Here is a 51755-nt window from a genome sequence, read left to right as displayed (position 1 = left end):
CACTTGAATGTCTTTGGTAATCCACTGGTTTTCACTTACCGTCCCCTGTCTATTTATAATAACAAATGAGGCGACAACTATCCTGACACAGGGGGATAGTCTAAAGGCTATTGATGTATGCATGTCTCTCGATAACGCATATGGTTTAAAGTCTGGCGAGAGCCTATTTCAACTTAAGCGCTTGCTTGCGCATAGATACTTTCATTTTGATATTTCTATTCCATTCCTCAATCTTAGATTTTCAGACCTGTTTGCAGAGAACATTGTAAAATTGCAGGAGCGTTTAAATGTTTCAGGTTAATGAGGTGTTGAGATTAGAAACGGATTTATACCGAGTTCTGCTGACAAAGGGTAACCAAGTCATTTGGATAGCAATTGACGACCCGAAAGCTTTTCCTGATGTTATTGCTTTGTCACAGCTAGAATTTCTTCTCTTAGAAGAAAAACTGACAAGATCTGATGACCCATATTTAGGAGTAATAAATCAAATTCCAAAGGAAGGGTCTAAGGAAGCGGTCATTCGTGATACTAACTATGAAATTATTGTACCTCTTGTAAATGACCCAGATTTCTATGTTAAGGCAGTTCGAGCTAATCATATTAGGGCTATTCTTAAGTCAGGTTTAGTCTCTCGCCCATACTTATATAAACTTCTTCGACGATATTGGCAAAGAGGGCAAGTTCCCAATGCTCTTTTGCCTGATTATAAAAACTCAGGAGGCAAGGGACAGAAGCGAGAAGTGAAAGATAAAAAGCTTGGCCGACCAAGAAAAATCATGGAAGGTGTTGGTGCATCAGTAAATGAAGAAACAGCGAGACTGTTTCGAATTATCATTGATAAGTATGTTCTGAAGAAGAAATTTTCGATTGCTCGAGCCCATCGAAAGTTAAAGACGTTATATGGTGACTACTTTCCTGACATATTGGAATCAGAGAAGCCTACTTTACGCCAAATGAGCTATTTCTATCATCGGGACTACACCCACATAGAAAAGTTAAAGGCTAGTGTTTCTAAAGTGGACTTTGTTAAAAACCATAGCCCTCTCAATAGCACTGCTACCTTAGATGCATTAGGGCCGGGATCTAGATATGAAATTGATGCCACAATTGCTGATATAATTTTGGTGTCAGATAGTAATCGAAACCAACCAGTGGGCAGGCCTACGGTATACGTTGTAATTGATGTTTTTTCGCGGTTTATTGTCGGATGGTATATTGGTTTCGAAAACCCTTCATATGTTGCCGCTATTCAGGCTCTCCATGTTGCATTCACCGATAAAACCCACTTTTTCAAACAGCTGGGGATAGATACAGATGATTTTTCTTGGCCTGAACCGGGTCTACCAGAGTCAATATTGGCTGATCGGGGAGAACTTTTTGGTCACCAAATAGAAGGGCTTGAATCCGGTTATAAAATTAGAATTGAGAATACTCCTCCGTTTAGGGGAGATTCGAAGGGTATTGTTGAACAACGTTTTCGTACACTTCAAGCAGAGTTTAAAAAATTTACTCCAGGAGAAGTTACTGGTCTAACAGTAAAGAAACGTGGAGGTAAAAACTACTGGTTAGATGGGAAACTAACTATTTCAGAATTTACTGAAATTATTGTTTCGTCAATTGTAATGAGAAACTTTGTTGATCCTATGAAAAGATATGATCGGGCTAAGGATATGCCGGCAGACTTGCCTTCTGTCCCAATTCATCTTTGGAATTGGGGGCTAAAAAACCGGACCGGACGGCTTCGAAAAGCTGATCCAAAGGCCATTCGTATAGCTCTACTACCGAGAAGTAAGGCATCAACATCTGATTATGGAATATGCTTATTTGGTGTTTATTACTCATCCCCTGAAATTATTGAACAGGGCTGGATGCATCGATCAAAAATCAATATAAGGCCAAAAACTGTGTTAGTAGGCTACGACCCAAATTTTGCTGATGAAATTTACCTATTTCACACACAAGGAAGCAGTGATTATTGGGTCTGCAGAATTACGGACTTTTCTCGTGAATTTAGAGAACTAACATTTTGGGAAGTGTGGCGCAGACAATCAGAAATTAAAGTACAGCATGTGAAAGGTCAGTTAATTGCAGATAAAGTTCGTCAACGTCATGAGGATCGAGTCGAGCAAATCATTTCATCTGCCATCAAAGTAACTCCAAAAACGAATGCGACTAATGCTGAGCGGCTTCGTGGTGTTGCAAGTGCTAGATCCGATCAATTAATAAAGGAACGAGACCAAAGGCGGCCACAAAAAAATATAAACTCAAAATCAGCAGATCTAATTCACCTAGCTTCATACGAAGATTGTGATGATTATCCAGACTTTGAAGATGAACTGTTCAGTGATGGAGAAGATTAGTGACGATTCCAAGCCATTATGTAATTGCCGACTATCAGGCAACAGGAATTCCTAAATATGACGGTAACCCATTTATTGAAGCATTACCGCCCATTCTATTAGATGTTTCTGATACAAGAGACAGTATAAAGGGGAAAATCGAGTATCACCCTTCTCAACGTCTATTACCTCCAAAAGCTAGAATGCACATGGTGGCATCTCTTCTGGATGATTATTTTCAGCCGTTATCTCAACATATTCAGTTACAAGAAAAAATAGATATGATGTTGCGGATGGGTTACGTCGGTAGAAATATCAGTGATGGGTCTCTGAGTAAAAAACTTCAGGAAGGCTATGAGCTTATAAAGTCTGGCGGAAAATATATTGCGAATTTTGCGGTAGAAAAAACAACGGCACGAAGCATGTCGATAGTTGGGATTTCTGGAAGCGGTAAGACTAGTTCATTGCGCAGAGTGCTAGAAACTTATCCGCAAGTGATTTTTCATGAGCAGCAGAATGTCTTTCAAGTCACATATTTAAAGATTGAATGCCCTAGTAATGGAGATCTTGAAAGTCTTTGTCTTAATTTCTTTAGTGCGTTGGACTCTATTCTTGGCACCGATTACGAGCGTAGGTATGCGAAGCAACGTCTTTCAGTACCTAAAATGCTGGCACTGATGAGACAAACTGCAAATAACCGTGCTATAGGTATTTTGGTAATAGATGAAATTCAGCGTTTAAGTCAGGTTAGGGTCGGTGGTAAGGAACAAATGTTGGAGTTCTTTGTTGAACTCGTAAACACCGTTGGCATTCCTATTGTGTTAGTAGGTACGCCGAAAGCTCGACCAATTTTTGAACTGGAATTACAGTCTGGTAGGCGAAGTGCTGGACTTGGTTCGGTCTACTGGGAAACTATTCCTCAATACTTGAATAAAGGGCAACAAAACACCAAAAACCCGAACTGGTTAGGTCTCTCAGATAATCTTTGGAAATACCAGTGGTTGAAGCATGGTGACGACCCCCTATCTGATGAAATCAGAGAGTGCTGGTATGACCTCTCTCAAGGTGTTTTAGATATAGTTGTGAAGTTATTTGTGCTAGCTCAGCTACGAGCAATTGCCAACAAAAAAGAGCGTATCACAACTGGTATCTTACGATCAGTCTACAAACAGGAGTTAAAGCCTGTTCACCCAATGCTTGATGCGTTGCGATCAGGAGATGCCGACAGAATCGTTAAGTATTCTGATTTAAGGGTGGTAGACCTTGACCGTAGACTTATAGAGTTGGGGAAAGAGATTTATTCGTTTGTGCAAAAGCAAGAAGAGCAGAGGTTTGGAGGCAATCAAGATGCGTTGCGACTCTATAATCTGATTTTACAGATAGAGGAATCATTTGATGAGGAACTTGTTGCAGAACTGGTGACAAAACTTTTTTCAGAATACAGTGAACTTAGCATACCAGAGATGATTCCCTTATTAGTAAACCTTTATAATTCAGATTCGTTTAAAAAAGACTCTCCAAAACTAGTAAACATCGTTAAACAAAAAGACTGGCTAGACTTAGAAGTTGAGGATCTTAGATATCAGTATGCTTACTGTAAAAACGAAGAGCTATCTCTTACGGATCGCTTGCAAAATAATGAGAGAATGTTTGATCTCGAAGGTTGGGCGGCGGGCTACTAAGTGCTTGGATTTCCTAAGCCGTATCCTGAAGAATTAATATACAGTACTGTTGCTAGGGCTGGTGTACACGATGGAGATACATCACCTAAACAGCTACTAGAAAAAGTATTTAACAATAGAAAGGTGATTGCCACTGTTGACCTCCCGTCACATTTAGAATTAATTGCCAATCTATACCCAAAGTCTCTGACATTAGATGCTTATCGATTGATACATCAGCATACTTTGTTGCCTATATACGCTCCATTTCAGCCCGAAGAACAAAACGATAAACTATTAAATTGGATGAGTGGTTGCTCTCAAGGAGCTGCACACTTAGCTTGTGGTGCAGTAGCATCAAGAGTTAAAGCAAAAACTGCGTTATACGTTTGCCCTGAATGCTTAGAAGATCAGAAGCGAGTGTTTGGCGAGTATTATTTGCGTCGTATATGGCAAACCCCACTTGTAAAAGTCTGCCTAGTTCATGGTCCATTATATGAAACTACAATGGAACTTAATGGTGAGCACAGGCATGCCTTTTTGCCTCTGGAATCTATAGAAATAAAGTCAGCTTTGGTTATCTGCCGAGAAGATATTATTCTAGCTCAGCAAGCAGAAAAACTATTGAAAATGGATTCAAGTGGGGTTAATTTTCCACAATGGAGCGAGTTCTATAAGCAATTGGCAGTAAATTTAGATTTAATGAATGGTCAACGCATCGATCATTCTCTTATCCATAGCCTGATTGTAAAATACTGGACGAAACCTTGGCTTGATGACTCTGGCATCTTACCATCTAGTACAGAAACTTCTTGGTTAAGAACGTTATTCAGAAAGCATAGAAAGAGCTTTAGTTATGCAGAGCACTCGGTCGCTATTCTAGCGTTAACTGATGGGAAACTTAATATCGATGAAGCAATCAAAGCAGCATCAAAGATAGTTCCACGCGCAGAGATAAATGTACAAGACTGTCAGGCGGATTGTTTTAGTTGTAATAATGAATTCAGTGATGATCAACTTAAATGGAAATCAATTGTAGAAAAATTCACGCTAAAGATAGCTCGAAAACAAGATGCTGCTCTATATGCTCGCTTGTATCGTGCTGATAGAGCTTGGCTGCTAAGAATAAACGCTGAGCATCAGGCAGAACGAGTCGTGTCTAACCTAAGAGTTGATTGGTCAAGAAGAGATCGTGACATCGCTCGTGAAATCCATAGTTTATTTATTTTTCTGGCTGAAGATTTAGATTCACCTCAATTAACGCGAACATTTATAATTAATCAATTAGATCAGCGAGCAACCGTAGAGAAAAACCTATGCCGGTTACCAAGGTGCTCGACATTACTTAGATATTACGCTGAAAGTACTACCGAATATCAAGCAAGACGGCTAATCAGGGCTTTTGTTGCTATGCAAAATAATAAGCAAAAAATTAAGAGATGGTCGTTGCTAAGGGAGGCTAGATTGAGTGATATCAGAATGACATATTCTGTGGCTGAACTACTTAAGGGAATATTGAATGACTGAACATAAAGCTCGCATCAAAAAGTTAGCCGATGACTCTAAAATACTTAGTATTGGCTCTCTATTTAGAGGAGTTGGAAATAAAACGTGGTCAATAGATATTGGATTTAATGGAGGAGTGTCTGATAGCTTACAGTTTAGCAATATTCCTATATTAGCTCGTAAACGAATGCTTAATGCTACCGAGCAATATAAAAAAGCAGGATCAGCGCTCTTGCTTAGTATCTCCGATACTAAAGAGTGGGTCGTCAAAAAAGCATCAGAATGCCCTGCATACAAATCTCATAAGCATGGAAAAGATGGCGATCAAAACTGTTTTGTTGCCAAGGTTGGTGAGAAACAGATCTTTATTCCTCAGCTTGAATTGGCACGAATACTATTTTATCACGACCCGTTTATGGCTCGACTGAGTCTTCTTCATAATTCTCTGTATGAAGACTTCATGCTAAGTACAAATGAAGACGGACAGCCATTAGTAGTTGTTCGTGAGGGAGCAGACTATCCAATATCCTACTTTAATCGAGACGACAATAGGCGATTTCTAAGTTGGGTGTTGTTGGATGGTGACGCAAGATCTTCATTTGAAAGTATTTATCAACACTTATTACGTTCGCATAAGCTTAGTGATAGGTATGAACGTTGGGCCTTTCAGTTTACTCCACCGGCTTTAACTGGAGCGAGTCTTACTGTAAGAGGGTGGAATGATTCTGACTCAAGTAGCTTCTTTGTTTGGGAAATCACACACCTTACTAATTTACCATCTCAGATTGATGGGGAAGTAGATTTTTTCCACCCAAAATACGCTAGGAGAACGGGAGGTAAACCGACAACAGGTGGCGGTAAGCAAGGTAGAGTGCCTGACCAGTACGAAATAGATGATGAAGAGCTATCAGATGCAGATAAAGCAACCTTATATCTTATTTCTGAGAAAACGAGTATCTCTTTTAAATCTCCGTTCATCACGAATCGAGTTGCTAAGAAAACTAAAGCAGTCAGCCACATTATTGGAGATAGCGATGATGAAGTGTTGAGTAAAGAGCTTAGCGTTAACGAAAGGGAGCAAGGTGGAAATTTTCCTAGCGGAAGTTGGGATAATTTAAAAGATGAAACCGATGATGCTCACTTGTACCTTGGGAAGTTTAAATCCTTTCTTGATATGGTGAATGTACTGGTGAGTAGTTACAACTTCAAACTGGTTGAAAAAAGAATATCGAAACTGCCTGAGCTCGGCAGAAGTAACAAGCACTTACTTTTTGACACCCAAAATCCCCGCTGTATTGTCTATGTCACTCTTGAATATCGCGAAAAACAATACACGCTTCTGGAAATTGATACATCAGATGACATTGTTAGTCTATCCACTATGCTTATATCAAGTAAATCTGGCTGGATAAAAGCTAATTTTGAAAACGTGCAATACTTGATTATGAAAGCAAGTTTGGGATGGCCGCATAAATTCTTTACGAAATATATCGAAAAGCCTAATTTTATAGGAATTCCACACCCGCAATCCAAACACCCTGGTATGCTAGCGCCAGAAGCGATTAATCCATGGGCGGCAAGGGTCGAGGGTTGGATACAGAGCAGATAGGATATACAGCAGTATTAATCCATCTATTCAATTTCAACCTATGCGCTATAGAAATGCTATCACTGTATGTTTGTCAAAATTAGAATGGCTATGTACATCTAATATAGATCTACGTTCGCCTTTTAAACTTGACAAAACTTGATGTGAGAATATACTTTCCACATGCAAAAAACACTCAATACTAAAAAAGCCAATTTGGCAATGGAACGAGCTGGACTGACACAAACCGCAGTGGCAGACAGTCTTTCTGTCTCAAAAGAAGCCGTCTCACAATGGCTAAGCTCTAAATCTTTTCCACGTCCAAATAAACTGCTGCAGCTGGGCAAGTTGCTGGGCCTCTCTTTTGATGAGCTTGTTATCAAAGAAGATCCATTTGCTCCTAAAGTTGCTTTTCGTAAGAAAGCTGGAACAAAGACAAAAGATCACCATATAGAAAAAGCTCAGGAAATGGGTCGTTTCTTGCGCCATTTAGTGGCTTACCTGCCTTTTGATACTTTGGAAATGCCACCAGTACTTAAGTCACCAAGTTGTGAATATGATTATCTTTGTAAAGTTACTTCAAAAGTTAGGGAAGACATTAATGTAGGAACTGCTGAGTGTATTGACTTTTCACACCTTATTCGTCGTTTCTCTGAGTTACAAGCGGTTGTAGTCCCTGTAATGTGGGGGGCAAAACAACGTCATGAAAATGCTGTACACATACACTTACCAGATTCACAAAGTACTTGGGTTTATCTAAATCTTGATACTAATATCCATGATTTTAAATTTTGGATGGCGCATGAGCTCGGGCATTGCTTATCTCCCAGCTTAGAAGGCGATAAGGCTGAAGATTTTGCTGATGCTTTTGCAGCAACTTTATTGTATCCACATGAGTTGGCAGCGAAAGCGTATATCTCTATCAATGCACAGCCATCTCCATCTGCAAAAATTGCACACGTTGTAGACTTAGCTGATCAATTTACCATTTCACCTTATACAGTGCTTGGCCAAGCAAATAAGTATGCACTTTCAACTGGGCGGAATGAAATTAAACTAAGTAACTCATTTCATGGTGCAGTAACTAATTTTAATAAGCGCTATAAAAACTTAAGTGATGCTCTGTTTGGTAGTACTGAGCTTGATGATCACGGAAAACCAAGCGCTAAAGAGTATATTGATCAAACTGAAATAGCATTTGATACGCCATTTTTTGAGCTACTCAGAAAGTACCTCAAAGAATATAATAAAGGTTCTGGTTTTGTTCAAACTGTATTGGATATGCCACTTCTTGATGCGCGAAGTGTCCATGCAGAGCTAACCTAATGCCTCAATCGAAAATACTGGTCGATACTAATACTTACTTAAGGTTGGCAAAAACAATAAAGCCATTATTGTTTATGCCTTTTGGCGTTAATGAATATTGCTTGTATATTTTACCTGAATTGAATAAAGAGCTTGGTAATCGAACACTACAAAGCAAATTTCCTTGGGTAGAGGAAGAAGAGTTTTCAGAAAACCGCAAACACTTTCCTAGTATTAGCAAAAAGCAAAAAACAGCTATCCAACAAACATTTGAATACTTATGGGATTATGTTCAGGATAATCCGGGTCCATCGAGAGTAGACACCCTGTATGTTGCTTATGCTTTGGATCTTGGAGTCCCACTGATTACAGATGATCAAGATATGGCTGAATTAGCTAAAGTTTTTGACGTGCAAGTTATGCCAACACTTGAGCTCCTTAAAATCATGTTAGATTGCGGCCATACCGATATGAAAACGATTGATGGTTTATGTGATTACTGGCGTTACATTTCAGATATGCCAGCTCGATTTCATTCTGATTACAAACGTTTATTTGGTGCCAAGTAGCTCAAAATATTACATTCTTTCTTGTACTCCTTATCTTGTTAGGAAAAGTTGTTGAACTGGTTAGATTAGCTTATTGTTTGAAATCTTCCAATACTCGAAAACGCACAGTGCTCTCTCTCATTTTTTCTGGGTAAAAGAGCGCCCTCCACGAATTTAAAAATCACTCTCAAACTATGGCGAGAAGGAATTAAGAAGTTCTCTGAACAACTGTTTAAGGGAGACGGTTTTATGGCTTAAATTCGTGGGGATACCGCAGGCTCTGGGCCAATTGCTTTTCAGGTTGTCAGGGAAAGAATGTGCGTAACTTAAACAAGCAACTTTAAATTCATTGTAGTTGCTATCATCACTAACGGTGACAGGTTTGTTTTTTTTCTGTATATTTAACCAGTATATATTAGTGAATATAGATCTACACATGGTGATGTGAGAATTTTTTTGATGTGGTTAAAAGGCGTGTAGGAAATTCAGTAATGATATTTAATCCCGACAAAATGGCTTTTGGTCGTCATGAAACGTTCGCTCTCCGGTATGGTTGGCTATCAAAGGGCTTCCAAGCGATGGAAGAGAAGAAAGGTATATTTGAATCTGATGATGCGACAGTCAGGTTGGGTGTTGGTAAGAATATGGTTATAGCTATCAAATACTGGCTGCGAGCTTGCCAAATGATTGACCCCGTTGAGAATATTCCTACTGATTTAGGAGGGGAGTTGCTTTCTATCGATGGATTTGATCCGTATCTTGAAGATGAGGCAACTATCTGGTTACTTCATTGGTTACTTGCCACTAATGCTGAGTTAGCAACTTCCTGGTTTTGGTTTTTCAATCGCTTCCATAAGCCAGAGTTTACTGGTCAGGAGCTTGGCACAGCTCTGACGGACTTTGTTAATGACAAGGTCGTTAACAAGAAAAAACCAGCTGCAGCAACTTTATCGAACGATGCTAGTCTTATTCCGAGAATGTACACGCAATCCACAGGGAATGGACGAACTCCAATAGAGGATGCTTTAGACTCGCCATTTTCTTTGTTGAAATTGGTGACGCAAAGTGCAGGAGGAAGAAGTTATCAGTCACGCCCAATGGCTCGCCCAGATTTACCAATAGGCATATTGGGTTATGCCGTTTGCGGAATGTTTGATATGAGGAAAACAAGATCCATTCCCATAGAAGATTTTATGTATAGCAAAGATAATTATCCTGCTATTGGTTCAGTATTCCGGCTTACCGAAAGTGACTTAGTGACAAAACTTGAAAAGTTGGTGGATTACATACCAGGGATATTTGATATTCGTGATACTGCTGGTCAACACCAGCTTTTTCTATCTGAATCAACCGATGCAATGACGTTTATTGTTGAGCATTACAATAATCGCAGCAAGGATATTGCTGCATGAGTATAAAAAATAAAATCCATATCAATACTCATTACACACGTTCGATTAATCTTGAGCGTGATGCAAATTCTCTTGAAGTGGTGAATTCTTATATTCCCACTTCGCGAGCAATGAAACTTTTCGGTCGCATGGCAGATGGATTTAATAGTAACCTTGCGCCTCGCGCTTGGTCACTTATTGGCCCTTACGGATCGGGAAAGTCTTCCGCTTCCGTATTTTTATCTCACCTGCTGTCCTCTCCAGATTTGTCAACAACGCAAGCAGCGTTAAAAAACTTGAAAGAAACTGCACCAGACGTGGCTACGCAATTTCGAAAAGAAACATCAAAAAGCAACGGTTTCTTGAATGTTTTGATTACGGGTTCACCAGAGCCTATGGGAAATAAAATAATTCAGGGGCTTGCCTCATCCGCTCAACAATATTTTTCAAATTTTAATGATCGGAATCCAAAGGTTGTTTCCGATCTAGAAAATCTATCTAAAGCTAAGTCTGTTTCTACTTCCGAAATAATATCGTTGATAAAGGATTTGCAAAGTGCCTTAACCACTAAGGGATGCAAAGGCATTTATATAGTGATAGATGAGCTGGGAAAATTTTTAGAGTTTGAAGCCCGCCACTATGGCGCGAATGATATCTACATGCTACAGGCTTTGGCTGAACATGCCTGTAAGGGAGATGAGTGCAACTTATTCCTCTTCGTATTATTACACCAATCCTTCGAACAATACGCAAAAGGCTTAGGTGAAAGCCTCAAAAATGAATGGGCGAAAGTTCAGGGAAGGTTTGAAGATGTACCTTTCCTTGAATCAGCAGAGCAGGTTCTCCGAGTTGTCAGTGCAGCCTTCAGCTATGATTTTACGCAGAAAGAAGAGAGGCAGCTTAATGCAACGATAAAAGGCATCGTAGATATTCTTCAAGAAAATGATGCGTTTTCTGGCGTAGCTGACAAAAAAACTATGGCAGATTTGATGAGCAATTGCTATCCGCTTCATCCAGTTAGCGCAATCCTTTTACCAGCACTTTGCCAGAGAGTTGCACAGAATGAGCGGACATTATTCAGCTATCTAGGTAGTCATGAAGAATTCGGTTTGCAGGATATGGTGAATCGCTTTGATACAACGGATGAATTTATTTATCCGCATCATGTTTATGATTACTTCATCACCAACCAACCTGCTGCACTTGGAGATTACCGTACACATAGGCGATGGGCTGAAGTTGTTACAGCCATTGAACGATTAGGTGACGCTCCAGACGAATCACTAAATCTTCTAAAAACCATTGGCTTGCTGAATATCATAGGAGTCAAGGGCGGTTTCAAACCCTCCAAAGCATTGCTTGGAACTTGCAGTGAGAGCGCTAATGCTCTAAATAGATCGTTAAAGTCATTATCTGACAGGTCGATTATTACCTACCGTAGATTTAGCGGAGAATATCGCGTCTGGCAAGGAAGCGATTTTGATTTAGAAGAAGCTGTCGAAGAAGAGCTTAATAATCTTGGCGAATTTTCACTTGCAAATGAACTGAATAACGCCAATGCACTTATGCCAATCGTTGCTCGTAGATATACGATTCATAGTGGCGCTCTTCGATATTTCACGCCAGAATTTGTAGATGCACAAACCTATAAAAAATCGGATCAAAAAACACATGAACCACGGATTATTTTCTTTTTGGCTTCAGCCAAAGACGATGAAGCGTTGTTTATTAAATCAGTAATACAACACTATTCTGATTTAGATCTAGTGGCTCTTTGCCTGAATGGGACTCAACTACGTGAAGCGACTGCTGAAGTATTGGCACTAAGACAAGTGCAAAATAAAAGACAAGAGCTTCACAGCGACCCTGTAGCTAAAAGAGAATTTGAAGATAGGCTTACCGCAGCAGAATTGGCTGAACGCAGTCTTCTTCAGCGCCTGCAAGAACGCCCCCAAGAATGCGAATGGTATTTTCAAGCTGAAAAATATGAGGTGGACGCCAAGCGGGATTTCCAAGAACTTCTCTCATGGGTTCTGGAGAGCGTCTATTCAAAATCCCCGATACTGCATAACGAACTCATAAATCGTGATCGCCCCTCTGCACAGGCAAATGCAGCAAGAAATAAGCTACTGGAAGCGATGATGGATAATCCTTTAGACAAGGAGGATCTTGGAATTGAAAAATTTCCTCCTGAAAAAGCCATCTATCGTTCAGTTATCGCTGCAACAGGACTGCACAACAAAGAGACGAAAGAATTTCAGGAGCCTCATAAAGAGTCTCCCTTCTATCACGTTTGGAAGGAAATTAATTTATTTCTCGATTCAACAGAACAATCACCAAGATCACTAGCTGAACTAAATAAGGTGTTAATGGCTCCCCCTTATGGAGTGAAGGCCGGTGTATTACCAATTCTTTATATCGCTGCTTATATCATTTACCAGCATGAGCTTGCTCTGTACGAGAATCGTCAGTACAAACCTGTAATGACACAGGAAATGGTAGACCGTTTTGTTAAGCGTCCTGACGAGTTTACATTTCAGCGCTTTAGAATTACTGGTTTGCGGTCGTCGATTTACAAGGAATACTGTAAGGTCATTGATACTGGATCCAATCAAACTGTAGTGCAGCTTGTAAAGCCGTTAGCGCAATTTATTGGTAATCTTCCTGACTATACGCAAAAAACGAAGTCATCTGACCTTTCCCTGAAGGCCAAGAGAGTGCGGGATGCTTTCAACCTTGCCAAATCTCCAGAACATCTAATTTTTGAAGATATACCTAAGGCGCTTGGTTATGAAAAAGAGTTATCAAAAGAGGAACCGAACCTAGAAGGGCTATCACAATCATTGCAGGGCTGCTTGAAAGAGTTAAACGATAATTATCCGAACATGATAAAAAGACAGCTTAGAATGCTATCGGAAGCATTTAATATTGATAGAGATAGTGGCCTTGTGGATCTCCGCATGATTGTGTCTGGTCGATATAAGGGGCTGGAACAGCATACTGTTGACGTAGATGGATTAAAGGCTTTTATTAAAAGGCTTACTAAGCGACAAGGTGATGATGAGACTTGGTTGGAAAATGTATTGATGTTCCTTGGTCAAAAACCAACAAGAAAATGGACGGATACAAATTGTTCTGAAGTTGACGTAAAACTGAGTGACTATGCTAAACGCATATTAGATCTTGAAACGCTTCGAGTTCATTATGACAAAGAAAAAAGTAAAATAGACGGTGAATTCGATGTGATTTTGCTTAAATCTCTCAAAAAAGGTAACGAGCCTGTCAACGAAGTAGTAACAATTGATCGCCGTCGTAAAGAAGCGATTCAGGATTGTAAAGAGGAAATTTATAGTGCTATTAAAAAACATTCAGACAGAGAACTACAGTTGGCAGCATTAGCCGAAGTCGTCGATGAGTTTCTAAATGAACGTAGAAAACCAAGTTCAAACGAGAATCATAGCGATGCACGTATCAAAGAGGTAAAAGATGGCTAAAAATAAAATACCGATGAAGAATATAGGATTGCTTGAAGGCGCGCGTCATGTGCTTGGTTTGTCTGGCGGAAAAGATAGCGCTGCCTTAGCTGTTTATATCAAGGATAAGTATCCCGAAATTCATGAAAAAGTAGAATATTTTTTTACTGACACAGGCGCAGAACTTAAAGAGGTTTACGATTTTCTCGATAAACTCGAAGCCTACTTAGGAAAAGAAATTGTCCGTTTGAGTAGCGGAAAAGACTTTGACCATTGGTTAAAAGTTCATAACGAATATTTACCATCGGCGCAGCAACGCTGGTGTACTCGAATGATGAAGATTAAACCATTTGAAGATTTTGTCGGTGATGACTTGGTTGTTAGCTATATTGGTATTCGTTCTGATGAAAACCGCGAAGGCTATATCAGTCAAAAAGATACAATTAAAGCTGTATTTCCTTTCATCGAGGATGGGCTGATAAGAGAAGACATATTTCAAATTCTTGGCGATTCCGTTGGCATCCCAGAATATTATCAATGGCGTTCTCGTTCTGGCTGCTACTTCTGCTTCTTCCAGCGACAGGATGAATGGCTTGGCTTAAAACGAAACCATCCAGAGCTTTTTGAGCGAGCCAGAGAGTACGAACAACGCTCACGCACAAAATATGATTGGAAAGATGGAGAAATCCCGATCAAGGGGCATGGTTACACATGGTCTTCACAAGGCAGCATTGACGAATTAGTAGCGCGTGCGGAAAAACGCGAAAAAGAGCTAGGTATTATTGCTACAAACAAGAAATCATCTGAAAAATGGCAAGATACACTGAAAAACATGATGGATGATGACCCTTACGACCAAGCATGCTTGGTTTGCAGTTTATAGAATAAAACAACAATGCAGGAACGATTATGACGTGGAAAAATAATCATTGGGTGAAGTTCCTTGAAGGGTATTGTAAGGGAAAGAATCAAATACAAGATGAATATGTGAGAAAGGTCGCTAAAAGGCTCGGTATTGATGAGCCTTTAGATATTAAATTTCCTTGGCAACAAGAAATTCTCGCCAAATTCCAGTCCAAAGAAAATCACAACCTTATTATATTGACTGGAACCGCTGGAGATGGAAAAACAAAACTTTGCAGGGATATTGTTCAAGCACTTGACGGTGAAGCATTTGATGAAAATATATGGAATGAAAATAGTTACTTCAGCACGGATGAACGCACGGTAGTAAAGGATTTTTCTGAACTCAAAGAAGACAAGAATCGTCTTATTCGAGAACTTATCACCATCTTAGATACTAGAGTTGTCCCCAAACCCATTTTGGTGGCGGTAAATGACGGAATTCTAGTTGAAGAGTTAGAAAATTTTATAAACAACTCTTCTACCGAAGAAGAGAAATCAACAGCTAAAATTTTAAAGGAAATTATTGAAGATAAAATTAACTTAGGCTTCAGTGAGTGTGACGGGCAAGAGATTGTCAACCTCATTAACCTTTCCAAGCTAAACGCAAAAGAAAATATGGCCTTAATTTTTGATACCATACTTAATCATTCAGGCTGGAGTGATTGTAATGGATGCGCAGGAAAAGAGGAAAAAAACTGCGTGATATATAATAAGTATCATTTGCTCAAAACTGAACCGCATATAAAAGAAAACTTGAGCAACATCATCCTTCTTCTTCAGCTCAATAACGAGCATTTTACTATTCGGGAGTTATTGAACCTCGCGACCAATACTCTACTCGCTTCGGTGCCAAAGCCTAAAGCACTACGTATCGCTGATATGGATGCAGGAATAGGCACATTAAACTGCATTGCCATGTCCCAAGTAGATCATCCAGGCATATTCGATTCAGAATCAAGTATAGAAGTAGGCTTTTGGGGAATGAATCTCGGCGCACATAAAATGCGTTACAACAGACCATTCTCGGAAATTAATAAATTGGTTTTTGGGGAATTATCCACAAATTACTGGGATAGATTGCTTAGACATAAAGCCGAACGCACCTTCTCCATACCTCTTGATATGAACAACAATCTATTTGAAGCCAGACGCATTGAAGGTGTAGATGCTAACAATGAGCTTTGGGGTGCGCTCATGCGGCGATCTCGAATGCAGCTCTACTGCTATCAGAAGAATGATAACAATGCGTACCACCTCCAACGATATGCCCATTTTGGTGTTTATCGAGAAAATATTTATGATGTCCTGTGCGATTCCGACCGTGCAACAGACGTGAACACTATCGCAATGATTATACTCTCGCTCAATCGAGTGTTTCATGGCAGATATATATCTGAAGGATCAGGAAGAGACAGATTATTTATCCCAGAAAAAGGACAGGGATCAATAACACCGATCTCTATTTTTCATGGAGAAGATATACGTGAACGAGACATTGTTATCAAGACCATTAAAAATGACATGTCTCTATCAGGGGCGCGAATCGAACCTGTACTGATATTGGAGATAGACCGCGAACACGAAGTTAAACTATCGCTAACAGTTGAACTATTTGACTATCTCGCACATGTATCACGAGGCGCTCCGCCGAATACTACAGACCCAAGACTATACAAAAAACTTTTGATTCTTCGATCGAAAATATCAACCCTTATCAAAAGAAACAGAAGAACTGAAACTTATTCAATACAAAATGGCGAATTCAAGCCGGTCATATTGGAGGTTCAAAATGGATGAAGAAAATTCCAATATGATTAATGTACAGAAAATATACGGCTTGAAAAATATCCCATATGTTGAACATATTTGGGGGCATCGTTTTAGACCTGAACAAACACCAATGCTACTACTTTTTGAGCTATTTTGCGTTATTGAAAATCAGTATCAAGCTAAGCGGCAAGGGTTCATCAAAAATATATTTTCACCAGAGAACGATACGTTATATTTCAGACATAAACGTAACTTTAAGCTGCGTATTCTGCTCTATCAGAACGAGATACTAGAAACCATATACCGTTCAAAAGCTACTGATTCCGAAAAGTGGGAGCGGCAATCTGATTTTTTGAAAAACCTAGATGGCAATAATTTTTGTTTCAAAGATGATGATATAGAGCATATTCGTAAAAACTATAAGTCATTTGACAATTTTTATAATGCTTTGAAAATATTAGGTTCACTGACCTTTGATCCATTATCGAATAAACGATGGACTTCAAAATTTATCTTCCCCATAAGCCATGAATATATCTGGTGTGATTTCAATAGTGTTGAAGGCTCAGAAGGCGAAGACAGGCGCTTTTTTTCAAGGGGCGGTGAAATTGTATATCTCATGCTTTGCAGAAGCTCCGAGGACAGTAGATTACGTCTTGAAGAATTATTTAGCGAATGGCTAGAAAGTGATGGAGATTCTTATTCAAACCTCGCTAAATCACTAGCTATTCAAGAAGAACGCTACCCGTTGGAATCCAATAAGCGAAGAAATCTTGGATATTTACCCTACGAAGGCATGCAGTGTTTTGAAACACTAGCAGAGGATGTAATTAAGACACTTAATCTTGATCTTGAGCGCTTGGACAAAATAAAAATACTTTCCGATATGATCGGATTCCACATTGGAAACTATATTTATAGCATTGGCGAACAAAATACTGGAGTTGAAAATGGCGTGGAGGACAGGTCGCCTACCTATATTGCGGAAGTGCTGACGAAGACCACTAATAGCATTCGTAAGGCATCTATTCAAAGTGTCTCAACTCAGAGAAACCGCCTAAAGAGAACCCTAACAAACAGTATACCGTCTTTATTTGAATGGTACGACGACACAGACGATCCCATCGATAGAGATAATATCCTGAAAGAGTCGTCCGAAGATGCGTTGGATTATTTGAATAAAAATATCGTCGGATATCCACATATATGCTTCAGACATATTGGCTTTGTTTCGCGTAAAAATACGCGGAGTTTCAGATATGTCATCACTGAGGACTTTTTACATTCTTTGGTGATTACGCTATTAGGATCAGAAAAACGCTTGGAGTTTAGAAAATTCATGAAGGCTTTGACGGAACGATATAACATCTTTATAGATCAGCCGCCAAACCAAGACTCAGAAATTCTTCAGAGCGACTTAAACAGAAACGCTAAAAACCTTTCTGTCCTGCTGTATCAAATGGGGATGTTGAGGCATCTTTCAGACGCGTGCAGCTACGTCGTCAATCCGTATTTGGAGGATACTCTGTGAGATCATTAGCCCAGTATTACTTTAAACTTATTGAGTCTGACTATAACGACTGGCTCAATAATAATAGTGGCGACGGGGTGCCAGGACGACTTGTGCTTAGAGAGTTTGACCCGCTTGTGGTAGAGGCGTTACTGGAGACCATTCAATCGTCACATCTACCAATAGCGCTAACAGGAAGTGAGTCAGGCTTTATCATTGCTGTTGAAGATCATGAACACTATCAAAACCTGAAAATAGAGAAATATTCATTTGCGGATCTTACTCATGAAAGAAATAGAGTTGGTAATTTTTTCTGCTTGATGTTTATCGCTGAAACCAAGCCAACACATGACCAAGTCACCAGAATAGATCAAAGCGTCGTTTTTGATATTGCAGAAACATTGCAATGGGTAAACATTGCCAAGCATCTCCAATCTAACTCTATCGGATTTACGCAAGAGCAAGTTAAAGAGCTTGCGTCTTTTGTTAGCGAATTGACGAACAACAAGTGGAACAACCGCCCGTTTATTAAGATAGACAAGATCAATGAGTTTATTGACCATGTAATATCGGACACGATACGTGATGGTTTGCTTTGGGATGCTATCGGTCGTAACTGCGTTTATTTAGGTGGTATCAATCGTCTAGATGAATTTAGAGTTCTGAAGGGTGCAGGAAAGGATTTTCGAAAAGCATTCCGAAAGCAAATATCAAATACACTTCTTATGGATATTGATTTTTGGGGAGCAATTGTTCGTTTTAGAGAAATCGATAAATCTGAGATTGACGAAAATCTACAAAAAATCCGAGAGGGTGAGCCAGAATATTCAGCGTTTTGTGATCACATGGATGAATATTTTAATGTTTACTTTCAAAATCCCGAAGCGGCAAAGGAGTTACAATGTCGCATCCAGCAAAACTATGATTCTCAAGCGCCTTTTAGCTCGGTACTACAACCCAAAAAGGCATCAATTAAATTCAAACTTGGCGAAGAAACACTTCAATTTCTCGCTGACAATGACATTCGTATCTCTGACTCTCATTTAGAGATAGTCCAGCTAGTGGACGACAAAGCAGAAAAGCCAGAGAAGAATGATTTACGATCATTTTACTTCACCCACTCGAAAGACCTTTCAGAGAATTCCAAACTCGAAAAAGCATGGCTGAAAGAAATCAGTAGCAGCAAGATTACGGAGTGTGATGATTTTGTAGAGGGGTTATTTACCGTACTCTCGAAATCAGTATTCATGGCGGATATTGGTCCAGACAAAATTCAGCTTTCTCTCGCTAAAGATCGCTCCAAGCGGATGCTACAAAAGAAAAATAGAGATGCAATAGAATTTTTCTTTAACGAATATCGCGGATTATCGGATTTCTGGCTACTCTTTGGAGAAAATTTTGAGATCGATTACCCTAAGCCTTTTTCAGAAGATGATCTGTTAGACCCGAGTAACAAGGAACTTAAAAAAGGACGTAACGGAAAATCTGCCAATGAGCTTTATTTTAGAGTTATTAGGTACAGTGAAGACCCTAACTCACCGTCCGAATCTTGGGATCTGAAATGGTATTTTAATCCTTTAGGCTTTGAATCCGCTAAGTTTACGGACTTCCAAAAGGTTCTTGATAGAAAAGGTTATTGTCACAAACACAAAATTTCGATTGATCCACTTTTTGTAAAACGCTCGGAATGCAGCCCGACAATTAGCAACAGCCAAATGTTTTTGTCTGTTAGCACGCGAATGAAACGCGGAGAACTGATCAGGAAAGCAGATAAAGAAGAAAGCGGCATTAGTGATCTCTTATCCCAGCTTTTGCAGCATCGCCACCTTACACAAAAAGATCATGATACGTTTATAGGTATCTATGATAAGTTTGTCATTGAGTGGAAAAATGCTGTTGATTCCACGCTAAAAAAACCTCTGCTCGTTGAGCTGTCGTCTTTCGAGGATTCCTTCAATGAGTTATTAGAGTTTCTCGTATCCCGAACAGAGATTGGGGAGAGTTTTAGAGAGCTTCTTTATGAATTTATCACGGCTCACACCCTGTTTGTAGGTGATAATGCCGACTATGCAGTCTATCTGCCTTGGTCGCCTTATAGTCTGCTAATGACAGCGCAAAAAAATAAAATCTTTAGGGATGTTGCCGCTTCTTACAAAGAAAAGCGCCTTCGTATTGGCAATAAAGATGATGGTGTTTTATCAAAATTAATCGCAGAACTAAACGACTCTTACGGTAAAAGTCTGTTTCTACGAAAAAACGATAGACTCGAATGGTTGGACCTCGTATGCACCCAATCCCGCTTTGGATATTTTGAGTATACCTCACTAGCAAACTCAAAGAACGCTCTGCGTGAAAAGGAAATCCGCTCTGTTATCAAGGCAACCACTGAGAAATTTCTAGAGACCTTCCCAAATGAACGTCATCACTTACAAGTTATGTGTAGTGGACTGCTATCCTACGAGCATGTTCTCACTGTTTACGATGAGCTATTGAAACTATCGGAAGATCAAGAAGATCAAATATCACTTTCCATCACATTCACCTGTAACGACCGTCACATATTAGATGTAATCTACCAAAGGATTTGCGAGAGTTTTGATGCCAGCAAGATTGACAGCAATATTAAAGTCCGAGTTGTAAGTGCGCTAGACGAGGTTCTTGAAGGTGAAGTTGATCTTTTGTTTAGCTTCGACCCACTTTACACGACGAATGTACTATCGTTAGACGCTCCGAAATATGTAGTTTCCTCAAATAATGGTGTCTTTTGGGAATATTGTGCCTCACGTAAAATCCCTTCCAATCCAATTACAAAAAAATCGTCTTTCGCCCTCAATAATCATATATTTGATGTTACAGCGGCTAACTTTCAAAAAGCCTTTATGCGTTGTGCGGGTAAGCCAGGATCTATATCGTTTTGCCGAGAGGTTGCGCAAACCGAACTTAAAGACGAGATCAACAAAGGGTTGGCAAAAAGTAACTGGTTGGTAATTTATGATTATTTGCTTTGCAAGGATACGCTTAGCTTAAGCGAGAATATGGGCAGCCCATTTGGATTAGGAAATCGTCGTGTCCTACGTTATGTGCAGGGTGAAGGGTTAAAAAGGTCTCTAGCGATCATTACGGAGAAAGAAACCCATTACATCACAACAAACCTTGATAGCAGCTTACGGAAATGGAGAATTGTACATCCTGATAACATATCTTCTGTTGTTGATAAGATCTTCACGCTCTCTAATTCCTTTAGCAGCGACGTTCTTCTTAAATCCGTTGGGAATGGAAATTTCTCGCACGACTTAGTAGGAACAGCGGGTTCTACAGTATTAATTCAATCTTTACTTAAAGAACAAGATAAGATCGCTGAAATATTTTGGGTTCATCTCGACGATTATATTGGCTGGTTTAAGTCTTCCGTTGAAGATGACGCCTTAAAATCTATAGGACGTTCGGTCAATTATCTCTCTGATCTTATGGGGATGTATTTAACTCATGATGTCGATGGCAAAATATCAATCAATATTGTCATTTGCGAATCAAAGCTCATCAATGGTTCTGTTGAACAAACAGTAAAATCATGCAAGCAACTAAAATCTACCTGTGAGCTGGTTAGGTCAATGCTGGAAACAGCATTTGCGTTTGATTTTTGCTATTGGCTTAACAAATTCCTTGAGTTTGCTATTGGTAATTTCAAGTTTTCGCCTAATGTTTTTGATTTTAGCAACCTACTAAATCTCGATAAAGAAAATGTCCGCATAAATCTATATGGCTTATCAGTGCTGTTTCACTACGATAATGACTCCATCAAATCGGATTTCTACAAAATTTATGGATCTGACTATCTAAATCAAATATCGCTTAGCTTTCAGGATACGAAGAAAGTGTTTAAGCATTTGCTCGATTCTTCCGCAGTGCTGGATTTAGATGCTGCTGTTAAGCTCACGCCGCTGGAGTTAAATAGAAGGCAGTTAGAGCGCCCCTCAACACTTCAGGAAGCTATTCTGGAAGAGACACCCTCTGTACCAGAATCCAGCCCTGAGCCTGTTGAAGTAGTCGCTATCGAAGAGGTTGCTGAAGCAGAAGAAGCTCAAACTGCCTCAGAAGACACTATAGAGCCTCAATATTCGAGATCAGAGCATTTAGCAGTTCGGACATCGGCAGATGGAAAATCCGTATTAGACCTGATTTATAGATGTCTTGCTTATCTAGACAGCAATACTGAGATTAAGGAAGATGATCCTATCGACGTGGAGCATGTCAAAACTGGGGTTCGTAAAATCCTCAGCCATTCAAATTTGCCTTCTAACTTTTCAGATACGCTAATTACTCCAAACTCGATTGTTATAAAGCTACTCGGTGATGTAAATCTGAATGCGAGCAAGATTACAAATATGCGAGGTACATTTTTGTCGGTTGTCGGCTTATCACTACGGCAAGTTTATCCTGAATCAGGAGTTATGGTTTTAGTGTTTGATCGGGATAAACGGCAAACTGTTCATTTTTCTGAGTTGATCAAAAGCACGCTTTCCGAAAGGAAGAAGACGCTAAAAGATGGATTCAATAACAAAATTCTTATAGGTCAAAACGAATTTGGTGAGAATTGTTGCTTTTTCAAACTTGATGGCGCAAGCCCTCATGCACTTGTTGGTGGGCAAACCAAATCTGGGAAATCAATATTGATGAACAATATGATTACCGACTTGATAATGACCAATACTCCAGAGAATTTGCGACTGCGGCTCTTTGATCCCAAGCAAGTAGAATTTGCATCCTATTCCAACTCTGCTCACTTAGCCCACTCTGTTGTGCTAGACAAAGAGGAGGCTGTGATTCGGTTAAAAGAAGCAGAGCACTTAATGAATGAGCGATATGTGCAGCTCAAGGATTTGGGCTTAAAAGATATAGAAGCCTATAACCTACGCTTTCCAGATAATCGAATGTCTAGAGAAGTGGTGTTCTTTGACGAGTTAGCCGACTGGATTTTAGATAATGAATTCAAAAAGAATGCAAAAGATATTATTGTAAGGCTGTCATCCAAAGGTCGTGCAGCAGGTGTCCATTTAGTGCTTGCAACTCAACGACCCAGTAATGATGTGGTCTTCCCTCTACTGCGTGCTAATTTAGATACAAAGATTGCTCTGAAAGTTGACCGAGATCTAAACTCAGAAATTATTCTTGGTGAGTCAGGAGCAGAAAATCTACTAGGTTATGGGCATGGCATAGTTAAGACTGAGGGGCATACAATGAGTATTCAGGTTGGATTCACTGAATCAAAATTATTTGATGGTCTGGTAGAGCTAATAATTAACTATTGGAGATTCGAACGATAGGCTATGGTAATGTAAGCTAGCTAAAGTCGTAAATATTTGAGCCTTTATAGGTATAGATTGTTTTTTGTTAGCAACTTTATTGTTATGCATTTGGTTTTAAAAAAGCTGACATAACAAAAAATTAACAACTTTATTTATATTTAATAAAAAATTATTCTATAAAATCAATGATTTTTATGTCTGTAAGTTAACAACTTTATTGTCTTCTAACACTTAGTGTGGTTGTTCAAGTGATAGGTATCCTGGAACAAAATTATGTAACCTTGAGCAGATAAATGTACTCTGTCTATTGTTTGGGTATCTCTAAACAAAGTATTGTAACCTAATTTTTACTCCTGTATGTTGTATATAAAACATACAGGAGCTAATTATGGTTGCTTCGTTTCATCTCTACTCAGAGCTTAAAATTCAAAGTAAACTCAAAAATGGTAGTGGCTGTGGAGCAGGTAGGAGCTACAAGCCGTGGCTTACAGTGCAAGAGTTCACTTCTTCTGGGCGGCGTTTCACATCGCTCACTTTTTAATAAATCTTCTAGAATTCTTCATTTGTTCTCTGATCTGGAGTTCATTTACTCGTGTTTATTTGATTGGAGTCCCTGCGTTACTGACTGCAGGGAGCGCTATCCACTGTTACGTGATGATGTTCAAAGTATTAGTGAGGAATTAAGTATTCCTGTTATTTCATATGAAGGCGTCCAGCAAGTAAGGTTTTCAGACTTTCTGGTAGATGATGCTGCTCATCCACTAGGTCAATATGCAGTTGATATTCGATATTTGAATGATCTGAAATCGAATGGTGCTATCGAGGCATTGGAGCTACAGCGACGCTATTGGGAGATGAAGAATATCGGACGTAATTCTTTTGGCGCCTTTAAGAGAATGTTGAGGAAACCATCAATGAAGAATAACTCGCTTTCATTGTGATTTTTTCCACGCTTCTATGAACGCTAGGCAAAGCCAAGCGATGAGCCTATCGCTGGTGGTGGAGTACGACATTCCTATGCGAATGCATTGCGACGACTTGGCTATGTTTTGCCGTTCTTCGCGAGAAAATATGACGCCCTTGGCTACAGAAGCAACCTGCGTCCTAGTTTGTTTAATAGGACACCCTAACGTCGGCGTTTCGTGTGAAGTCCTAAGGTCGTTCCCACTTCAAACGATGACGTTTGATGCTGTCAGTGGTGGACAGAGATGTATGCGTCAGTGTGCCACTACAAGTCGATAATTGGGTGAAGGGGCTTCGCGTTTGAGTAGAACGTAAAATCGGTGGTAGAGAGAGCCGCCCGTAGGCCCGTCACATAAAAAGCTGAAAAAGGACTTGACTGCCTGCTCTGAGATGATTTAGATTGAACGTAATCGATTACAAAGCGACTTTTTAGCAGTCACTTAGTAGTTTCGCCTTCGGGCGTTTTTTTTAATATATCGTATGTAAACGATTATATTTCGGCGGGATAAGGGATAAGGGATATGACCACAATCAGTGATGTCGCTAAGAAGGCTGGGGTTTCGACGGCTACCGTATCAAGGGTTCTGGCTAATACCGATTCAGTAACCCCAAAAACCCGAGAACGGGTAATGGCGGCGGCCGAGGCCCTGAATTACAAGCCCAACGCTCTGGCTCGTAACTTAAGGGTGTCATCGACCCGCGCTATCCTTGTGGTCGTGCCAGATATCTCCAATCCGTTTTTTTCCGAGATCCTTCGTGGTATTGAGCTTGTAGCGAATAAGAGCGGCTACCAGGTCCTGTTAGGAGACTCCGATAACATGCTGGAACGAGAGGTTGAGTATCTGGATTTTCTCAGACAACGACAAGCCGACGGCATGATTATGCTGACTGCACGGATGGACCAGAGCCTGCTCGAAAACATCGCTGCGCAGTATCCTGTGGTATTGGGCTGTGAATATTTTGATGAGGGTTCAGCTATAAATACGGTTTCGGTCGATAACATAAGGGCCGGATACAAGGCCGCCGAACACCTGATCAAGTTGGGCCATAAACGTATCGGATATATCTCCGGACCGGAGGGTATCGTTCTTAGCCGGGATCGCCTCAAGGGGTTCCAGAAGGCGATGTCCGACTATGGCCTGCAACCGGATGAATTGCTGATCGAAGTGGGCTCTTTCAGCTATGACTCCGGTTGGACCGCCATGGATAGATACCTTGCGCTGGAAGTGGGTCCAACTGCCGTTTTCGCAGCAAGTGATGAGATGGCTATTGGCGCCATCAAGGCGGCTCGCAAGGCTGGTCTTGATGTTCCTAAAGATCTTGCGGTCGTGGGTATGGATAACATCAAGTTCGCTTCCATTTTTGAGCCTTCGATCACGACGATTGCGCAACCTATGTGCGAGATTGGTTGTACCGCAATGGAGTTGCTGTTGAAGGTCATTAATAAAGAAGCAATTCCGCAGAAAAAAGTTGTATTGAAGGACGAACTAATCGTAAGGGAATCCTGTGGTGGTAATTTGAAAATCACCAGTGAGACCTCGGATTAATTCGTTTTTTTAAAGTGAAATGTAATCCATTACATTGTGCCGGAATCCAATTATCGACTGGGTATCGGGTAAATTCATTGCATAAAGATAGGTGTGAATAATGAAACTAGGTTATGAAACAAATACTTGGGGTGGAGTTGTCGGACATCCAGGCGGTGTGACCTCAATCAAGGATGCCTACTATGTGGCCAATGGTTCCAGCGAACAGGCCATTCGCGATATAGCAGCGGTTGGCTATAACGGCTTCGAGATGTTCGATGGCAACCTGATGCAGTTTCGTGATGACAAGCAGGCGTTCCGTGACTTGCTGCAGCAAACATCGCAGACCTTCATCGGTGTATATACCGGGGCCAATTTCATTTACCCAGATATTCTCGAAGAAGAGCTGCTGAAGTTCCGCAATGTTGCCGAATTAACTGCCGAACTGGGAGGAGAGCATTTTGTCATCGGTGGAGGAGCAATTCGAGGTACCGGTATCCGACCCGATGATCACAAATTGCTGGCCGACGGCCTGAATCAGGCTATGCAGATTGCAGAGCAAGCGGGACTTGTCGCCAGTTACCACCCCCATTTGGGCAGTCTGGTCGAATCACCGGAGCAACTTGATCAGATTATGCCTCTGACCGATATCCATCTGTGCCCGGATACCGCCCATATCGAGGCGGGCGGTGGAGACCCCGCCGACGTAGTACGTCGTTACGGTCAGCGTATTAAGTACATACATTTCAAAGACTTGAAAAATAATGAGTTTCTGCCGCTGGGTACCGGCGTGCAGAACTTCGATGCCATTGTCAGTGTGCTGAAGGAGCACGATTACGATGGCTGGATCACTGTAGAGCTCGACAGCTATGCGGATCCCAGGGCTGGTGCGCAGATCAGCAAAGATTTCCTTAAGAAGCACTTCGACTACGTGTAATGCAAATCGACAGTCAATAAACACTTTCTCCGCCCCGGAGATTATCGCTGCAACAACAGGAGATTATCGCTGCAATAACAACAGGAACTTATCCATGCATAAAAATAACAACAGGAGCATATCCATGCATAAAAATAACAACAGGAGCATATCCATGCATAACAATAACAACAGGAGCTTATCCATGCATAACAATAACAGAAGTACCCTCTCCTCAGGTGTGCGCTCGCTGCTGATTGCCGGCGGACTGATGACCGCAAGCCTGGCCTTCTCAACTGGCGTCAGCGCTGCAGGTCTGACCATCAACCAGTCTCTGCCGGATAGCGCTATTCTCAGCAAGGGACCTGGCGGTGAGAGCGCAGTGTCAGCCAAGACGCTGTCGCTGAGCGAAACCGAACTGCAACAGATTCGGGATGGCGGTTATACGGCTGCCATCGCGATGCACTATGCCGGCAACGACTGGTCCCAGGCACAGGTTAACGGGCTGCAAGCCGCCTTCGATAAAATGGGTATCGACGTGGTTGCCGTGACCGATGCCCAATTCAAGCCGGAAAAGCAGGTGGCCGATATCGAAACGCTGCTGGCTCGCAGTCCTGACGTGATCGTCAGTATCCCGGTCGATGCAGTCTCGACTGCTCATGCCTACAAGCGGGCCGCGGAGGCCGGCGTCAAGCTGGTGTTCATGGATAATAAGCCGAATCAGCTGGAGGCACCGGCTGATTACATCAGCGTGGTGTCTGCCGACAACTACGGCAATGGCATCGTAGCCGCGCATATCCTGGCCAAATCACTGAATGGCAAGGGCAAAATCGGCGTGATCTATCACGCGGCTGACTTTTTCGTGACTAAGCAGCGCACCGATGCCTTCGAAGCCACTATCAAGAGCGAGTACCCTGGAATCGAGATCGTCGCCCGTGGCGGTATTTCTGGCCCGAACGATGGTGAAAAAGTCGCCTCAGCCATGTTGACCAAGAATCCGGCGCTCGACGGCATCTTCGTAGTCTGGGATGTGCCGGCAGAGGGTGCACTGACCGCGGCCCGTACGGCTGGGCGCAGTGATCTAGCGATTACCACCATAGATCTGGGTATCATCGCGGCGCTCGATATCGCACGCGGCGGTCCGATTAAAGGGCTCGGCGCACAGCTGCCTTATGAGCAGGGCACTGCTGAAGCGATCCTGGCCGGCTATGCATTGCTGGGTAAGGAAGCACCGAGCTATGTCGCCGTGCCGGCGCTGAGCGTCACCCAGGACAACATACTGGATGCCTGGCAACTGGTCTATAACCAGCCGGCTCCCTCAATGATTCAAGATGCCGCCAAGCGAAACGAAAAATAATGCACGAACGAGAGGATTAACAGAATAATGAAAACACTTAATGTAGGTATGATCGGCGCCGGTTTTATGGGCAAAGCCCATGCGATGGCGTATGCAGCGATGCCAATGTTTTTCTGGCCGGCGCCAGCAATCACAGTACGTAAGATGGTCGCCGACGTGACCGAAGAGGCTGCTAAGGACGCTGCACTGCGTTTGGGCTTTGAGAGCTATACGGCTGACTGGCGTGACATCATCAACAACCCGGAGATCGATATTGTCGATATCGTGACGCCGAATGACTCTCATGCCGAGATTGCGATTGCCGCGGCCCGGGCTGGTAAGCACATTATCTGCGAGAAGCCGCTGGCGCGTGGTGCCGAAGAGTCCAAGACCATGCTCGACGCGGTTCAGGCGGCAGGTGTCAAACACATGGTGGCCTTCAACTACCGCCGCACCCCGGCCGTCGCGCTGGCGAAAAAGTATATCGACGAAGGTGCCATCGGCAAGGTGCTGAATTTCCGCGGTACCTATCTGCAGGACTGGTCGGCTGATCCGAATTCGCCACTGTCCTGGCGTTTCCAGAAGTCTATTGCAGGTTCTGGTGCCCTGGGCGATATCGGCACCCATGTGCTCGATTTCGCTCGCTACCTGGCCGGTGATGTCGCCGAAGTCATGGCGACCACCAAGACCTGGATCAACGAGCGTCCGGTGCAGGCCGGCGGTGTCGACAAGCTCGGCACGGTCAAGAGCAGTGACGATGTTGAAAAGTGCCCGGTCGATGTCGACGATGAGGTGCTGTCGATGTTGCGCTTCGAAAACGGTGCTATCGGCAGCATCGAGGCAACCCGCAACGGTCATGGTCGCAATAACTTCCTGACCTTTGAGGTGCATGGTGAAAAAGGGTCTATCTCTTTTAACTACGAGCGTCGCGACGAGTTGAAGGTGTTCTTCAAGGATGATCCTGAAGACCGACGTGGTTTCCGTACCGTTTATACCGGTCCGGCACATCCGTACGGTGACGGCCTCTGGCCGATTCCTGCACTGGGCATCGGCTATGGCGAGACCAAGATCATCGAAACCTATGATCTGGTCAAGTCGATAGTCGATGACACGGACGTATCGCCTAACTTTGCTGACGGGTACCGTATCGAGCAGATTGCCGATGCGATTCTGAAGTCGGCGCAAGAAGGTCGTTGGGTTTCGGTTGACGAAATCTGATACTGCTCTCGCTGATTACTGCTTTATCTGAGCCCTCCGTCGCTTGTGGCGGAGGGCCACATTCACAAAGGTAAGCACGATGGATACCCAAGTTCATTTGAAAATGTCCAACATCTGCAAGGCTTTCAACGGCATACCGGTTCTCGAAAAAGTCGGCTTCGAGCTGAGGAAGGGCGAAGTGCATGCCCTGATGGGTGGCAATGGTGCTGGCAAGTCCACGCTCATGAAGATCCTGACCGGCGTGTATCGGGCTGATGAGGGCGCGGTACTGCTGGACGGACAGCCAATCGAGATCCAGAACACCGAGGATGCTGAAGCCCACGGCATAGCCATGATCTTTCAGGAGTTCAGCCTGGTACCGTCGCTGACGGTCGCGCAGAATATTTTCCTGAACCGCGAACCCAGGACTGCTATGGGGCTTATTGACGACCGGGCCTGTGTGCGCAAGACCCGGGAGTTGTTGCAGGAACTCAACGTTGATATCGATCCCAATACGCCGGTTGAACAACTCGGCGTGGGATACTGGCAGATGACGGAAATTACCAAGGCTCTTTCCAAGAACGCCAAGATTCTGATAATGGATGAGCCGACCTCCTCGTTAACGGAAAACGAGACCGAAGTCCTGTTCAGGTTCATTAAAAAGCTCAAGGAAAAGGAGATTTCCGTGATCTATATCTCACACCGTATGGACGAGATATTCGAGATCTGCGATCGCACCACCATTCTACGAGACGGTAAATGGGTGCTGACGGAAAGTCATGACAGCCTGACCGTTGAGCGGATGATAGAGCACATTATTGGCGGCAATATGGAGCAGGCGTTCGTCTGGTCCGAGCGCCAGTACGACCGCGCGGGCGAGCCACTGCTCCGAGTGAGCGATCTACATTCCGGTAGCCGTGTTCGCGGCGTCAGTTTCGATCTTCACCGAGGCGAAATTCTGGGTATTGCCGGGCTGATGGGCAGCGGCCGCTCTGAAACAATGCGCGCACTTTTCGGAATCGATCCGATCGACCGGGGGGAAGTTTTTATCAATGGTTCGAAAACGGCAATTCGCCGCCCGGACGATGCGATTGCGGCGGGTCTTGCGCTGGTGCCTGAAGATCGGCGGGTACAGGGTTTGGTGCTGGATCAGGATGTCAAAAGCAATATGTTGCTGCCGATCCTCAACCGGATAAAGAAGGGCCTGTTCGTTGATGATCCCGCCGGAGAGGCAATCGTTCAGGACTATGTTCGCAAGCTAAACATCAAGACCGACAATATTTTCAAGGCCGTCAATCTGCTGTCAGGCGGTAATCAACAGAAGATCGTGCTGGCTAAATGGCTGGTCAATGCGCCTGACATACTGCTGCTCGATGAGCCAACCATCGGCGTCGATATCGGTGCCAAAATCGAAATCATGGAAATCATCCGGCAGTTCGCCGATGCGGGCAAGGCGGTGCTGGTGGTGTCGTCGGAACTTACCGAGCTGCTGGCCCTGGCTGACCGTGTCATCGTTTTCCATCAGGGAAGCGTGACGCAGCAATTTGATCGTAAAAACATCGCATCTGAGGAGGTATTGCAACATGCAATCCAAGGCTAATAATCTGCCGGCCAGCACGCGCTTTTCGCTGCGTGGTTTCGACTGGCGTCGTTACATCGTTTATGTCGCCTTCGTGGCGGTGTTCTTCTATTTCTCCGTGACCCTTTACGACGAAGGCTTTCTGTCGACTAACAACCTGCTGAATATCGCCCGGCAGACTGCGATGATCGCGATTATGGCCGTGGCCATGACCTTTGTAATCGGGGCCGCTCAGATCGACCTTTCGGTTGGCTCGGTCGCCGCATTGTCTGCATTGATATCTGCGCTGGCGATGCAGGCAGGGCTCGGCATGTTCGGTGGGATAATCGCGGGCCTCGGCACTGGAGCTCTGATTGGCCTGATCAATGGTCTGCTGATTACTCAGATTGCGATACCAGCGTTTCTGGTAACGCTGGGCATGATGATCATCACCAAGGGCCTGGCAATGTGGGTCACTGATACTGCACCGGTCCCGATTCTGAATGAGAGCTTTACCTTCCTGTTCGGTTCGGGCGATTTGGGTCCCATTCCGGTGTTGCTATTCTGGATGGTCGTGATCGGCATCATCGGCCATGTGCTGCTGCGCAAAACCGTGTACGGCAGACGCACGCTGGCGGTGGGCGGAAATGAGAACGCCGCGGAATTCTCCGGCGTTCACGTCAAGCGTATCAAACTGCTGGTTATGGTGGGCTCAGGTATGCTCGCGGGGCTTGCCGGCATGCTATACGCCGGACGCATGCACTCGGCGCGCTTTACCTTCGGCGAAGGGGACGAGCTGTCGGTTATTGCTGCTGTCATCCTCGGTGGCACCAGCCTGTTTGGCGGCACTGCAACCGTCATTGGTACCATTTTCGGTGCGTTGATGATCGGCATGATCAACAACGGTTTGATCATCATGGGGCTGGATGTCAGCCAGCAGATGGTGGTTAAGGGTCTGATCATCATTCTGGCCGTGGCCTTCGGTAAAAAAGCCGCACAACGCTGATCGGGCTGACGTGCCGGTTCCGTCCGGCACGTTATGTACTGCTTGGATTATTTTCAGCGTCTGTTTTGGACGCCTGGGGTTCCTGTTGCCTGAGTTCGGGCGGAACGTCCCAGAGATTGAATGGGTAAACACTATGAAAACGATTAAAGGTCCTGCAATTTTCCTGGCGCAATTCGCCAGTGATGAGGCGCCATTCAACAGCTTCGCGTCGATCTGCCGCTGGGCGGCTGATCTGGGTTTCAAAGGGGTTCAGGTCCCGAGTTGGGACAGCCGCCTGATTGACCTGAGGCTGGCAGCCGAGTCCCTCGATTACTGCGATGAGTTGAACGGCGTGGCCGCCGAGCAGGGCGTGCAGATAACCGAACTGTCGACACACCTGCAGGGGCAACTGGTGGCCGTACATCCGGCTTATGACGAGGCCTTCGACGGCTTTGCGCCGCCCGAGGTGCGCGGCAATCCCAAGGCCCGTGCCAACTGGGCCGCCGACCAGTTACTGCTGGCGGCCAAGGCGTCCCGCAACCTAGGGCTGAGCGCCCATGCGACCTTTTCCGGCGCGCTGGCCTGGCCCTATATCTATCCCTGGCCGCAGCGTCCGGCGGGCCTGATTGAGACCGCCTTCGATGAACTGGCAAAACGCTGGCGGCCAATTCTCGATGCTTTCGACAATGCTGGTGTCGATCTGTGTTACGAGATTCATCCGGGGGAGGATCTGCACGACGGCGCCAGCTTCGAGATGTTCCTAGACAGGGTTGAGCAGCATCCGCGTTGTAATATTCTGTTCGACCCTAGCCATTTCGTGTTGCAGTCCATCGACTACCTAGCATTCATGGATATCTATCGTGATCGGATCAAAATGGTTCATGTCAAGGATGCTGAATTCAATCCCAATGGACGCATGGGGGCCTACGGTGGCTACCAGTCTTGGGTCGAGCGCGCCGGCCGCTTCCGTTCTCTGGGCGATGGCCAGGTCGACTTTAAGGGGATATTCGCCAAGCTGGCGGCCATGGATTTCGACGGCTGGGCGGTGCTGGAGTGGGAATGCTGCCTCAAGCACCCGGAAGTTGGGGCCCGCGAGGGCGCAGCGTTTATCGGCGACCATATCATTCAGGTCACCGATCGAGCGTTTGACGACTTTGCCGATGCCGGCAGCGACGAGGCGATGAACCGCAAGATGCTTGGAATAGGAGGCTGAACCCATGCAACAGGAAGGTTACGCCCGACCAATACGTCTGGGCATGGTGGGCGGTGGTATCGACGCCTTTATCGGCACCGTGCACCGATTCGCTGCCAGGCTTGACGGCCAGTATGAGCTGGTAGCCGGGGCCCTGTCGTCGTCCCCGGACAAGGCGCGTCTCTCTGGCGAGAGACTGGGGCTAGCAGAGGACCGGATCTATACCGATTTTCTGGAGATGGCCCAGCGCGAGGTGGAACGGCCGGATGGCATCGAAGCTGTTGCCATCGTGACGCCCAATCATATGCACTTTCCGGTAGCCCGGGCCTTTCTCAGTGTCGGGATTCATGTAATCTGCGACAAGCCGATGACGGCCTCGCTGGCAGACGCCCGCGAGCTGGTGAGCCTTGCCGGGCGCAGTAAGGCGCTGTTTGCGCTGACCCACAACTACACCGCTTATCCGCTGGTGCGTGAGGCCCGCCAGATGATTGCTGAAGGTCGGCTGGGAGCGCTGCGGGTTGTGCAGGTTGAATATGCCCAGGATTGGCTGACCGAATCGATCGAGAATGAAGGGCAGAAGCAAGCCAGTTGGCGGAATGATCCGGCCCAGGCTGGGGCCGGCGGTTGCATTGGCGATATCGGTACCCATGCCTTTAATCTGCTCTCATTTATCACCGGTCTTGAAACGGAGCGCCTCTGTGCGGACCTGAGCTCCTTCGGCCCCGGTCGCCAACTCGACGACAATGTCCATATGATGCTGCGCTTCAAAGGTGGGGCCCGCGGGATGCTCTGGGCCAGCCAGGTGGCGTCCGGCAACGAAAACCATCTCGCGATCCGTATCTACGGCGAGAAGGGGGGACTGGAGTGGCAGCAGGAAAATCCGAACCAACTCTGGTACTGCCCGTTCGGTGAACCGCGCCGACTGCTGACCCGCGGTGGAGCCGCCCTGTCGTCTGCAGCGAGTGCGGTGACGCGCACACCCGCCGGACATCCCGAGGGTTATCTGGAAGCCTTCGCCAGCCTCTACAGCGATATCGCTACTGCGATCCGCGCACGGCAACTGGATGACGACAGCCACGCTCAGGGAGGTCTTGTACCCTCCGTTCAAAGCGGAATTGAGGGGCTGCTGTTTATCGATGCGGCCGTCAGGTCTCGGGGTAGCTGGGTAAGCCTGACGCAGGACTGATTTCAATTCGTCCACAAATCGATTTGGTAATGTTCGTTTTGTACCGACTCCGGTAGATGCTCTGGGCAATCACCTAACGTCCGGTTCAGAGAATCCAGAACGATCCTGTTAAGGCGCAATGTGCGCCTTGCAGCTATTTCCGATCTGAAGGCTTTGGGCTGCAAAGTGCTGTTAGGTGTGGTGAGGCACTGCGGACTAAATGTCCGCTTAGGGCCATGAGCGGAAGTTGACGGTTTCAGATCAGTTCAAAGCCACCCGCCAATATTTCTGAGATTAAGCATCAATCACGTCTTGGATCGTGACTCGCGCGAGATCAGCTCTTTTCGAACCACGGTAACGTCCTTCGGGGCATCTATACCCAGTCTAGTTTGTTCCCGTCATCGACGCATCGGTCAATGATGATCTTGATACTGTCGCCGATGTATAGTGACTCTCCATCGAACAGCGTTATATGCCTCATGGTTAAGTGCTCCGATACAGGATAGGTTATCGTCTTTAAGGGTAGCAGACGTGCTGGACTTATTAGTATTCGGATTTGAGGTTACTTGGAGTGGACCGTCATGATTGACCACCAGAAGTTACAAAAGCTAGTAGGGCAGCTGTATTCCGCTGTATCCGAGTTAGGGAGGATGTTTCCTGGTCGTCATTTCCCCCCCAAAAAAATTGGCATATGGTCGGGAGTTTGGGGTAGTGCTTGGTTGCGGATGCTTATGACCTAGAGCTTGTCACGGCGTCTAACAAGGGGTTTGATGCGCTCACCCGTGATGGGGTGGAGGTGGAGGTCAAGGCGACTCAAGCGAAAACGGTCTCCTTCCACAGTGAGTCGCAGCATGTGATTGTCATCAAAATCAACAAAGACGGCACGTTCGACGTCGTTTACAATGGACCAGGGGCATTGATCTCGAGGCACTTCCGAGGAAAGCCGCTGCCTAGTAACGGCTAGTATCAAATATCTATCAGTAAGCTCCGTAGCTTAAATCAACTGGTGGCCGATCACTGCCGCATCCAACCGGTAAAGTAATCAGCGTTTACTTATCTTGGTGTAACGATCCTAATGGTGTGTATAGATCACTCGTCCGTGTTGTCGCTACTGGGAGCGTCATTATGCCAGATACACATTTATCGATAGCTTATCTCTGGATACTCTTTAGCTTTAACAGCACCTAGTTTGTATGTGAGGATGCCATAGCGACCGATCCATGGTGAGTTGTTAGATTTGCTAACTAAAGAGTAATGATCTCGTATTTGATGAATTTTTAGGGTGCGAAGCTTGCCTTTGATAACAAAAGTATGGGTGGACTCAAAATATTCCCACTCAATTCCACACTCATCTAATCGCTTTAAGTTAGCACCAAGTATTTTGAAGATGGCCTCTTTCTTGGATTTATCCCATCTGCAGAGCAACATTTGATATTGCTCTTCATTAAAGTCTCCTGAGAGAAGCATGTTGAAAAATAATCCATTGTCTGTGTCTGAGTTCATTTCTTTTAGTCCTTATTCTTCAATATCTGAGTCCGATTCTACGTATTCTTACTTTATGATTTATTGCATCGAATCTAACCCCAGAAAGATCAAGTAGGTAAGTTAAAGCCAATGGCTGGCTAGGTTGATGCCCCTCTATGGGGTGTGACAGGTGTCACGGCTAGGTTGATGCCCTCCCCTATGGGGTGTGACAGGTGTCACGGCTAGGTTGATGCCCCTCTATGGGGTGTGACAGGTGTCACGGCTAGGTTGATGCTCCCCCCTATGGGGTGTGACAGGTGTCACGGCTAGGTTGATGCCCTCCCCTATGGGGTGTGACAGATGTCACGGCTAGATTTGCCCCTGCTTCCTGTAAGGAGGCAATTCACAACAACAATAGAGAACAAGCTTAAATCAAAATGCCTTCATAAGTGCTTTTGTGTGGTTGGGGATGTCATTTGAATCGAATTGGTATGAAAATCGATCTAACTTTGTTCTGGTGTAACTACTGCCCAATCGCATTTGATCAAAGCAAAAGATTACGCCAGTACTGCTCTCAATGGTTAGGATCTTGAGTAGCTCGATAGCACTAAATGACGAAAACCGTCGGCCTATTAATGGCGCAATTTCAGTAATCTGACGCTTGCTCACACCAGCTTCGGTCAAGGCTAATAACGTGCACTCTCTAACATTAACGCCATTCTTGGCAGCGCTTGAATAATTCATAGTTAGACTGCCTTGTAGTCAATCTGGGATGGAAATGTGCATTTCATTTCGTCAATTGCTAATAGTGTGCTTTTGCTGGCCTCAATACTGAATGCCTCGAAGAATTTTTTAATTGATTCCCCCTTGCTATCAAGCCATTGGTTCATTTGACTTTGAATTGTCTCCCTTGCTTCTTTTAAAGAAAGACCTTCATGTTTTTCAAAAATAGATGCGAGATTTGTTGCTACATTCTCTTTGCATGAGATTCTAAATGCATAAGAAAGTTTGCTGAAGTAGCTCTCATCAGAAAGCTCATGGAGATAGGTGATCCGCCCACCTTCAAGAAAACTCCCATCCGATCCTTTGAAATCTGGATGGATGGAGTTAAGAATAAGCGAATCATTTTTTAAATTTCTAATGTACTCAAGTTTCATCATAGTGCCTCACTTAAATGGATAAGTTAATTATGTGCGAAAGCTGGGGTTCTGAATCGCTCGCTCGATGCACCTAAGAATGGATTGTTCAAGTCGTTAAAGGCAGAAATGCCTGGTTGAAAATTGTTTGATATAAGACTGATAGTGGCTGAGTAGGGTGGTTCGGCCATATGTAATGAGTTTATTAAGATGCGTATTTTGATTCTTTCGGAGAATTCTGAAGAACGAAGTAGCTTGCCAAAATGATTAGTAGACCATTGATGGATGTCAAGCCAAACCAAGGACCAAAACCAAAGCATGTTAGACACAATGTTGGCGAACATTGTTCATTCGAGCGCAATTGAAGGAGAGAAGCTTAATGCGTTTTCTGTACGTTCATCGTTGGCTAATAAGCTTGGCCTTTCCGGTGAGAAGCCATTTCCTACTACCGAACGCACTGATGGTTTAGCAGAAATTATGCTGGACGCAGTGGTGAATCTAGACTCACCACTCTCACTTGAAAGGATATTGAAATGGCATAGTCGTCTGTTTCCAGAAGGCTACACCTTATTCAATCCAGTAATAGGAGGGCGATTGCGTGGAGATGAACCAATGCAAGTTGTATCTGGCAGGATTGACAACCCTACCGTCCACTTTGAAGCCCCAAGAAGAGATGTGCTGGAGTCTCAACTGAACGGTTTTATCGACTGGTTTAATGATTCTAGAGCAAACCCAGCTATAGATCCTTTACTCAGAGCGGCAGTAACGCACTTCTGGTTTGTGACTCTTCATCCTTTAGATGATGGCAACGGCAGGATCACACGATTACTAACCGATTTAGCACTGGCGCAGGCTGAGCGTCAATCAGTACGATTCTATGCGATGTCAGTGGCGATTTTAGCGAGTCGTAAAAGCTACTACGAGATATTAGAGAAATCCCAAAAAGGTGATCTTGATATTACCTCATGGCTTATGTGGTTTTTAACAACCTTAGATGAAGCGTTTGCTAATGTGCTTGAAGATATCGACAAAACGATTGTTAAAACAAACTTCTGGGCGAATGTGGATCAAACTCAAATGTCCTTAGAGCAAGTAAAAGTGCTCAATCGAATGCTTGATGGTGATTTTGACCAAGGTATTAACACATCTCAATATCATAAGGTGGCGAAAGTGAGTAAGCCAACCGCTTCACGTCATTTGGCTTTCTTAGTGGAGTTAGGTTGCTTAGTAAAAAGTGAGGCCGGTGGGCGGAGCACGCGTTATAAACTTGCGCATTTTTAGGAGCGTGCTATCAAGCCAGTCAAAATTCTTTAAAGCTATGAAGCTAATAGCCGACGAGGTGGCTTGGCTCATAAGCGAAACATCGATGATGGGATGCTCGCGTTGTTTAAAAGTAGGTAAATCCATTAGGGGCATTACATTGCTAACATGCAGGGGCTTCCAATTCATATAGTGGAATCAGCAATGTGAAAGGCTTGGTCAATTGGCAATTAGAGCTTGAGAAGATACGTTGGCAACAATCTATGTTTTATGATCAATGTTCATTCTTAAGATTAACCAACATATGATAACAACTCCTTGATGATACGTTTTAATCAGGTTTCAGGTAAACCTGTACTTGTAGGGGTATTGGCGGAGGCATACTCTTCTCGCTGAGTATTGATAAAAACATCAAACTTTAATGTTGGTGGTTAGAGAGAGATAGAGCTAAAAAATATCAAACTTTACCTTTCTCAGGCCCTATTTAACGTCATTTTCGTATCAAACTATAATGTCGCCGTACATCTAGATAGCCTTCGGGATGCCCAGCAGGAATTCGAGACAGTCGATTGGCTTCTTCGCCTGCACCGTGACCCGCTCGGGTGATCTTTTGAGTCGGTTCGCCGAACACAGACAGCCATAATTCGTTAGGCGATTCTTGCGACCACTCGATGCCCGCTTTTTCGCCATAAAGACGAATTTTCAAACCGTTTTCATTACCTGGCGCCACTTGGCTAGACCACAACATGCCCTTTGCTCCACCATCAAAACGCAGCATGGTATGAACATTGTCGTCTAAGCGTCGTCCGTCAACAAAAGCGGTCAAGTCAGCAGAAACTTGTTGGACTTTTTGTCCAGAAATAAAACAAGCTAAATTGAACGCATGAGTACCTATGTCTCCTAGGCAGCCAGCCATGCCTGATTTCTCTGGGTCTGTACGCCATTTAGCTTGTTTGTTATCTGTGTTTTCAGCAGGATCGGTTAACCAATCTTGCGCGTATTCCACTTGGATGACGCGAAGTGCTCCAAGCACACCGGTCTCAACAAGATGTTTGGCGTGTCTTACCAGAGGGTAACCAGTGTAATTATGGGTTAGGGCAAAAAAGGCCCCCGATTTTTCAACCAGTGTCTTTAACGAAAGCGCCTCATTTAGGTCTTTTGTGACGGGCTTATCACAAATTACGTGGATGCCTTGCTCTAAAAATGCCTTAGCTACCGGGTAATGCATATGATTCGGAGTAACAATCACCACAGCCTGAATGCCGTCTTTACGCTGCTTTTCTTGTTCAGCCATCGTGGCGAATGAAGAATAGGCGCGTTCTGGATCAATACCAAGACGGAGAGCTGAAGCTAAAGCTCTATCAGGGTCAGAAGACAAAGCGCCTGCTACTAACTCAAAGCCATCATCTATACGAGTGGCAATACGATGTACCGCGCCGATAAAAGCACCATCACCACCACCGACCATACCGATACGAATACGTTTATGCGTCATGTTGTTCTCCTTTATTTTAAACCAAGAATGCGACGATTTGTCTGGTGATCTATACCACTACTGGCGAAATCATCAAACGCGCGTTCTGTGACTCGAATTAAATGATCATTAACAAACTTGACGCCTTCCTCGGCTCCAGCCTCAGGGTGTTTCATGCAACATTCCCATTCGATAACGGCCCAGCCGCCAAAATCATATTGAGTGAGTTTTGAAAAAATACCTTTGAAATCGACTTGGCCATCTCCTAAAGAACGAAAGCGCCCAGCTCGATCTATCCAACTTTGATAGCCACCGTAAACGCCTTGTCTGCCAGTGGCATTAAATTCGGCGTCTTTCACATGGAACATCTTGATACGATCGTGGTAAATATCGATAAACTGTAAATAGTCGAGTTGCTGCAATACAAAGTGAGAAGGGTCAAAAAGGATATTTGCTCTAGGGTGGTTATTCGTTGCCGCTAAAAACATATCGAAAGTGACACCGTCATGTAGGTCTTCACCTGGGTGAATCTCATAACAAACATTGACGCCGCAGCGGTCGAATTCATTCAGTATTGGAATCCAGCGATTGGCGAGTTCTTCAAAGCCAGCTTCAACCAACCCCGCTGGTCTTTGTGGCCAAGGATAAAGATAAGGCCAGAGTAAGGCGCCAGAAAAAGTGGCGTGATTGGTTAGACCTAGATTCTTGGAGGCGTGTGCGGATTTTAATAGCTGATCGACAGCCCATTTTTGTCTAGCGTCTGGGTTGCCTTTGACATGATCTGGTGCGAAGCCGTCAAACATATCATCGTAGGCTGGGTGAACAGCGACCAATTGTCCTTGTAAGTGCGTCGACAGTTCAGTTACGACCATGCCGTGCTTAGCAAGCGTATCTTGAATGTACTGACAGTATTGGAGATCACTGGCAGCGCGATCTAGGTCAAACAACCTCTGATCCCAAGTGGGTATCTGGACGCCTTTAAAACCAATGCTTGCAGCCCATTCGATAATGTTTTCAAACGTATTGAATGGCGCTTCATCACCAGCAAACTGCGCAAGGAACAGAGCGGGACCTTGTAAAGCCTTCATAATATTACCCCCATAGTTATTTTTATTTGAGTGGTTTTTATGTTTTGTAATCGATTACATTCTCGATCATAAAAAAAGACTTTTCAATGAGTTTTGTAAAGTCTTTCAGAAGATTTTTTTGAGTATAGTGTGTTTTTTAATCAAATTAAGTGTGTTTTTACGATAAAAATGCACTTTTTCGCTTTTGAAAGCACAATGTAACAAAATGAAATGCTTGCAGTTCAGCGAATATGGATTGTTTTGATGTGAAACTGACAGCTAGCAATCGCGACGCTTTTCAGCGAGTTGCCGTTACGAAATAGGTTAAGAGATAAGCAGTAATGAATGCCTAATAATGAAAAAAATCCCCAAAATATTTTTCAATCCCATGCTGTATTTTTTTATAAAAAACGCTACACGCAAACAAAAAAAGGTAATACCGCTTCTTGAGTCATCATTTTACATTCTACTGACTCCATACAGGAGCTCGTTCACTTAATAAAAATAACAAGGAATGACAAGATGAAAAAAATCGTATCTATGAGTTTACTTGCCACCCTTTGCGCAGCGACCTCACTACCTGTTTTGGCCGCTGGTGAAAAGATCGGTTTGTTAATGTCTGACTTGCGTTTAGAACGCTGGCAGAAAGACCGAGATATATTCACTTCCGCAGCAGAAGCCATGGGCGCAAAAGTCTATACTCAATCTGCAAATGGTGATGTCACTACTCAAATCTCCCAAATTGAAAACATGATTTCTCGTGGCGTAGATGTGTTGGTTATCGTGCCTGAAAACGGCGAAGTGCTAGGTAATGTGTTGGCGGAAGCGAAAGCGGAAGGTATCAAAGTCTTGGCGTATGACCGATTGATCAAATTTGCTGACATCGACCTGTATGTGTCTTTTGACAACATCCGAGTGGGTGAGATGCAAGCCGAAGCTTTGCTTAAGCGTAAGCCAAGAGGAAACTACTTCTTAATGGGTGGGTCTCCAACTGACAACAACGCGAAAATGTTCCGTCAAGGGCAAATGAACGTGATTCAACCAGCTATTGATGCGAAACAAATTCAGATTGTTGGCGATCAATGGGCAATGGGTTGGTCTGCTGAAGCGGCATTGAACATTATGGAAAATGGTCTAACCGCCAACGCCAATAAAATCGATGCGGTTGTGGCGTCCAACGATTCCACCGCGGGCGGTGCGATTCAAGCATTAGCAGCTCAAGGTTTGAGTGGCAAAGTGGTTATCTCTGGTCAAGACGCGGATCTCGCTGCCATGCGCAGAATTGTCGCTGGTACTCAAACCATGACGGTGTACAAACCGATTTCTAAACTGGCAACAGCCAGTGCTGAAATGGCGGTTAAACTGGCTCGTGGGGAAAAAATCCAGGTTACAGGGCACGTTAATAACGGTAAGAAAGATGTAGATGCTTTATTGTTAACGCCAATCGCTGTCACTAAAGACAACCTAGATTCCACCGTTATTGCTGACGGTTACCACACGCGTAACGCTGTTTACAATCCTTAGTTCATTCCTATTAATGGCACTCGAAAGAGTGCCATTTGCTTTTCATAAAGGTGTAAATATGAAGCAACCATTATTGGACATGCGTGGGATTATAAAAAGTTTCTCCGGTGTCCGTGCATTAAACGGCGTCAGCATCCAGCTTGATCCTGGTGAAGCCTTGTCTATATGCGGTGAGAACGGTTCAGGTAAATCAACCTTAATGAAAGTATTAAGTGGTGTTTGGCCATTTGGTTCTTATGAAGGTGAAATTTATTTTGAAGGCAATCTTGTTAAAGCATCCAGTATTCGTGATACCGAAGCGTTAGGAATCGTCATTATTCACCAAGAATTGGCGCTCGTTAAAGAGATGACCGTCTTAGAAAATATCTTTCTGGGTAATGAACTTGGTACGTTTGCAAGGCTAAATGACGAAGAAATGCACCGTCGTACAGCGGAGCTGTTGGCGCGAGTCAAGTTGGATATTTTACCTGATACGCCAATCCGAGAGCTTGGTGTGGGCCAACAGCAATTGGTCGAGATCGCTAAAGCATTAAACAAAAACGTGAAGCTATTAATACTGGACGAGCCAACGTCTTCTCTGACCACCACAGAGATCGAAATCCTATTGAACATTGTGAGTGAGCTGAAACAGCAGGGCATCGCTTGTATCTACATTTCTCATAAATTGGAAGAAGTATTGGCTTTATCCAATTGGGTCACGGTCATTCGAGATGGTGATCATATAGATACTCGATCGGTCGAAAATCTCACACAAAATGACATCATCAGCATGATGGTTGGGCGCGAATTAGATGAGCTGTTTCCACGGGAAGAGCATGAGATCGGTGACATCGTACTAAAAGTAAAACACGCGACCGCGAAGCAAGCGGGTGCCTCGCGGGCTCAAGTAGAAGACGTAAGTTTTGAATTACGGCAAGGTGAAATTCTTGGCATCGCAGGGTTGATCGGTTCTGGTCGAACGGAGCTGATGCAATGTTTGTATGGTTCTTACGATGGTAACTACGAAGCAGAGGTTGAATTGCATGGCGAGTCGTTAGCAATTCGTTCTCAGCGCACAGCGTTAGAAGCCGGTATTGCCATGGTGCCAGAAGACCGAAAGCGTCACGGTATCGTGCCTATTATGAGCGTTGGACGAAACATCACCCTTTCGGTTTTAAGTCAATATTCGTCATGGTTTGGTGCGATCAATGAAGATCAAGAAAGCCAAGACATCGATAATTATATTGCGCAACTGAAAGTAAAAACGGCGTCGTCTGAACTGTCAATTAAAAATTTGAGTGGTGGTAATCAGCAAAAAGCCATCATCGCCAAATGTTTATTAACGCATCCCAAAATTTTGATACTAGACGAGCCGACTCGCGGCATTGATGTGGGCGCCAAATACGAAATTTATAAACTGATGTTTGCGCTCGTCAAACAAGGTATGTCGATCATCATGGTGTCGTCTGAATTGTCCGAAGTCATAGGGATCAGTGACCGAGTATTGGTGATGCACGAAGGACGACTAAAAGGTCAATTTGACCACCAAGGTTTGACTCAAGAAATGATAATGAATTGCGCGATCAAAGAGGATACAACGAATGTTTAAAACAATAAAAACCAGTCAACTACAACTGTTTGCCATGTTGGCAGCCATGCTGTTAATCGTCGTATTCTTTTCCTTTGCGACAGACGGTGCCTTTGTGTCACCGCGTAATATTTCTAACTTAATTCGTCAAACGGCCATTGTAGGCGTGCTCGCCATTGGCATGGTGTTTGTCATTATCAGCGCGGAAATCGATTTGTCCGTTGGTTCTATGATGGGCTTATTGGGTGGTGTGGCCGCGATTCTGGATGTTTGGTTTCACTTTCCTATTATGCTCACCGTTTTAATCACGGTCGCTGCGGGTTTGGTGTTGGGCTTGTTTAATGGCTGGTGGGTCGCTTATCAAAAAGTGCCCTCTTTTATTGTCACCTTGGCAGGCATGTTAGCGTTTCGTGGCATCTTAGTGGGATTAACTGATGGGGCGACGGTTGCGCCAACGTCTAGTTCACTGGCGATTGTTGGGCAAAGTTATATTCCGTCTGGTTGGGGGATCAGTGTTGTCTCCTTGTTGTGTCTTGGGCTGGTGGCTAAGGTTTATGCTCGACGCAAGGCAAGACAAAAGCACGGTGTGGAAAATCAGTCGGCTAAGTTTGAATACGCCAAAGCGACGATCGCTGTTGCCGTATTAATGGGATTGTTATTCATTCTGGAAAGCTATCGCGGTATTCCAACCCCCATTTTGATCATGGGTGGGCTGATTCTAATCGCCACTTATGTAGCAAAAAGAACATCGTTTGGTCGTCGAATTTACGCGATTGGTGGCAACATCGAAGCGACTCGCATGTCGGGAGTTAACGTAGAACGCACTAAAATGTTGGTGTTTGGCTTCAATGGCATGATGGTCGCCGTGGCCGCTTTAATACTCACATCTCGACTTGGAGCGGGCTCCCCTGCTGCGGGAAACATGGCAGAACTGGATGCTATCGCAGCCTGTGTTATTGGCGGCGCCAGTTTGGCTGGCGGTGTTGGTGCGGTATTTGGTGCCATAATGGGGGCACTGATTATGGCGAGCTTGGACAATGGCATGAGCATGTTGGATGTGCCGACGTTTTGGCAACTAATCGTTAAAGGCATGATTTTGTTGCTCGCCGTTTGGTTGGACGTAAAAACAAAAAAATCACAGTAAAAGGTAGCGTGCAAAGGTTGAATCGGTTATGTAGGTCGCGGCTTTAGCCCGACAAGGTCTAATTTGGTGCCACACAACTTTTTGTCGGCATAAATTCACGACCTACAAAATCGACAGAAGTCGTTTGGTGACAACCCCATGTGTAAGGGTGGCGATTAACAAAATGAAGGATATGTTTTATGTATATCGGAATTGACCTCGGCACCTCTGGTGTAAAAGTGATTTTAATGGCAAAAGATGGTCAGGTAACAGCCAGCTGCTCATCGCCTTTGTCTGTATCTCGGCCGTTTGACCTTTGGTCTGAGCAAAATCCAGCAGACTGGTGGCAAGCAACTGACTTGGCAATGTTGCAGCTGGCTAAAGAGCACAACTTACAAGACGTTAAAGCCATTGGCTTATCGGGGCAAATGCATGGCGCCACCTTGCTTGGCAAGCAGGGCGAAGTATTGCGCCCCGCGATCCTTTGGAATGATGGCCGCTCTCACGAAGAATGCTTGGTCTTGCAAAGGCGCTGTCCAGAAGTGCAAGCCATTACGGGGAACCTGGTTATGCCTGGTTTTACCGCGCCTAAGTTGCTTTGGGTGAAGCAGCATGAGCCGGAAGTTTTTGCACAAATTGATAAAGTGTTATTGCCAAAAGATTATCTACGTTTTCGCATGACAGGGGATTTCGCGACCGACGTTTCCGATGCCTCAGGCACTCTATGGTTGAATATGGAGCAACGCACTTGGAGCGAGACCATGTTGCAAGCAACAGGCTTAAACGAAAAGCAAATGCCAAAAGTATATGAAGGCTCGGAAATCACCGGCACGATCGACGAGCTGTTGGCCAAACGCTGGTCTATGCCTATTGTGCCTGTTGTTGCGGGTGGTGGTGATAACGCCGCAGGCGCAGTCGGCATGGGCATTATTTCACCTGAACAAACCATGCTATCGCTGGGGACATCAGGGGTGATTTTTGCAGTAAGTGATGGATTTACAGCGAATCCTGCTGCTGCCTTGCACAGTTTTGGTCATGCAATTCCGAATACTTGGCACACTATGTCGGTGATGTTAAGTGCGGCGAGCTGTATTGATTGGGTCTCCAAACTAGCGCAGTTTAGCAGTGTGGAGTTGGCTTTATTGGCGGCTGAAAACCGCTTAGAACAGGATAGCAAGCTTACTTTTTTGCCTTATCTAAGCGGAGAAAGAACGCCGCATAACGATGCCAATGCAAAAGGCGTGTTTTGGGGGATGACCCATGAAACGACGCCAGCGGATTTGGTTCTTGCAGTACTTGAAGGGGTGAGCTTTGCCTTGCTGGATGGATTGGATACGGTACGCTCGGCACACAATATCAGCGAAGGAATAGACGTGATTGGTGGCGGAGCCAAAAGCACCTATTGGTTACAAAGGCTGGCGGATGTCTTTAATGTGCCAATGGATTACCGTGCAGGTGGCGAAGTTGGGCCTGCTTTGGGTGCGGCTCGCTTGGCGGCTATTGGCGATCAAGGCCAAGGCGCACTAAACGAAATTTGCACCAAGCCAGCGCTTATTAAACGTTACTTGCCTGATCAAGCAAATAGCGCTCGGTATACAGAGAAGCGCAGGCGCTTTCAGGATTTGTACCAAAGAGTAAAAGGGCTTTAATTAGCAAGGGCGGTGTTGCATGACGCCGCTCTTATTACCAACTTTCTTTCATTACGATTTCTATTATTTCCTTTCTGATTTTTATCATTACCTAGAACCTGCAATATCAACAAGAGTATGATCAAGCTAATAATAAAAATTAGAGATGCTTTTGTATGTTTGAAAAACGCTATCGACTCAACTTGGTATTTAATGCCAATAAAGTGTATGACCGACAAGTCATTGAAGGTATTGGTGAATACTTACATGCAGCTCAATGTGATTGGGATGTGTATTTTGAAGACGATTTTCGCTGTCGCCTAGATGCATTAAAACACTGGGAAGGAGACGGCATTATTGCCGACTTTGATAACCCCGAAGTGGAAGACATCCTAAAAGACACCGATATTCCCACTGTAGCGGTTGGCGGTTCTTACCACCATAAAGAAGATTATCCACGACTGCCTTATGTCGCCACAGACAACGCTGCTTTGGTGCATTGTGCGTACCAACACCTGAAGCGCAAAGGGCTGCCCGCGTTTGCCTTTTATGGTGTGCCAAGTACCATTTATAGTCGGTGGGCCAGTGAGCGTGAGCATGCCTTTATCGAGCAAGTCCGTTCAGACGGCTTTGAGCCTCATGTACACCAAGGTTTCTGCACCTCGGCAGAAGTCTGGGAAACGGCACAGCGTGAGCTAGAAAACTGGCTTAAAAACCTTCCTAAACCCATTGGCATTATAGCCGTCACAGATTCCCGTGCACGCCATTTATTACAGGTTTGTGATCATTTGAATATCTTGGTACCAGAGCAAGTGGCCATTGTAGGCATTGATAATGAAAGCATGGCGAGGAACTTGAACCGAACAGCTTTATCTTCAGTAGAGCAGGGCAGTAAGCAAATGGGTTATGAAGCGGCAAAAATGCTGCATCGTATGCTACAAGGCTATTCTACGGAAAACTCGCTGGTGGTGGTCGACCCAACTGGCATAGCGGAAAGACAATCGTCTGATTATCGCGCATTGCACGACCCGTATGTTATCCAAGCCATGCATTTTATTCGTCATAATGCGTGTCGAGGTGTGAAAGTAGCACAAGTTGTTGATTACATTGGCATATCCAGAACCAACCTAGAAACCCGCTTTATCGACGAAATTGGCTGCTCAATGCACGAACAACTGCACATGACCAAGTTTTATCGCGCCTGTGAATTGATCACTTCGACCAACTTACCGTTCGATGAAATAGCCAGAACTTGTGGTTATCCTTCCGTACAATACATGTACACGGTATCGCGTAAAAACTTGGGCATGACACCTGGGGAATACCGTGTGTCGTCGCGGCTTGATAAAGAAAACAACCAACACTAAAGTATTTTTGAGACAGTGAGGGAGGGCGAAATGCTAAAAAATATAGACCCATTACTAAGTGGGGAATTGCTAAACGTATTGCGCACAATGGGCCACGGTGACGACATTGTTTTGGTGGATCGTAACTTTCCTGCGGCTTCTGTTGCGGGTGGAAAACCGGTCATTCGTCTAGATGGCGTGAATGTCACCCAAGCGGCTACGGCGATTTTATCCGTATTGCCGTTGGATACCTTTGTTGACCAGCCAGTGACTCGTATGCAAATGGTTGGCGAAGACGAATCGGTCATGCCAGAAGTACAGCAAGAGTTCGCAGCGCTATTAAAGGCGGCTGACAGTGATAATGCAGAAATGGGCTCGTTAGAACGCTTTGCTTTTTACGAAGCTGCCAAACAGGCTTTCGCTGTCGTCGTAACGGGGGAAGCAAGAGGTTATGGGTGTTTTCTACTGAAGAAAGGCGTGATCTTTTCTTAAAATTTCTCGTAACATTTAGTAATAAAAAACACAGGCCAATCTTCGTTGGCCTGTTTTTTTTGTTCGCGATCTAACATGCGATCTTATTTATAAATATAGCCATTCAGCATATTTTCTAGCATCTCTTGGCGACCAGAAACGGGCTGAGGATCTATGTTGTTTTTAGTCGCATACTCCGCAAGATCTTGCAGTGTATGCTTGCCAGCTAAAATGTCGGCCCCTAAAGAATCGTTCCATTTTGCGTAGCGTTGTTCAACAAGCGTCGCTAGTTTTTCATCTTCGATCATCTTAACCGCGCGCTCTAAGGACAGTGCCAAAGTATCCATCGCGCCAATATGCCCGTGGAACAAATCCTCTAGATCCATGGACTGACGACGCAATTTGGTGTCAAACATGTAACCACCGTTCTGGAAACCACCGTTTTTCAGAATCTCATACGTAACTAAAGTATATTCTTCAACGCTAGTCGGAAATTGGTCTGTGTCCCAGCCTAGTTGCGCGTCGCCTTGGTTGGCGTCGACGGAGCCTAGAATCCCTAATGAACAAGCCGTGGCGATTTCATGATGGAAACTGTGCCCTGCTAAAGTCGCGTGGTTAGCTTCGATATTGACCTTAATCTCTTTCTCAAGCCCAAATTCTTTTAAGAAACCATAAACCGTCGCGGTATCGTAATCGTATTGATGCTTGGTTGGTTCGGCGGGTTTTGGTTCGATCAACAAAGTGCCTTCAAAACCGATTTTGTATTTGTGCTCAACCACCATTTGCATGAAGCGGCCAAGCTGGGCGCGTTCACGTTTTAGGTCGGTATTCAGCAAGGTTTCATAACCTTCACGACCGCCCCACAAAACATAGTTTTGGCCATTCAATGCTTTGGTTGCGTTCATTGCATGGAATACCTGAGTCGCTGCGTAAGCGAAGATCTCAGGATTAGGATTGGATGCCGCCCCAGACATGTATCTTGGATTGGAAAAGGCATTCGCGGTTCCCCATAACAGCTTGATGCCAGTGGCTTCTTGTTTAGCTTGAAGGACATCGACCATTTGCGCAAAGTTATTGATGTACTCTTTTAGTGAGCTGCCTTCGGGGCTGACATCAACATCGTGAAAACTGTAATAAGAAATGCCCAGCTTTGTGAAAAATTCAAATGCCGCGTCAGCTTTCATTTTGGCTGCTTCCATTTCGTTAGCAGGCTTGGTCCAAGGGCGATCAAAAGTATTCGCGCCAAATACATCGCTTCCTTGCCAACAGAAATTGTGCCAATAGCAGGCTGCCATTCTTAAATGTTCAGCCATGGTTTTGCCCATTAGTACTTTGTTTGCATCGTAATGTTTAAAAGCAAAAGGATTACTGGAATTCGCGCCTTCGTATTTTATATGCGGCACGTTCTTAAAAAACTCACTCATATCAGAACTCCTGACTGTTGTTATTTTTGTCCCTATGAATGATTGGTTTTTTGAACGATTGCTTCAATTACGAAATTTCTTGGAGCGGTTATTGAATTTGCTGGTGGAAGTAGGTCACGCATTTATGCCGACAAAAACGAGACGCATCAAATCACATCTTGTCGGGCTAAAGCCGCGACCTACCAAAGATACGTTTTGTCGGGCTAAAGCCGCGACCCACCAAAGATACGTTTTGTCGGGCTAAAGCCACGACCTACAGATAAGAATACTATCGGTTTTGTGCCGGTCGTTGATACCAAGGAAATACAAGGTCAGATGAGCCGAGGAACGAGGCGTGATCTGACGGTTGTGCCTCCCTCATCCGGCTTACGAAAACGAATCATTCCTAACCTGTTACTTTGCCTGCATATAACGATCAGCGGCTTTGGCTAGAAAATCCGACCGATCTTTAAATTCATGATGAAAGCCCACGTAGGCATCGACTCTTGCTAATAGTGGCTCTGACAAGGTGATGTTGACGCGCTTTTGTTTGCCTTTTAAGCCTTCAACGGGCACCTCAATGGCTAGCCATTCAGTAAACTCTGGATATTGAGTACGATAATCAACAAAACCGGTATCTAACATCGATAGCATATGTCCATCGGCCATGATTTCTTCGGCCATTAAAAGAATTACTTCTTTGGCGCGATACAATACTTCATTTTGTTCATCTGCAGCAGAAACGCAGCCATACCCGAATGCTTCAAACACAGGAACAATAATGCCCCATGCTGTGTTGTTGTCCTGTGGGCGCTCTATACCAACCATAAATAACATAACCACCTCGCTTGCTGTTGGTGTTTTTAAGGTGCTGATTAAACCCCAGCCATTTTCTTAATACTGTTTAATGTGCCAATCGGAAGGTGTGTTTTTTGGGTGAGGTACTGAAAATTTCTTTCCTGTTATGGGAGAAAACCATATCTGATGGTCTCCGTTTCCATGTCTTACAAACACGCATAAGTTGTCTTTGAGTTGCTTAATAAGATCCTTCGAGTTCATTTTTGCATCCTTGTTTTGAACTGGCGTTACTTGGATCAATATAAAATTATACAAACGCATAAGTATAATTCTATGTTTATTTTATTTCTTAAGGCACGACGACGTTGCACTCCGGATGGGCTATTTCAATCAACCCCTTTAACGTCCGCTTGGCGCCATCATCCCCATGCACCAAATGCACTTTCTTCGGCGGGACGCGCATACGTTTAATAAAATTCAACAAATCCCGTTGCCCTGCGTGGGCGGAATAACCGCTTATCTGCTGTACCTTGGCATTAATGGCATAACGCTCCCCATCAAACACCACATAACCATTTGGCTTATCGTGATACCGCAAAATATCCCGTCCTGGCGTACCTGCTGCTTGATAGCCCACAAACAACACATCGTTGCGCGCATCGCCCAATAACGCCTTCAAATAATTCACAATACGACCGCCAGCGCACATACCAGAAGCAGCAATAACAATAGCAGGGCGAGTTTGGCGTTGTAGGTAAGATACGGTTTGCAGATGAGTCTCGTGGCTATCTATCGTAGTCACTTGCTCAAAACTGAGTGGGTGGCGACCCGAGCTCACGCGGCGTTTTGCCTCGTCATCCCAATAGTTCGCCAACGATCGATACACCTCAGTAAAACGACTCGCCAATGGTGAATCGATAATAATATCGATGTCTTCCCAATTTAACGAAACACCAGAACGAGTCTGGCTAACAGGTTTTAGCTTGTTCTGATGAATGATATGTTCCAACTCGTACAGCAACTCTTGTGTACGACCAATGCTAAACGCAGGGATCAACACAGTTCCCGAATCACCCAAAGCGTGTTCTAAACTTTGCTGGAGTTTCTGTTGGCGTGTCGCACGATTTTCATGGTTTCTATCACCATAAGTGCTTTCTAAAACAAGCTGGTCTGCACGATAAGGCGACTGCGGCGCACATAACAAAGGCGAATAGGGCGCGCCCAAATCCCCAGAAAACACCACATCCCAATATTTTTGGTAGATACCATCTCTCCTAATCAGCCTCAAGTTTTTATTTAACTAACTTGAGGCTGATATTCTGTTTGATTCTTAACAACACCAAAACATATTTG

General features: G+C 44.3%; 40 protein-coding genes and 1 pseudogene. 31 read left to right on the top strand and 10 right to left on the bottom strand.

The annotated features are described in order from the left end of the window. Positions 1–7: 7 nt before the first annotated feature. The 23 genes from DFP77_RS20045 to DFP77_RS15865 all read left to right on the top strand — a co-directional run bounded on the left by DFP77_RS20045 (position 8) and on the right by DFP77_RS15865 (position 34162). Entirely contained in the window at positions 8–301 is a 294-nt protein-coding gene (locus DFP77_RS20045) for a TnsA endonuclease C-terminal domain-containing protein (protein WP_114413226.1), read from the top strand. Beyond that, positions 288–2360: a TnsB C-terminal domain-containing protein gene (locus DFP77_RS15965; RefSeq protein WP_114413225.1), complete on the top strand. Its 2073-nt coding sequence runs from the start codon at positions 288–290 to the stop codon at positions 2358–2360. The genes DFP77_RS20045 and DFP77_RS15965 overlap by 14 nt, the downstream gene beginning before the upstream one ends. Continuing rightward, positions 2360–4021, top strand: coding sequence for an AAA family ATPase (locus DFP77_RS15960; protein WP_114413224.1), 1662 nt, complete (start codon positions 2360–2362; stop codon positions 4019–4021). The genes DFP77_RS15965 and DFP77_RS15960 overlap by 1 nt, the downstream gene beginning before the upstream one ends. Continuing rightward, positions 4022–5527 (top strand): TnsD family Tn7-like transposition protein, encoded by a 1506-nt coding sequence (locus tag DFP77_RS15955; RefSeq protein WP_114413223.1) that lies wholly within the window; start codon positions 4022–4024, stop codon positions 5525–5527. It begins immediately after the preceding gene. After that, complete coding sequence (locus tag DFP77_RS15950) at positions 5520–7115, top strand: Tn7-like element transposition protein TnsE (protein ID WP_114413222.1); 1596 nt, start codon at positions 5520–5522, stop codon at positions 7113–7115. The genes DFP77_RS15955 and DFP77_RS15950 overlap by 8 nt, the downstream gene beginning before the upstream one ends. 162 nt (positions 7116–7277) lie before the next feature. Continuing rightward, a complete protein-coding gene (locus DFP77_RS15945) occupies positions 7278–8420 on the top strand; it encodes a helix-turn-helix domain-containing protein (RefSeq protein WP_114413221.1) in 1143 nt (380 codons plus the stop codon). Then, positions 8420–8968, top strand: a complete 549-nt coding sequence (locus DFP77_RS15940; protein ID WP_114413220.1) for a PIN domain-containing protein — start codon at positions 8420–8422, stop codon at positions 8966–8968. Before DFP77_RS15945 ends, DFP77_RS15940 begins: the two co-directional genes overlap by 1 nt. Before the next feature lie 470 nt (positions 8969–9438). After that, positions 9439–10359 (top strand): DUF4007 family protein, encoded by a 921-nt coding sequence (locus DFP77_RS15935; RefSeq protein ID WP_114413219.1) that lies wholly within the window; start codon positions 9439–9441, stop codon positions 10357–10359. Continuing rightward, positions 10356–13832: a hypothetical protein gene (locus DFP77_RS15930; protein ID WP_114413218.1), complete on the top strand. Its 3477-nt coding sequence runs from the start codon at positions 10356–10358 to the stop codon at positions 13830–13832. Before DFP77_RS15935 ends, DFP77_RS15930 begins: the two co-directional genes overlap by 4 nt. Beyond that, complete coding sequence (locus tag DFP77_RS15925) at positions 13825–14694, top strand: phosphoadenosine phosphosulfate reductase family protein (protein WP_114413217.1); 870 nt, start codon at positions 13825–13827, stop codon at positions 14692–14694. Before DFP77_RS15930 ends, DFP77_RS15925 begins: the two co-directional genes overlap by 8 nt. Before the next feature lie 26 nt (positions 14695–14720). Beyond that, on the top strand, positions 14721–16514 hold the full coding sequence (locus DFP77_RS15920) for a hypothetical protein (protein ID WP_114413216.1): 1794 nt from the start codon (positions 14721–14723) through the stop codon (positions 16512–16514). Next, positions 16507–18018 (top strand): hypothetical protein, encoded by a 1512-nt coding sequence (locus DFP77_RS15915; RefSeq protein WP_114413215.1) that lies wholly within the window; start codon positions 16507–16509, stop codon positions 18016–18018. Before DFP77_RS15920 ends, DFP77_RS15915 begins: the two co-directional genes overlap by 8 nt. Beyond that, positions 18015–23321 (top strand): FtsK/SpoIIIE domain-containing protein, encoded by a 5307-nt coding sequence (locus DFP77_RS15910; protein WP_114413214.1) that lies wholly within the window; start codon positions 18015–18017, stop codon positions 23319–23321. Before DFP77_RS15915 ends, DFP77_RS15910 begins: the two co-directional genes overlap by 4 nt. 374 nt (positions 23322–23695) lie before the next feature. Then, positions 23696–24244 carry a PDDEXK family nuclease gene (locus DFP77_RS15905; RefSeq protein ID WP_147270565.1) on the top strand — a complete coding sequence of 183 codons (549 nt, stop codon included), beginning with the start codon at positions 23696–23698 and terminating at the stop codon, positions 24242–24244. 40 nt (positions 24245–24284) lie between these two features. After that, positions 24285–24545 carry a hypothetical protein gene (locus tag DFP77_RS19690; RefSeq protein ID WP_147270564.1) on the top strand — a complete coding sequence of 87 codons (261 nt, stop codon included), beginning with the start codon at positions 24285–24287 and terminating at the stop codon, positions 24543–24545. 242 nt (positions 24546–24787) lie between these two features. After that, complete coding sequence (locus tag DFP77_RS15900) at positions 24788–25813, top strand: LacI family DNA-binding transcriptional regulator (protein WP_114413212.1); 1026 nt, start codon at positions 24788–24790, stop codon at positions 25811–25813. A gap of 100 nt (positions 25814–25913) precedes the next feature. Further along, positions 25914–26729 carry a sugar phosphate isomerase/epimerase family protein gene (locus DFP77_RS15895; protein ID WP_114413211.1) on the top strand — a complete coding sequence of 272 codons (816 nt, stop codon included), beginning with the start codon at positions 25914–25916 and terminating at the stop codon, positions 26727–26729. A gap of 184 nt (positions 26730–26913) precedes the next feature. Next, positions 26914–28065: a substrate-binding domain-containing protein gene (locus tag DFP77_RS15890; RefSeq protein WP_220235548.1), complete on the top strand. Its 1152-nt coding sequence runs from the start codon at positions 26914–26916 to the stop codon at positions 28063–28065. A 27-nt stretch (positions 28066–28092) separates the two neighbouring features. Then, positions 28093–29262 (top strand): levoglucosan dehydrogenase, encoded by a 1170-nt coding sequence (locus DFP77_RS15885; RefSeq protein ID WP_114413209.1) that lies wholly within the window; start codon positions 28093–28095, stop codon positions 29260–29262. A gap of 79 nt (positions 29263–29341) precedes the next feature. Then, on the top strand, positions 29342–30841 hold the full coding sequence (locus DFP77_RS15880) for a sugar ABC transporter ATP-binding protein (RefSeq protein WP_114413208.1): 1500 nt from the start codon (positions 29342–29344) through the stop codon (positions 30839–30841). Continuing rightward, positions 30825–31805, top strand: coding sequence for an ABC transporter permease (locus DFP77_RS15875; protein ID WP_114413207.1), 981 nt, complete (start codon positions 30825–30827; stop codon positions 31803–31805). Before DFP77_RS15880 ends, DFP77_RS15875 begins: the two co-directional genes overlap by 17 nt. A gap of 133 nt (positions 31806–31938) precedes the next feature. Next, positions 31939–32997, top strand: coding sequence for a sugar phosphate isomerase/epimerase family protein (locus DFP77_RS15870; protein WP_114413206.1), 1059 nt, complete (start codon positions 31939–31941; stop codon positions 32995–32997). Positions 32998–33001: 4 nt separating this feature from the next. Further along, positions 33002–34162, top strand: a complete 1161-nt coding sequence (locus DFP77_RS15865) for a Gfo/Idh/MocA family protein (RefSeq protein WP_258861193.1) — start codon at positions 33002–33004, stop codon at positions 34160–34162. Positions 34163–34446: 284 nt separating this feature from the next. Here the strand turns inward: DFP77_RS15865 and DFP77_RS20040 are convergent. Continuing rightward, positions 34447–34530, bottom strand: a pseudogene (locus DFP77_RS20040) (carbon storage regulator); the annotation flags it as partial. A 326-nt stretch (positions 34531–34856) separates the two neighbouring features. Between DFP77_RS20040 and DFP77_RS19685 the strand changes: the two are divergent. Next, entirely contained in the window at positions 34857–35105 is a 249-nt protein-coding gene (locus DFP77_RS19685) for a DUF6998 domain-containing protein (protein ID WP_220235547.1), read from the top strand. A 176-nt stretch (positions 35106–35281) separates the two neighbouring features. On the opposite strand, the gene DFP77_RS15850 is transcribed toward DFP77_RS19685, so the two are convergent. The 3 genes from DFP77_RS15850 to DFP77_RS15840 form a co-directional block, all read right to left on the bottom strand. Then, positions 35282–35644 (bottom strand): hypothetical protein, encoded by a 363-nt coding sequence (locus DFP77_RS15850; protein WP_114413205.1) that lies wholly within the window; start codon positions 35642–35644, stop codon positions 35282–35284. A gap of 393 nt (positions 35645–36037) precedes the next feature. After that, positions 36038–36349, bottom strand: coding sequence for a hypothetical protein (locus DFP77_RS15845; protein WP_114413204.1), 312 nt, complete (start codon positions 36347–36349; stop codon positions 36038–36040). A gap of 2 nt (positions 36350–36351) precedes the next feature. Continuing rightward, positions 36352–36765 carry a hypothetical protein gene (locus tag DFP77_RS15840; RefSeq protein ID WP_114413203.1) on the bottom strand — a complete coding sequence of 138 codons (414 nt, stop codon included), beginning with the start codon at positions 36763–36765 and terminating at the stop codon, positions 36352–36354. 261 nt (positions 36766–37026) lie between these two features. Between DFP77_RS15840 and DFP77_RS15835 the strand changes: the two genes are divergently transcribed. Beyond that, on the top strand, positions 37027–38022 hold the full coding sequence (locus DFP77_RS15835; protein ID WP_114413202.1) for a Fic family protein: 996 nt from the start codon (positions 37027–37029) through the stop codon (positions 38020–38022). 469 nt (positions 38023–38491) lie between these two features. Here the strand turns inward: DFP77_RS15835 and DFP77_RS15830 are convergent, their stop codons facing one another. Together DFP77_RS15830 and DFP77_RS15825 are read right to left on the bottom strand one after the other, a co-directional pair. Next, complete coding sequence (locus tag DFP77_RS15830; RefSeq protein ID WP_258861192.1) at positions 38492–39496, bottom strand: Gfo/Idh/MocA family protein; 1005 nt, start codon at positions 39494–39496, stop codon at positions 38492–38494. An 11-nt stretch (positions 39497–39507) separates the two neighbouring features. Further along, positions 39508–40563, bottom strand: coding sequence for a sugar phosphate isomerase/epimerase family protein (locus DFP77_RS15825; RefSeq protein ID WP_114413201.1), 1056 nt, complete (start codon positions 40561–40563; stop codon positions 39508–39510). 501 nt (positions 40564–41064) lie between these two features. Between DFP77_RS15825 and xylF the strand changes: the two genes are divergently transcribed. The 6 genes from xylF (at position 41065) to DFP77_RS15795 (ending at position 48222) form a co-directional block, all read left to right on the top strand. Next, complete coding sequence (gene xylF / locus DFP77_RS15820) at positions 41065–42066, top strand: D-xylose ABC transporter substrate-binding protein (RefSeq protein WP_114413200.1); 1002 nt, start codon at positions 41065–41067, stop codon at positions 42064–42066. A 58-nt stretch (positions 42067–42124) separates the two neighbouring features. Then, positions 42125–43654 carry a xylose ABC transporter ATP-binding protein gene (locus DFP77_RS15815; protein WP_114413199.1) on the top strand — a complete coding sequence of 510 codons (1530 nt, stop codon included), beginning with the start codon at positions 42125–42127 and terminating at the stop codon, positions 43652–43654. Continuing rightward, positions 43647–44777 (top strand): sugar ABC transporter permease, encoded by a 1131-nt coding sequence (locus DFP77_RS15810; RefSeq protein ID WP_114413198.1) that lies wholly within the window; start codon positions 43647–43649, stop codon positions 44775–44777. The genes DFP77_RS15815 and DFP77_RS15810 overlap by 8 nt, the downstream gene beginning before the upstream one ends. 179 nt (positions 44778–44956) lie before the next feature. Continuing rightward, positions 44957–46405 carry a xylulokinase gene (gene xylB / locus DFP77_RS15805; protein ID WP_114413197.1) on the top strand — a complete coding sequence of 483 codons (1449 nt, stop codon included), beginning with the start codon at positions 44957–44959 and terminating at the stop codon, positions 46403–46405. Between the two features lie 155 nt (positions 46406–46560). Beyond that, entirely contained in the window at positions 46561–47751 is a 1191-nt protein-coding gene (locus DFP77_RS15800) for a XylR family transcriptional regulator (RefSeq protein WP_114413196.1), read from the top strand. A 30-nt stretch (positions 47752–47781) separates the two neighbouring features. Continuing rightward, positions 47782–48222: an RbsD/FucU family protein gene (locus tag DFP77_RS15795; RefSeq protein WP_114413195.1), complete on the top strand. Its 441-nt coding sequence runs from the start codon at positions 47782–47784 to the stop codon at positions 48220–48222. 83 nt (positions 48223–48305) lie between these two features. On the opposite strand, the gene xylA is transcribed toward DFP77_RS15795, so the two are convergent. The 4 genes from xylA to DFP77_RS15775 form a co-directional block, all read right to left on the bottom strand. Then, positions 48306–49625, bottom strand: coding sequence for a xylose isomerase (gene xylA, locus DFP77_RS15790; protein ID WP_114413194.1), 1320 nt, complete (start codon positions 49623–49625; stop codon positions 48306–48308). A gap of 393 nt (positions 49626–50018) precedes the next feature. Continuing rightward, positions 50019–50441, bottom strand: a complete 423-nt coding sequence (locus DFP77_RS15785; RefSeq protein ID WP_114413193.1) for a type II toxin-antitoxin system HicB family antitoxin — start codon at positions 50439–50441, stop codon at positions 50019–50021. 57 nt (positions 50442–50498) lie between these two features. Next, positions 50499–50663 (bottom strand): type II toxin-antitoxin system HicA family toxin, encoded by a 165-nt coding sequence (locus DFP77_RS20035; protein ID WP_374058259.1) that lies wholly within the window; start codon positions 50661–50663, stop codon positions 50499–50501. A gap of 88 nt (positions 50664–50751) precedes the next feature. Then, positions 50752–51690: an MBL fold metallo-hydrolase RNA specificity domain-containing protein gene (locus tag DFP77_RS15775; RefSeq protein WP_309477166.1), complete on the bottom strand. Its 939-nt coding sequence runs from the start codon at positions 51688–51690 to the stop codon at positions 50752–50754. Positions 51691–51755 lie beyond the last annotated feature (65 nt).

This window comes from Marinomonas foliarum, from assembly GCF_003337275.1.
Lineage (GTDB): Bacteria > Pseudomonadota > Gammaproteobacteria > Pseudomonadales > Marinomonadaceae > Marinomonas > Marinomonas foliarum.
Note: the sequence above shows the minus strand (reverse complement) of the source record. Positions and strands in the feature narration are given on the sequence as shown.

Excerpts from the sequence above, each read along its gene's own strand:
- DFP77_RS20045 (WP_114413226.1), top strand. The coding sequence starts at position 8 with ATGTCTTTGGTAATCCACTGGTTTTCACTTACCGTCCCCTGTCTATTT.
- DFP77_RS15965 (WP_114413225.1), top strand. The coding sequence starts at position 288 with ATGTTTCAGGTTAATGAGGTGTTGAGATTAGAAACGGATTTATACCGA.
- DFP77_RS15950 (WP_114413222.1), top strand. The coding sequence starts at position 5,520 with ATGACTGAACATAAAGCTCGCATCAAAAAGTTAGCCGATGACTCTAAA.
- DFP77_RS15945 (WP_114413221.1), top strand. The coding sequence starts at position 7,278 with ATGCAAAAAACACTCAATACTAAAAAAGCCAATTTGGCAATGGAACGA.
- DFP77_RS15940 (WP_114413220.1), top strand. The coding sequence starts at position 8,420 with ATGCCTCAATCGAAAATACTGGTCGATACTAATACTTACTTAAGGTTG.
- DFP77_RS15935 (WP_114413219.1), top strand. The coding sequence starts at position 9,439 with ATGATATTTAATCCCGACAAAATGGCTTTTGGTCGTCATGAAACGTTC.
- DFP77_RS15930 (WP_114413218.1), top strand. The coding sequence starts at position 10,356 with ATGAGTATAAAAAATAAAATCCATATCAATACTCATTACACACGTTCG.
- DFP77_RS15925 (WP_114413217.1), top strand. The coding sequence starts at position 13,825 with ATGGCTAAAAATAAAATACCGATGAAGAATATAGGATTGCTTGAAGGC.
- DFP77_RS15920 (WP_114413216.1), top strand. The coding sequence starts at position 14,721 with ATGACGTGGAAAAATAATCATTGGGTGAAGTTCCTTGAAGGGTATTGT.
- DFP77_RS15915 (WP_114413215.1), top strand. The coding sequence starts at position 16,507 with ATGGATGAAGAAAATTCCAATATGATTAATGTACAGAAAATATACGGC.
- DFP77_RS19690 (WP_147270564.1), top strand. The coding sequence starts at position 24,285 with ATGAGCCTATCGCTGGTGGTGGAGTACGACATTCCTATGCGAATGCAT.
- DFP77_RS15900 (WP_114413212.1), top strand. The coding sequence starts at position 24,788 with ATGACCACAATCAGTGATGTCGCTAAGAAGGCTGGGGTTTCGACGGCT.
- DFP77_RS15895 (WP_114413211.1), top strand. The coding sequence starts at position 25,914 with ATGAAACTAGGTTATGAAACAAATACTTGGGGTGGAGTTGTCGGACAT.
- DFP77_RS15890 (WP_220235548.1), top strand. The coding sequence starts at position 26,914 with ATGCATAACAATAACAGAAGTACCCTCTCCTCAGGTGTGCGCTCGCTG.
- DFP77_RS15885 (WP_114413209.1), top strand. The coding sequence starts at position 28,093 with ATGAAAACACTTAATGTAGGTATGATCGGCGCCGGTTTTATGGGCAAA.
- DFP77_RS15880 (WP_114413208.1), top strand. The coding sequence starts at position 29,342 with ATGGATACCCAAGTTCATTTGAAAATGTCCAACATCTGCAAGGCTTTC.
- DFP77_RS15875 (WP_114413207.1), top strand. The coding sequence starts at position 30,825 with ATGCAATCCAAGGCTAATAATCTGCCGGCCAGCACGCGCTTTTCGCTG.
- DFP77_RS15870 (WP_114413206.1), top strand. The coding sequence starts at position 31,939 with ATGAAAACGATTAAAGGTCCTGCAATTTTCCTGGCGCAATTCGCCAGT.
- DFP77_RS15865 (WP_258861193.1), top strand. The coding sequence starts at position 33,002 with ATGCAACAGGAAGGTTACGCCCGACCAATACGTCTGGGCATGGTGGGC.
- DFP77_RS15850 (WP_114413205.1), bottom strand. The coding sequence starts at position 35,644 with ATGAACTCAGACACAGACAATGGATTATTTTTCAACATGCTTCTCTCA.
- DFP77_RS15845 (WP_114413204.1), bottom strand. The coding sequence starts at position 36,349 with ATGAATTATTCAAGCGCTGCCAAGAATGGCGTTAATGTTAGAGAGTGC.
- DFP77_RS15840 (WP_114413203.1), bottom strand. The coding sequence starts at position 36,765 with ATGATGAAACTTGAGTACATTAGAAATTTAAAAAATGATTCGCTTATT.
- DFP77_RS15835 (WP_114413202.1), top strand. The coding sequence starts at position 37,027 with ATGTCAAGCCAAACCAAGGACCAAAACCAAAGCATGTTAGACACAATG.
- DFP77_RS15830 (WP_258861192.1), bottom strand. The coding sequence starts at position 39,496 with ATGACGCATAAACGTATTCGTATCGGTATGGTCGGTGGTGGTGATGGT.
- DFP77_RS15825 (WP_114413201.1), bottom strand. The coding sequence starts at position 40,563 with ATGAAGGCTTTACAAGGTCCCGCTCTGTTCCTTGCGCAGTTTGCTGGT.
- xylF (WP_114413200.1), top strand. The coding sequence starts at position 41,065 with ATGAAAAAAATCGTATCTATGAGTTTACTTGCCACCCTTTGCGCAGCG.
- DFP77_RS15815 (WP_114413199.1), top strand. The coding sequence starts at position 42,125 with ATGAAGCAACCATTATTGGACATGCGTGGGATTATAAAAAGTTTCTCC.
- DFP77_RS15810 (WP_114413198.1), top strand. The coding sequence starts at position 43,647 with ATGTTTAAAACAATAAAAACCAGTCAACTACAACTGTTTGCCATGTTG.
- xylB (WP_114413197.1), top strand. The coding sequence starts at position 44,957 with ATGTATATCGGAATTGACCTCGGCACCTCTGGTGTAAAAGTGATTTTA.
- DFP77_RS15800 (WP_114413196.1), top strand. The coding sequence starts at position 46,561 with ATGTTTGAAAAACGCTATCGACTCAACTTGGTATTTAATGCCAATAAA.
- DFP77_RS15795 (WP_114413195.1), top strand. The coding sequence starts at position 47,782 with ATGCTAAAAAATATAGACCCATTACTAAGTGGGGAATTGCTAAACGTA.
- xylA (WP_114413194.1), bottom strand. The coding sequence starts at position 49,625 with ATGAGTGAGTTTTTTAAGAACGTGCCGCATATAAAATACGAAGGCGCG.
- DFP77_RS15785 (WP_114413193.1), bottom strand. The coding sequence starts at position 50,441 with ATGTTATTTATGGTTGGTATAGAGCGCCCACAGGACAACAACACAGCA.
- DFP77_RS20035 (WP_374058259.1), bottom strand. The coding sequence starts at position 50,663 with ATGAACTCGAAGGATCTTATTAAGCAACTCAAAGACAACTTATGCGTG.